42 protein-coding genes and 1 other annotated feature (2 of these 43 only partly in view) are annotated in these 57,671 nt (G+C 50.7%); of the genes, 7 read left to right on the forward strand and 35 right to left on the reverse strand.

The window, feature by feature from the left end; all coding sequences use genetic code 11:
- The 5 genes in view from opp4C to H8B09_RS11610 are tightly spaced (at most 35 nt apart) and all read right to left on the reverse strand, a layout consistent with a single transcriptional unit that may run on beyond the window.
- Positions 1–789, reverse strand: the 5' portion of a protein-coding gene (gene opp4C / locus H8B09_RS11590; protein WP_191203638.1) for an oligopeptide ABC transporter permease. 153 nt of this gene lie to the left of the window's left edge; only the first 789 of its 942 coding nucleotides appear in the window; the start codon lies at positions 787–789; the stop codon falls past the left edge of the window.
- 12 nt (positions 790–801) lie between these two features.
- Entirely contained in the window at positions 802–1,752 is a 951-nt protein-coding gene (locus H8B09_RS11595; protein ID WP_191203639.1) for an ABC transporter permease, read from the reverse strand.
- 35 nt (positions 1,753–1,787) lie between these two features.
- Positions 1,788–2,801 carry an ABC transporter ATP-binding protein gene (locus tag H8B09_RS11600; RefSeq protein ID WP_318152589.1) on the reverse strand — a complete coding sequence of 338 codons (1,014 nt, stop codon included), beginning with the start codon at positions 2,799–2,801 and terminating at the stop codon, positions 1,788–1,790.
- A complete protein-coding gene (locus H8B09_RS11605; RefSeq protein WP_191203640.1) occupies positions 2,798–3,817 on the reverse strand; it encodes an ABC transporter ATP-binding protein in 1,020 nt (339 codons plus the stop codon). The genes H8B09_RS11600 and H8B09_RS11605 overlap by 4 nt, the downstream gene beginning before the upstream one ends.
- Positions 3,814–5,247 (reverse strand): amidohydrolase, encoded by a 1,434-nt coding sequence (locus H8B09_RS11610; RefSeq protein WP_191203641.1) that lies wholly within the window; start codon positions 5,245–5,247, stop codon positions 3,814–3,816. Before H8B09_RS11610 ends, H8B09_RS11605 begins: the two co-directional genes overlap by 4 nt.
- Before the next feature lie 317 nt (positions 5,248–5,564).
- Here H8B09_RS11610 and H8B09_RS11615 point away from each other — a divergent pair, with 317 nt between their 5' ends.
- From H8B09_RS11615 to H8B09_RS11625, 4 genes are all read left to right on the forward strand, one after another.
- Entirely contained in the window at positions 5,565–6,458 is an 894-nt protein-coding gene (locus H8B09_RS11615) for a polysaccharide deacetylase family protein (RefSeq protein WP_191203642.1), read from the forward strand.
- 138 nt (positions 6,459–6,596) lie between these two features.
- The gene (locus H8B09_RS31000) at positions 6,597–6,899 is read left to right on the forward strand and encodes an SDR family NAD(P)-dependent oxidoreductase (protein WP_318152590.1); all 303 of its coding nucleotides are present in this window, start codon (positions 6,597–6,599) and stop codon (positions 6,897–6,899) included.
- Between the two features lie 134 nt (positions 6,900–7,033).
- Complete coding sequence (locus tag H8B09_RS31005) at positions 7,034–7,330, forward strand: SDR family NAD(P)-dependent oxidoreductase (protein WP_318152591.1); 297 nt, start codon at positions 7,034–7,036, stop codon at positions 7,328–7,330.
- A gap of 22 nt (positions 7,331–7,352) precedes the next feature.
- The gene (locus H8B09_RS11625; RefSeq protein WP_191203643.1) at positions 7,353–7,772 is read left to right on the forward strand and encodes a MerR family transcriptional regulator; all 420 of its coding nucleotides are present in this window, start codon (positions 7,353–7,355) and stop codon (positions 7,770–7,772) included.
- Positions 7,773–7,932: 160 nt separating this feature from the next.
- Here H8B09_RS11625 and H8B09_RS11630 read toward each other — a convergent pair whose 3' ends face one another.
- From H8B09_RS11630 to H8B09_RS11650, 5 genes are read right to left on the reverse strand one after another with little or no spacing between them, the layout of a single operon-like run.
- Complete coding sequence (locus H8B09_RS11630) at positions 7,933–9,180, reverse strand: VWA domain-containing protein (RefSeq protein WP_191203644.1); 1,248 nt, start codon at positions 9,178–9,180, stop codon at positions 7,933–7,935.
- 3 nt (positions 9,181–9,183) lie between these two features.
- Positions 9,184–11,565, reverse strand: a complete 2,382-nt coding sequence (locus tag H8B09_RS11635) for a DUF5682 family protein (RefSeq protein WP_224753476.1) — start codon at positions 11,563–11,565, stop codon at positions 9,184–9,186.
- Positions 11,523–12,614 carry an AAA family ATPase gene (locus H8B09_RS11640; RefSeq protein WP_191203816.1) on the reverse strand — a complete coding sequence of 364 codons (1,092 nt, stop codon included), beginning with the start codon at positions 12,612–12,614 and terminating at the stop codon, positions 11,523–11,525. The genes H8B09_RS11635 and H8B09_RS11640 overlap by 43 nt, the downstream gene beginning before the upstream one ends.
- Positions 12,590–14,455, reverse strand: coding sequence for a HEAT repeat domain-containing protein (locus tag H8B09_RS11645; RefSeq protein ID WP_191203645.1), 1,866 nt, complete (start codon positions 14,453–14,455; stop codon positions 12,590–12,592). The genes H8B09_RS11640 and H8B09_RS11645 overlap by 25 nt, the downstream gene beginning before the upstream one ends.
- Positions 14,456–14,467: 12 nt before the next feature.
- The gene (locus H8B09_RS11650; RefSeq protein WP_191203646.1) at positions 14,468–15,913 is read right to left on the reverse strand and encodes an SWIM zinc finger family protein; all 1,446 of its coding nucleotides are present in this window, start codon (positions 15,911–15,913) and stop codon (positions 14,468–14,470) included.
- Between the two features lie 320 nt (positions 15,914–16,233).
- Between H8B09_RS11650 and H8B09_RS11655 the strand changes: the two genes are divergently transcribed.
- The gene (locus H8B09_RS11655) at positions 16,234–16,776 is read left to right on the forward strand and encodes an NADPH-dependent FMN reductase (protein ID WP_191203647.1); all 543 of its coding nucleotides are present in this window, start codon (positions 16,234–16,236) and stop codon (positions 16,774–16,776) included.
- A gap of 135 nt (positions 16,777–16,911) precedes the next feature.
- Here H8B09_RS11655 and H8B09_RS11660 read toward each other — a convergent pair whose 3' ends face one another.
- The 5 genes from H8B09_RS11660 to H8B09_RS11680 all read right to left on the reverse strand — a co-directional run bounded on the left by H8B09_RS11660 (position 16,912) and on the right by H8B09_RS11680 (position 25,458).
- On the reverse strand, positions 16,912–19,284 hold the full coding sequence (locus tag H8B09_RS11660) for a polyprenyl synthetase family protein (RefSeq protein ID WP_191203648.1): 2,373 nt from the start codon (positions 19,282–19,284) through the stop codon (positions 16,912–16,914).
- Between the two features lie 113 nt (positions 19,285–19,397).
- Complete coding sequence (locus H8B09_RS11665; RefSeq protein ID WP_191203649.1) at positions 19,398–20,102, reverse strand: MBL fold metallo-hydrolase; 705 nt, start codon at positions 20,100–20,102, stop codon at positions 19,398–19,400.
- A gap of 78 nt (positions 20,103–20,180) precedes the next feature.
- On the reverse strand, positions 20,181–20,741 hold the full coding sequence (locus H8B09_RS11670; protein ID WP_191203650.1) for a maltose acetyltransferase domain-containing protein: 561 nt from the start codon (positions 20,739–20,741) through the stop codon (positions 20,181–20,183).
- Between the two features lie 209 nt (positions 20,742–20,950).
- Positions 20,951–24,286: a fused isobutyryl-CoA mutase/GTPase IcmF gene (icmF, locus tag H8B09_RS11675; RefSeq protein WP_191203651.1), complete on the reverse strand. Its 3,336-nt coding sequence runs from the start codon at positions 24,284–24,286 to the stop codon at positions 20,951–20,953.
- 47 nt (positions 24,287–24,333) lie between these two features.
- A complete protein-coding gene (locus H8B09_RS11680) occupies positions 24,334–25,458 on the reverse strand; it encodes a tetratricopeptide repeat-containing glycosyltransferase family 2 protein (RefSeq protein WP_191203817.1) in 1,125 nt (374 codons plus the stop codon).
- A 140-nt stretch (positions 25,459–25,598) separates the two neighbouring features.
- Here H8B09_RS11680 and H8B09_RS11685 point away from each other — a divergent pair, with 140 nt between their 5' ends.
- The gene (locus H8B09_RS11685; RefSeq protein ID WP_191203652.1) at positions 25,599–27,212 is read left to right on the forward strand and encodes a glycosyltransferase family 2 protein; all 1,614 of its coding nucleotides are present in this window, start codon (positions 25,599–25,601) and stop codon (positions 27,210–27,212) included.
- 91 nt (positions 27,213–27,303) lie between these two features.
- Here the strand turns inward: H8B09_RS11685 and H8B09_RS11690 are convergent, their stop codons facing one another.
- From H8B09_RS11690 to H8B09_RS31230, 4 genes are all read right to left on the reverse strand, one after another.
- Positions 27,304–27,894, reverse strand: coding sequence for a TetR/AcrR family transcriptional regulator (locus tag H8B09_RS11690; protein ID WP_191203653.1), 591 nt, complete (start codon positions 27,892–27,894; stop codon positions 27,304–27,306).
- A gap of 87 nt (positions 27,895–27,981) precedes the next feature.
- Positions 27,982–29,157, reverse strand: coding sequence for a YhgE/Pip domain-containing protein (locus H8B09_RS11695; protein ID WP_191203654.1), 1,176 nt, complete (start codon positions 29,155–29,157; stop codon positions 27,982–27,984).
- Positions 29,158–29,394: 237 nt separating this feature from the next.
- A complete protein-coding gene (locus H8B09_RS11700) occupies positions 29,395–32,454 on the reverse strand; it encodes a DEAD/DEAH box helicase (protein WP_191203655.1) in 3,060 nt (1,019 codons plus the stop codon).
- The gene (locus H8B09_RS31230) at positions 32,451–33,314 is read right to left on the reverse strand and encodes a hypothetical protein (RefSeq protein WP_397376058.1); all 864 of its coding nucleotides are present in this window, start codon (positions 33,312–33,314) and stop codon (positions 32,451–32,453) included. Before H8B09_RS31230 ends, H8B09_RS11700 begins: the two co-directional genes overlap by 4 nt.
- Before the next feature lie 579 nt (positions 33,315–33,893).
- On the opposite strand from H8B09_RS31230, the gene H8B09_RS31235 reads away from it, so the two are divergent.
- Positions 33,894–34,025: a hypothetical protein gene (locus H8B09_RS31235; protein WP_397376059.1), complete on the forward strand. Its 132-nt coding sequence runs from the start codon at positions 33,894–33,896 to the stop codon at positions 34,023–34,025.
- Positions 34,026–34,426: 401 nt separating this feature from the next.
- Here H8B09_RS31235 and H8B09_RS11710 read toward each other — a convergent pair whose 3' ends face one another.
- The 16 genes from H8B09_RS11710 to H8B09_RS11785 form a co-directional block, all read right to left on the reverse strand.
- Positions 34,427–36,052, reverse strand: a complete 1,626-nt coding sequence (locus H8B09_RS11710; protein ID WP_191203657.1) for a response regulator — start codon at positions 36,050–36,052, stop codon at positions 34,427–34,429.
- A 5-nt stretch (positions 36,053–36,057) separates the two neighbouring features.
- Positions 36,058–37,794 carry a sensor histidine kinase gene (locus H8B09_RS31010; protein ID WP_191203658.1) on the reverse strand — a complete coding sequence of 579 codons (1,737 nt, stop codon included), beginning with the start codon at positions 37,792–37,794 and terminating at the stop codon, positions 36,058–36,060.
- An 83-nt stretch (positions 37,795–37,877) separates the two neighbouring features.
- On the reverse strand, positions 37,878–39,467 hold the full coding sequence (locus tag H8B09_RS11720; RefSeq protein ID WP_191203659.1) for an ABC transporter substrate-binding protein: 1,590 nt from the start codon (positions 39,465–39,467) through the stop codon (positions 37,878–37,880).
- A gap of 70 nt (positions 39,468–39,537) precedes the next feature.
- Positions 39,538–40,452, reverse strand: a complete 915-nt coding sequence (locus H8B09_RS11725; RefSeq protein WP_191203660.1) for a carbohydrate ABC transporter permease — start codon at positions 40,450–40,452, stop codon at positions 39,538–39,540.
- A gap of 18 nt (positions 40,453–40,470) precedes the next feature.
- Positions 40,471–41,340, reverse strand: a complete 870-nt coding sequence (locus tag H8B09_RS11730; RefSeq protein ID WP_191203661.1) for an ABC transporter permease — start codon at positions 41,338–41,340, stop codon at positions 40,471–40,473.
- Positions 41,341–41,899: 559 nt separating this feature from the next.
- The gene (locus tag H8B09_RS11735) at positions 41,900–43,537 is read right to left on the reverse strand and encodes a MutS-related protein (RefSeq protein ID WP_191203662.1); all 1,638 of its coding nucleotides are present in this window, start codon (positions 43,535–43,537) and stop codon (positions 41,900–41,902) included.
- Between the two features lie 584 nt (positions 43,538–44,121).
- Positions 44,122–44,997 (reverse strand): carbohydrate ABC transporter permease, encoded by an 876-nt coding sequence (locus H8B09_RS11740; RefSeq protein WP_191203663.1) that lies wholly within the window; start codon positions 44,995–44,997, stop codon positions 44,122–44,124.
- Positions 44,998–45,011: 14 nt separating this feature from the next.
- On the reverse strand, positions 45,012–45,947 hold the full coding sequence (locus H8B09_RS11745) for a carbohydrate ABC transporter permease (protein ID WP_191203664.1): 936 nt from the start codon (positions 45,945–45,947) through the stop codon (positions 45,012–45,014).
- 63 nt (positions 45,948–46,010) lie between these two features.
- Complete coding sequence (locus tag H8B09_RS11750; protein WP_191203665.1) at positions 46,011–47,384, reverse strand: sugar ABC transporter substrate-binding protein; 1,374 nt, start codon at positions 47,382–47,384, stop codon at positions 46,011–46,013.
- Entirely contained in the window at positions 47,381–48,331 is a 951-nt protein-coding gene (locus tag H8B09_RS11755) for an amidohydrolase family protein (RefSeq protein ID WP_191203666.1), read from the reverse strand. Before H8B09_RS11755 ends, H8B09_RS11750 begins: the two co-directional genes overlap by 4 nt.
- Before the next feature lie 55 nt (positions 48,332–48,386).
- Positions 48,387–49,892: an argininosuccinate lyase gene (gene argH / locus H8B09_RS11760; RefSeq protein ID WP_191203667.1), complete on the reverse strand. Its 1,506-nt coding sequence runs from the start codon at positions 49,890–49,892 to the stop codon at positions 48,387–48,389.
- Positions 49,893–50,143: 251 nt separating this feature from the next.
- Positions 50,144–50,848, reverse strand: coding sequence for a hypothetical protein (locus H8B09_RS11765; protein ID WP_191203668.1), 705 nt, complete (start codon positions 50,846–50,848; stop codon positions 50,144–50,146).
- A 187-nt stretch (positions 50,849–51,035) separates the two neighbouring features.
- Positions 51,036–51,464: a MarR family winged helix-turn-helix transcriptional regulator gene (locus tag H8B09_RS11770; protein ID WP_191203818.1), complete on the reverse strand. Its 429-nt coding sequence runs from the start codon at positions 51,462–51,464 to the stop codon at positions 51,036–51,038.
- A 278-nt stretch (positions 51,465–51,742) separates the two neighbouring features.
- The gene (locus H8B09_RS11775) at positions 51,743–52,948 is read right to left on the reverse strand and encodes a COG4705 family protein (RefSeq protein ID WP_191203669.1); all 1,206 of its coding nucleotides are present in this window, start codon (positions 52,946–52,948) and stop codon (positions 51,743–51,745) included.
- A gap of 198 nt (positions 52,949–53,146) precedes the next feature.
- Positions 53,147–54,790, reverse strand: a complete 1,644-nt coding sequence (gene metG / locus H8B09_RS11780) for a methionine--tRNA ligase (protein WP_191203670.1) — start codon at positions 54,788–54,790, stop codon at positions 53,147–53,149.
- A 46-nt stretch (positions 54,791–54,836) separates the two neighbouring features.
- Positions 54,837–55,103 (reverse strand) — a binding site (T-box leader).
- Between the two features lie 67 nt (positions 55,104–55,170).
- Positions 55,171–57,671, reverse strand: partial view of a BAR domain-containing protein gene (locus tag H8B09_RS11785; protein ID WP_191203671.1) — the 3' portion only. 349 nt of this gene lie beyond the right edge of the window; 2,501 of the gene's 2,850 nt are visible here — the last part of the coding sequence; the start codon falls outside the window, past its right edge; its stop codon occupies positions 55,171–55,173.

Here is a 57,671-nt window from a genome sequence, read left to right on the forward strand (position 1 = left end):
ACTCGCGGTTGGCGGCTGAACGCCCATGCCAAGGAAGCTGAGTCCCGCCTCACTCATAATGGCGCTTGCCACACCGAAAGTGGCATTGACGATAATAGGACCGATCGCGTTCGGCATCAGATGGCGGAACCATATACGCGGTGCGCTGTAACCAAGCGATCGGCCCGCTTTAATATAGTCAAGCTGCTTCAGTGAGAGGACACTGCTTCTGACTAGGCGGGCAACAGCCGGCCAAGAGAACAGCGCTAATACGATAATAATGGTGTTCAGACTTGCGCCAATTGCACTTACGACGACTAGAATGACCATGAGAAACGGGAACGCCATGAACATATCGGTCACTCGCATAACGATCATATCCAGCCAACCGCCTACATACGCAGATATCATGCCAACCATCGTGCCGAACACGACATACAGCCCAACCGTCGAGAAGCCGACGACGATCGAGACGCGCGAAGCTGCGATGAGACGGCTTAATACATCTCTGCCAACTTGATCCGTTCCTAACCAGTGATCGCTAGACGGTGCGGCGGAGAATGCAGCAGTAACGGCATTAGGCGAATGCGGCGTAAGCAGCGGCGCCAGTATGCCCGTCAACACCAGCAGGACGGTGACCGCTAATCCGAATAGAGCAAGCCGGTGCTTAGCGAAACGGCCGGCTACCTGTCGAAAATAACTTGCCGGCGGACGAATCTCGGGCTCGTTAATCGCTTGGTTATACGCAATATCTGATCGTTCGGTCTGTCCAACAGCTGAATGACGCAGCTCCAGTTCACTTGTTTGCATGCAGCACCATCCTCATCTGTACTGGATTCGTGGATCGGCTATGGAATACAGAATGTCTGTTAAAAGATTCGAAATCATGACCACAATTGCAGCGACGAGATTAAGCGCCATTAAGGTCGGGTAGTCCCGCGACAATATCGACTGCATCGTTAATTGTCCTATGCCTGGCCACTGGAATATCTGTTCGACAAGAATGCTGCCACCGAGCAGAACAGGAATTTCTGTTCCGAATACGGTCAGTATCGGAAGCAGCGCATTGCGGAATGCGTGCTTGTAGATGACGAACGACTCTCTTACACCCTTTGCTCTAGCTGTCCGCAAATACTCTTGACCGAGTACATCCAGCATACTGGCGCGTATGTAACGTATTTTTTTCCCGACAATACCAACAGCTAGAACAGCTGCGGGCAGGATGAGATGCCGTATGGTGTCACCGAAACCGCCAGCTTCGCCTAACGTACTCATTCCGCCTGTCGGCAGCCAGTGCACTTTTAACGTAAATAGATAGATGAGACCTAAACCAAGGAAGAACGGCGGAATGGAAAGGCCAACGAACGCGAACCCCGTCATTGTATGATCAAAAGCCGTATTATGTCGGATCGCACTTGCGATTCCTAACGGTATTGAAATCAACAGTCCTGTGAGCAATGCAGTAAATGCTAGCAGGATGGTAGGTCCAATACGTTCACCGATGATATGGGCGACTGGCGCGTAGGAGCTGAATGAATAACCCAGTTGGCCATGCAGCAGACCGGATAACCAACGCCAATACTGCACAGCGAATGGGCTGTTCAACCCAAGCATCTCTTTCTTCGCTTGAAGCAATTCTGGCGGTGTATTCGGATCGATCAGCATATCGACAGGGTTGCCGGGCGCCAGCTTCATAATGACGAAGCTAATGATCGAGATGCCGAGAAGAACGGGGACCGAGATGACCAGACGTCTTATTAAATAGGGCAGCATGCGCCTCCCTCATCCTCCTTTCTAGTAATGCTGTTCTACCAAAGCGGATAGTGGCATGCAGCCGCATGCGCCCCTCCATCAAGCTGAGGCTCCTCCTTGCGACACCTTGCCTGAGCGTATGGGCATCGGGGATGAAACCGACAGCCTTGGGGCGGATTCGCAGGATTCGGCGCTTCGCCTTCAAGGATTGTTTTGGGTCTTGACCGTAATTGCGGATGGTGGACTGGATTCGCTTGCAGAAGCAGCTGCGTGTACGGATGCCTCGGTGCGTCGAAGAGGCTGTTCTTATCCGCAAGCTCGACGATTCGGCCAAGATACATCACTGCAATTCGCGAGCTAATATAACGAACCGCGCCAAGCCCGTGTGCAATAAACACATACGTTAAGCCTAACTCCTTCTGCAAATCTTGCAGCAGGTTCAGAATCTGCGCTTGAATGGATACATCGAGCGCGGATACTGGTTCATCGCAAACGATAAGTCTCGGCTTAACCGACAAGGCACGCGCAATGCCGATCCGCTGCCGCTGCCCTCCTGAGAATTCGTGCGGAAAACGCTCCTTGCTTGAACGCGGCAGCCCAACCAACTCCAGCAGCCGATCGACTTCTTCGGCAATTGCGCCTTTCTCAATCAACCTGTGTGCGTGCATGGGTTCCGCCAACAGATCTCCTACTCGTTGACGAGGATTTAACGAAGCTTGCGGATCTTGAAATATGAACTGCATTTGAGTTCTCAGCGGCTTCATTCGACGATCTGATAATCTTGTAATCTCTTCATCTTCGAACCAGATTCGCCCTTCATGCGTTTCTTCAAGGCGCAGCATCGTTCTGCCGATTGTCGATTTGCCGCAGCCTGATTCACCGACAAGCCCCAGTGTTTCTCCGGGATAAATATTCAATGTCACGCTATCGACGGCTCGAATATAATCCTTCGTCCGATTGAGAATACCTCTTCGGATCGGATAATACGTACTCACATGATCAAGTCGCATGATCGGCTTACTTGCATGTACAGGATGAAGCTGATTGATATTCGAGGTAGTATGCGTCATATGGCTATCCCTCCTGCTGCCTGCTGAATCGTCTCTGTCGGAATTGTAAGCCAACAGCGGACAAGATGTTTGTCATTTCCTGCTGCAAGCGGAGGCTCCGCTTGCCGGCAAATAGGCTGCGAATAAGGACATCGCGGGTGGAACCGACAGCCTTGCGGCAAATGATTCAACATCGGAACGTTTCCGGGAATGGAAATCAGCCGATCTTCACCCTCATCCGTTTGCGTATGTATGGTCGGCATGGCTTTCATCAGTCCCTGTGTATAAGGATGCAGCGGCCGATTGAACAGCGCATCAACATCAGCCTGCTCAACGATCTGGCCTGCATACATAACGACGACCCGATCCGCCATCTCTGCCACTACGCCTAGGTCATGCGTAATGAGCAGTATGGACGTACCGCTGTCCTTTTGCAGCTTCTTCAGCAATTGCAAGATTTGCGCCTGCACCGTTACATCCAATGCAGTTGTCGGTTCGTCGGCAATCAACAGCGGGGGCTTGCTTGCGATTGCCATTGCAATGACAACACGCTGCCTCATGCCGCCTGACAATGCATGCGGGTAATCGTTCATGATGGATTCTGGTCGCGGGATCCCTACGCGTCGAAGCAATTCAACGGCATATTCGCGAGCCTCACGCCTTCTCCGCTTCGAATGCAGCTTGATCGCTTCCAACAACTGATTCCCTATCGTGAATACAGGATTCAGCGCCGTCATCGGCTCTTGCGCAATCATCGAAATATCTTTGCCTCTCATTCGACGAAGCTCCTGCTCAGATGTGCCGAGCAGGTTGTGACCCTTATAACGAATCTCGCCTTGCTGAATAATGCCGTTCCTTCCAAGCAGTTTAAGAATCGATTGAGAAGTGACGCTCTTACCGCTTCCTGATTCACCAACAATACAGACGGTCTCCCCTTCATACACCGTAAGCGACAAGTCATCGACTGCTTTCAATTCCCCGCCGTCTGTACGGAAACCGACCGAAAGACGTTCAATCTTAAGCAGCGGCTCTGTCATTGGTTCGCCCCGATAGGCTCGGGTTGATTAATCGGCGGCTGAACATCCGCTGGTATCGCAGGTACATAGGTGAGATCACGTGTTGCATACCGAAACTCTTCCTTCGCTCGCTTCAAGGTTTCTTCGCCTGTTGTGAACAGCTCATACGCAGCAAGCGCTAACAGCTTGGCTGCATACTGCATCCCGGTCCGGCCAATGGAGGAACCGAAGGACGCCGTCGCCTGCCAGGTGTGAACTTGTATCCCTACAGGCGCGCAGGTTGTCGTTATGGTCCCTACTGGCGTGATCCAGGATACATCACCGAGATCCGTTGAACCTCCCAGCGTAACGCCAATTGGCTTCCAGCGGGCGAAGCCGGTAGGGAGCGGCCCTTCCCCGCCAAGTCCTAGCCGTTCCTTTTGCTGCTTAGTTTGACGTAGAGCGGCTGGATCCAGCGTTTCGGTAAGCTGGGCTGCCCATTTGCGATCCTCCACCGTAAAATGGATCGGTCCTGCTACCTCCGCCTGCTGAACGAGCAAATCATTAAGCGTTTCATTCGGTTTGACATCATAGGCGCCTGCTTTGATGTTCCACGATACACTCGTATCCGTCATTAGCGCCGCACCACGCGCAATGTTGAGCAAACGTTCGAGCAGACCATCCACATGTTCGCGGTTTGCGCCCCGCAGGAAATACCACGCGCTTGCGTAGTCCGGCACAATATTAGGTGCGACGCCTCCATTAGGTATCGTGTAGTGGATGCGCGATCCATCAGGCACATGCTCCCGCAAATAATTCGCGCCTACATTCATTAGCTCTACGGCATCCAAAGCGCTCCTGCCCAGATGAGGTGCCGCGCCTGCGTGAGCCGTACGACCATGAAAGTGGATTTCGACCGAGGTAAGTGCAGAAGTGCCAGCAGATACAGCGAGATTGGATGATCCAGGATGCCATGTCAAAGCCGCATCAAGGTCATGAAATACACCATCTCTTGCCATAAACGTCTTGCCCGACAATACTTCCTCAGCCGGACAGCCATAATAGCGGATCGTTCCCTCAAGTCCCTCAACGAGCAGCCGCTCAGCTATTGCAATGGCTGCCTCCACGCCTGCCGTCCCAAGCAAATTATGTCCACAGCCATGACCTGGACCATTATTCACAACGGGGTCTGGCTCGGTACTGACATGTTGAGACAGTCCGGGCAAGGCGTCGAATTCGCCAATAAGTCCAATGATCGGCGTGCCGCTGCCGTACTCTGCGATGAATGCGGTCGGAATTCCGCCTACGTGTCTTGATATACGGAAACCTGCCTTCTCCAAGACACGAGTTTGCGCATCGGATGCGAAATGTTCTTCATATGCGACTTCTGGCTGCGCCCATATTTGATCAGCCAATTGGTCGAAGCTTGCTTGATTCTCCTCAATCCACTGCAAGATATGCTGCTTGCTCATGACCAACCTCCTCCATGTTTACGAAAGCCCCTCAATTACATTAATTCACATCAGGATAGTCGTATTTAAACTTAACAGAACCTATCATCGCATATTTGGTCAGTAAATAAATCCCGGTATAGGATTGTTTGATAGGGTCATTTATGAATTCAATCGATGCGCCTTATTCGATTCGTCAGAAGGAGGAAGACCTTGTTAGCAATTAAATATATTGACAACTGCACAATTGCCTGCACAATAAGTAGGAACAGCATAGTCGCAAACCGATACATACAACTGACTGAATGCCAGTCGAGAGAAATTAGGGGGATAAAACGTTGCTTCAACAGATTGGGTACAACGCCAATGACCGCTTACTGATCATAAACGCGGATGACTTCGGTCTTACACATGGAACGAATGAGGCAATCATTCATTTACTGGAATCGGAAGCTGTTACATCAACGTCTATCATGATGCCTAGCCCTAAAGCACTGGACGCCATGAATAGAATCGCAGAAGGCGAACATCGAGCGGTTGGCATTCACCTCACTTTGACGAGTGATGCTGCGCAGTCCTACGCACCGGTCTATCGTGAGCGGCCGCTAAGCAGCGTTACGCGATCTGATGGAATGTTCCATGCGGACTGCGCGCAGCTTGAACGCCTCGCTGACCTGGATGAGGTCCTACTCGAGCTAGAGGCGCAGATCCTTCGGGCCCAAGCGCATGGTATGGATATTACCCATCTGGACAGCCATGCAGGCAGCGTATTGGGACTGCATACAGGGCGCGATTTTCTGGAAATCGTGTTTGATTTATGCGTCAAGCATCGGCTTCCCTTCAACCTTCCTCGCCGAATCGTAAAGCAGCCATTCTTCAATGCCGATCAGATTCGTCTGTTCGAGAGAAGAATAACCTCTGCACAAGAACGCGGCATATGCCTCATCGACGACATGATTTCACTGCCGTATGGCTTCCGACCCGAGGCTGATTACAACCTTATGAAATTACAGCTCCTTGATATGATACGAACGATAAAACCAGGCATCACGCAGCTCACCGTTCATCCATCGCTCGTCACGGATTGCTTGTTAGCTCTTACAGACTGTCATAAGGAGCGGGATAACGAATACCGGCTCGTTCAAGATGAACAATTTCGACAAGTGCTGCGCAGCGAGAACATTCATCTAATCTCCTGGCGGAATATCCGAGATTTGCAAAGAAAGGTATAGGGTTGTGTCTCGAGACAATCAAGGATGAGTCCCATAACAGGCCTTCCAATCTTGAAAATGCCGCTCTTGACTTGGAGTGTACTCCAAGCTGTAAAGTGATCGTTAGTCAAATAAATATCACTTTTAGGGGGCGTAATCATGAACACATCCAAAATAGCTTTGATCACCGGCGGAAACAAAGGTATCGGTCTTGAGACTGCTAGGCAATTAGGCAAACTAGGATTCACCATATTGCTCGGTTCAAGAGATGAAGCAAGAGGACAGGAAGCGACGGCTGCCCTGACGGCTCAGAACATACATGCAAAGGCAATGACCTTGGACATAACAGACTTGGATACAATTCAATCCGCAGTAAAACGAATTGACGATCAGTATGGAGCGCTTGATGTTCTGATCAATAACGCTGGCGTGTGCTTTGTAGGCAGCCTCCCTCCAAGTTAACTGGAATTATCTGTTCTAAGGAATACTTATGAGACAAATGTTTTCGGCAGTTTTTCTGTCACTAAAGCAATGCTCCCTCTGATTAAAATTCGCCTGCCGGCAGAATTGTAAACCTTTCAAGTGGCTTGGCTTCTTTGACCGAATATAATAATCCGGGATCGGATGCCGAAAAATACGGAATAAATTTGCTCGCCTACATGAGTTCGAAAACGGCTATCAATGCAATGACAGTCTTGTTTGCCAAAGAATTACAAGATACGCCGATCAAGATAAATTCAGCCGATCCAGGATACACAGCCACGGATTTGAATGGGCATACGGGCTATCGAACCGTTGAACAGGGCGCTTCCATTGTGGTGAAACTCGCCACCCTTCCGAGCGATGGTCCCAGCGGCGGTTTCTTTGATGAGAACGGAGTGATACCGTGGTGAAACGTCAGGAGGTGCGGCAAAGTTGACCGACATTCTCGATACCGTAAGCTCAATTAAACAGGCGGCCGAAATCACGGGTCTGTCAGAAGATACGATCCGTTATTACGAGAAAATCGGCTTACTTCCGTATGCCGACCGCAAAGCAAGCGGACACAGGACGTACAGTAAACATCAATTGGATGGCATGATCTTTTTAACGAGACTCAAAGCAACCGGAATGAAGCTGGAAGAAATGAAGCGTTTCCGTAAGCTTTACGAAATGGGTGAAGCCTCACTCCCTCAGAGAGTCTCCGTTCTAATCGAACACAAGAATAGAATTCAGAACGAGATCGACCGATTACTGGAGACACAAAGGATGATCGAGTACAAAATCGACAAATATAAAGAAGCCCTTGTAAATCCGGATTTAAATACAAAATGGAAATCCCCCTCTGCCGATTGAGCGTTTTCTTATGAAACTCATCTGTCCTTTAATCAACAGGTGCCAGTCAAACCCTTTATTTTCTTAGGACATATTGAACAAAAAAGACTCCTGTGACCTCATCGGACACAGGAGTCTTGATTCGATATGGCGCTCGTTCCTGGAAGACGCTGATTGAATGTTACTGATTCGTCTTTCCGCCCTTCCCGGTTCGAGCGGCAAGCACTTGCAAATCAAGCCCTTTCAGCGCCCCTTCGATTAACTCCGGCAGCTTATCTGGCGAACAGCCGAAGCATGGGATACCGAATTGCGCGAGCTTTCGTGCTACATCCTCATCGTAGGAAGGAACGCCATCATCCGCAAGCGCTAGCAGACAGATGACTTTGACACCTGCTTCATGCATCTCCCTCAGCCTGCGGATCATCTCTGTCCGATTGCCACCCTCATAGAGGTCGGAGACGAGGATGAACATCGTTTTCTTCGGCTCCGTAATGAATGGCTCACAATATTGGATCGACAGATTGATGTCCGTTCCTCCGCCTAGCTGAATGCCGAACAGCATGTCGACCGGATCGTTAGCGCATTGCTCCGTTAGATCAACGACAGCTGTATCAAAAGCAACCACTCGCGTATCAAGCGAAGGCATGCTGGCAAATATTGAACCGACTATCGAAGCGTAAATGACCGAATTCGCCATTGAACCGCTCTGGTCGATATCGAGAATGACGGTCCATTCCTTGCTCTTCCGAGCGCGGTCGAAGAAATACACCTTCTCTGGAATAAGCAGTTGCCGCTCCACATCGTAATGTTTCAAATTCCGCCTTATCGTCGTCAGCCAATCAAGGCCTGTCATCGATGGCAGAGGCGTATGCTGCCTACGATTCAATGCCCCCGTAACGGCGCGAGACAGATCTTGTGCCAGCCGTTTCACGATCTCATCGACGACCTCTTGAACCAGCTTACGCGCCGTCTCCTTCGTCCGCTCTGGAATATGGCCGCGCAGCGACATTAAAGTGGCCACCATGCCAATATCCGGCTTCACTTGCGATAACAGCTCCGGCTCGAACAACAGCTGCGTCAACCCTTTGCGCTGCACAGCATCGGATTGAATAACAGAGACGATATCAGCTGGGAAGAACGTACGAACATCGCCCAGCCACTTAGCCAGCTTAGGAGATGATGAGCCAAGACCCGCTGTTCGCGGTTGACCACCGCTTCCTTGTGTGCCAGCTTTCCCTCCCGAACCTCCTGTTCCCCCCGAGGCTCCATCGTAGATCGCAGCGAGCGCTTCATCCATCAATCGCGACTCTGCATCAAGCAATTCTGTCCCCGCATCGGCATTCCCTCGTGAGGCATTCAATTGATCTTCCGCAGCCGCGCCTAGAACTAGCCGCCATCGTTTCATTTGTTGCTGATCAGGTATCGTCATAGGCTATAGGTCTCCAAAGTCAAAATCGTTAAGCTCTTTGAGCTGCACTTTCTCTTCCTCATTCAACGGACGCTGAAGCGCTTCGCCGACTTTATCGGCTCCAGCTCCCCACAGGTCGCCGAGCAGTTCGGCGATTGCTGCCTTCTCCCGCGGCTCGAACGAACCAAACGCTCGTCGCAAGAACACGAGCGACCGTTTGAATGGCTCCTCATCGAGTGAGCCAATGTAAGCATCCAGCTCCCGCCATAGATAAGGACGTGACAGCAGCCCATAACGATTGCGCAGCGCCAATCCTTCGAACCAGCCCGCACCGATGTCAGCCGGGATGCCCGGCGACAGCCGCCGCGATACCTCCTGCGCACACTCCTCTTCGCCGGCCTCATGCCGCTCCAGCAGAATCGAGAACGCATAGCCCGACAGCTTCGCATTACGGTCGTCCCGCTCGGCAAGCTCCTTCAGCTTCGCATTCCAGAGCTGCTCATCCACTTCTTGATAGTGTTCCTGTGCAGCCGTGCTCATCGCATGAATGGCACTTACCATTCCTGCTGCTGCGTCGTCATTACATCCGGACGCTTCCAGAAGAAGCAGTGTACCGCGCAGGAATAACTGTTGAAGCAGCGGAACGAGCGACTCCGTATCAATGCGGCGGATAGAGCCGTATTGCAATAGAACGGACAACTCATGAACCGTCATAGCTATCTGCTCAAAATTGCCCGCATCCACAGCAAGCTGCTGCAGCGCGTGCGTCGCCTGACCCATCACTTGCGGCAATCCGCAATCACATGACTTACGGATAAGCTTGGCAGCCGATGCGATATCGGCACAGGCAAGCAGCTCTTCATGGATAACATAAGCTGCAGCAAGCTCGATCGTCTCGCCCTTCAAGGTCGACTCGACCGTCTCGATCTCCGCCTCCGGCGACCACTGCAGCACCCAATGTTCCGCCCACGTCGCATCGTTCTGCCTGACAGGACTCTTGCGCGCGAAGCGAATGCCCAGCGTAAGCAGCCGATGAAGAAAGACGGAGCGGTTCAAATCCAGATAAGCCGCATCCTCAGATTTCACGCGCCGGTTCTCGCGCAGATCAAGTTCCAGATCCGCGGACACAAGCGACTTGTACTTCTCCAGCTTGAGCCGCTTCAGCTGTCGGTTGAGATCATCCTGTACAGGCGTCTGACTGACGCCTTCCGGCAGACTGCCGATTGCCGTGCCAATATCGATTCGCGCAAGCGCTTCGGCAACAACGCCGAAGTCGCCATGTCCGAACAGAACGGTTGCAGCGTCCCGAAGATCCCGCCATGTCGGCATTGTGCCGCCATGCATCGAAGCGAGTGCGTCTGCCAGCCGCACGCCTTCAATAACGGAGGCGGTTGACCGCCAAGTTCCCTGCTCGCGCAGCTGCTGCGCGACTGCAGACAAGTACAGCGCAGGTAGTTTGTTCAGTTCGTCCCGCTTCATGCTCTGCCATAGAAGCTCATAGTAAGCTGGCGCAATATTCCCCGCGCCATAACCTGAATGAGAAGACAGCTTATAATACGAATAAGGCATAAGCGTCATTCGCGTTGGAACACGCGGCAGTCTCTTCATCTCGGCATCCGTCATCAGCGGCAGTTGGAGGTTCAAGGCTGGTGTATGATGAGCACCGCTAATGACAACGATTTGATCCGCTTGATGACCGCTCTCTATCGTATCGTGAATTCGCCGACGCATATACGCTTCACGAATCTCGTTATAGGCGACTTCCTGCGGCGCCATGCGCAGCTCCGCTTCTTCTGTCAGATCCCGAAGCTCCGTCGAGAAATGAACAATCGCTTGCTGATAAGCCGCCGGTTGAAGCAGATGCTCGTAGCAGCGTTCCCAATACGCTTCATAATCCGGTTCGCCAGACAGCTCCGCTATGCGTGCATACAGCTGCTGCTGGATGGCCCCGAAGCCTACGGTTTCGGCGGGAACTGCGTCCGCGTCCTCCTCCGATTCGCCTACAGATGTGATCGGCATCCGCCGAAGCTCATTCAGCGCGAGTGATACGTCCGTTGGCAAGTCAATGAAAGCCGCGTGGCTTCCATTCTGCTTCGCCCATAATAAAGCCTGATATTCAGGCGAATAGTCGGCAAAAGGATACAACAGCGTTCGCACTGGAAGCTGCTCCGTATACGCCAACATAGCAACCGGTGGCACAACTCCACGCGCCACCAGTTGAGATGCCAAGTGACCCGCGTCGCTCGGCCCCTCGATAAGAACAGCCGTCGGCTTCACCTCGTTCAGCAGACTGAGCAAGTGATAAGCGCCGGCTGGCGATAGATGCCGGATGCCCCAATAATGCGGCCCGCGAGCGGCGCCGCTCACCCATTCATCTCCGAGCATGCGCTGTACAGGCTTCGCCATGTTGCACCCCGTTTTTTCATTACATTGTCGAGATATTCTTTCCAGACCAGCTGATCCTTCGCATCATCCTTCACGATAGCGCCTTGAAGGCCGGCTGCAATATCCTCATCCGTCAGCTCTCCATTGCCGAAGCTGCCCGCTAATGCCATGCTGCCAGTCAGCAGCGAGATCGCTTCCGCTGTCGAGATGACTCCGCTTGGCGGTTTCACTTTCTCCTTGCCATCCAGCGTCACTCCGCTGCGCAGCTCGCGGAAGATCGTCACTACCTTGCGAATCGCTTCCTCATCCGGCTGAGCGGCGTTAAGCTCATAACTGGCAGCAATCTCGCCAACGCGGCGCCGTACAATGTCGATCTCGGTCTCAAGACTCGATGGCGCCGGCAGCACGATAATGTTGAAACGCCGTTTCAATGCGGCGGACATTTCATTGACGCCGCGGTCCCGCGTGTTGGCGGTCGCGATGATCGAGAAGCCGCGCTGCGCTGCCACTTCGCGGCCAAGCTCTGGAATCGCGATCGTCTTCTCGGACAGGATGGAGATTAGCGCATCCTGTACCTCCGACGCGCAGCGCGAGATTTCCTCGAATCGAGCGATGCCGCCGCTTTCCATAGCGCGAAGAATCGGACTGCGAATTAGCGCTTGATCGGACGGGCCCTGCGCCAGCAGGAGCGCATAGTTCCAAGAATATCGCACATGCTCCTCGCTCGTGCCTGCCGTTCCCTGCACCACTTTGGACGAGTCGCCGTGTATGGCGGCCGTCAAATTTTCCGAAAGCCACGACTTCGCCGTACCTGGTTCTCCAATCAATAGAAGTGCACGGTCCGTCAGCAGGGTCGCAATAGCCATCTCAACGAGACGTTTATTGCCGATATATTTCGGTGAAATCGTCGTTCCGCCCACTTGTCCGCCAGTCAAGAACGTCAGTACCGACCGTGGCGACAGCTGCCATCCCGCCGGCTTGGCATCTTGATCAGCCGCTCGAAGTGCTTCAAGCTCATTTGCATACAGCTTCTCCGCCGGCAATCTTAAGACAGCTTGTTTCTGATCCATCTCCATAATGAAGGTCCACTCTCCTCTATGATCTCAGCCGGTGCGGCTTCCATTGCGTCTGCGATTGCGATTAGTTCTTCAGGTCTTGCGACATTTGGTTTCAAGGCCAGCTCACGCAATCGAGGGATATAACTTCTTGGCATAAGGGCAATCAGCTGCTGAATATTGTCGTCATTGTAATAATAGTAACGCCGCTCTAGCAGACCAAACACAAGCTCTGGCGTATCCTTGTAACCGATACGATAAAGGGCGAACAGAATACGTTGATCGATATGACGATTAAGGCTTGCGTTCTTCCCTAGACTCGAAGTCAAATATTCCGTGACTACTCGATCTGGCTTGTGAGCGAATTGGGTAACAAGAAGCGCGGCATCCGCCTTCACGAATGCATGAATCCAGCGCGAATCCCAGCATTCAGCAAGCGCTGTCGTACTTGCATCCATGTCGGATGAATCTGTCTGCTCGCTAACCAACTGTTCGATTACATGCAGCAGTTCTCTCGCAGCGTTCGAAGATGGTGTTTCAAGCATGGGAGCAAATGCCCGGAACAGTTCGGCAGGTGACATCAGCCTGTATGCCGCTCGGAAACGGAATCCAATGAAAACGATCGATTTCTCTTGCGGAAGTTCCAATAGCAGACGGTTTCCTTGCTCCGTATTCATCGTTAGAAGCAGTTCCGCAGCGTTCTCCACCACCATCTCAGTCTCTGGGGCGATGAAATCCCGTGTAGTCAGCAGCTTGTGAACCACAGCGTAGACGGCGTCCGACAATGCTTCGCTAGCTCGGGAGCTATTAATCCGGCGATGCCAATATGAATTACGATTCGATACGACCGTCCCGCTGCCATGCAAGCAGAGCAGCTCTGCGTTTAATTGTTCAATTGCCGCTCCGCGCTCCTTGCCCTCAGAACGCATATACGTCTCTAAGGATTGTTCCGCTAGTTGAATAATCCGTTGAATAAGTGCTGTCGAATTGGCTATGCGAATAGGCTCTATTGCCAACTCTCTATCTTTCGAAGATGTCAAAGCCTCAAACAAGCGATTCAATGCAGCATCAGTACCGAGAGAAGCAAGCGAATCAAACGCGGCTTGCCGTACCTCTTTACGCTTCTCGCGGCTCATCTCAAGCAGCAGCGATTCATGCTGCGCATACTCGCCTAGTGTGCTGATCGCTGCGATCTTCAGATCAACAGAACCATTCTCTGCAGCGTCGAGAACAAGCGATTCAGCTTCAGAACCCGCAAGCCGCTCAATGAGCAGCAAACGGCGTGCATCCCCTTTGCCTCCTTGCAAGTTAATCTGCCGACGAAGGAGAGGAAGCGCTGAATCGCCATAGCCCGTACGAATCGTCTCGGCAACGAGTTCTGCAATCTCGGGAAACGTCTCATCCAGCGCGCTGCACATCATCGGAAGCGCCCGCAGATCCAGATGAACGCCGTCTTGTACCGCTTGCCGCAGCTGCTCCAACCTGCCTTGGCCTTTGGTGGACAATATGTCCAGCAGCGGCTTCAAACGGCGATAGGGCATATCGGTCGGCAGGTCAATGCTTTCGCTCTGTATAGACTGCAATTCGCCCACGGTTTCGGTCTTCCCTTGCGTATGAAGCACTGCGCTCAGCAGCGTTGCCAGCTCCAGCAGCTTCACGGCGCTATCCTCTCGCGAAGCGCTAAGAACGGCGTCTGAAGCTTCCGCTATCCGATTGAATACCGGTGCGGATTCCCCCAGCTGCTTCAACTGCGGCTGCAGCTTCGCAATACGCAAATCCCCCTGCGCAAGCGCGCTGCCCGCGATGAACAGTCGCCGGACTTCCTGCTGCAAATCCTGCAATAGCTCTACACTCATGGTCTCTCTCCTCTAATACAGCAGCCGGATAAGCCGGCGGTCTGTCACTATGCTCATGATCTGCGCAACGAGTCGGCCGCTCTCCAGCTCATGCCGGAACACGATGAGCGCTGCTTGATTGCGAAGCTCCTCAGGCTGCAGCAGCCCGAGAATGACGTGAGGCTGATGAGGGGCTTCCAACAAATTCGTTGCGAGCGGGATTTGCTTGTTCTGTGCATCGCGCAAAATATACGTATCATCGTTCACTCGTTCGATGGATTGGAAAGCAACGAGTGCCGCAGGCATTTTGTCCGATAACGGATTCTTGATCTGATTCTTCACTTTCTTAATTACATCCGGGTAAGAGGCTATCGCGAGTTGCTTTACTCTATGGTAGTCGGCCTCGCCAATCTCACGGAAACGGGCATGCTCCCAACGGACGCGTGCATTCAGTTCACCTGGATATATAAGCAGCTCATCGGTCTGTACAATAGAGAACAATGAATCTTCTTCCTTCATCTGCTTCGCGGCACGGAAGGGACGCATATGCCTGGTTACACGAATCGTGCCGTCCTCCAGATCGATCCACCAGCCATGATCGACGAACTCATTGCTTGCATGATCCGCATAGGAAAGGAATGCCAACTGCAGCAGCTCAGTGTTAGGTTTCGTACGGCCAAGCTCTCGCAGTTCCGCAAGCTGCCAAGCATGACCAAGCAGCTCCTCCAATGTCGAATCGGTCTCCATGGGCAGATCCGGCTGCTCGGCGCGCTGCTCCAGATACGTTCGGCTCTTCTTCACAAGCGCTTGCAAATAGATGAGCTGCTCAATCGCATACCCATAATTCGCTTCGCGATCCCCATCTTCACGAAGAAGCAGCAGCAGCTCGCGAAGCGCCGCCTGTGCGCCTGGGATATAATAGTTGCCCAACTGTTTCGCCTGTTCCTCGATCAGTTGAACCATCTTCTTATCGATACTCCCTAGACCATTATGTACGACCTGCAGGACGAGCTTTTCCAGAATGGCTATCCCTTCAAGCTGAGCCGTTATTTTCTTCACGAGTGCGGACTTATTGACTTTACGCGGCGCTTTCGCCGCCCCTTCCTTCTCGACAGCCTGTTTCTTCTCTTCCCGCTTCTCTGCTTTGTCACGCTTGTCTGCAATTTCCGCAGGAATATCAGAGGTCTCGAATGAAGAGCTGGAGGAAGCGTAAGCGTAAAGCAAGCCAAGGGTGTGCTTGCAAGGAAACTGTCGACTTGGACATGTACATCGAAATACAGGACTGCCCTCTTGGATGAAGTCGATTGAACAGCGATAAGGTTCCTTCCCGCTGCCCTTGCACTCACCGAACAGGAGTGTGTGATCTACGGTTATACATCGGACAGGAAAACTGTTCTTACGCACAAGATCCCTGCCGTTCTTGATGGCCCCTGCATTAGGAGCCAGACTATCCACATAAGCTTCCGTAATTGTGTTCATCTTCTACCTCGCAATGATCAGGATTACACTAATTTCCACAAGACATGTGTTATTTCCTTTTCATAACTATTGAAAGAAAGCAAGCAAAAGAACCCGCAATGATTACTTTTCAAGCGGATTTGTTTATTTGAATTGCGCTTAAGTTACGATTATCGAATCAAATACGAACTTTTTGTAAGTATCTTGACAAAAGGAATTAAAATGGGCTATCATTTTTTTACCAAGTGTTTAGTATAACGCCGTTAACTTGGGAAAAACTGTTCAACGGTGATGTTACCTTAACACAAGGAACACTAATTACACCCTGAGGAGGAAGTTCAATGTCGAAATTGAATATCGGTATTATTCTTGGCAGCACGCGCCAAGGTCGTGTAAGTCCACAAGTTGGTGAGTGGGTTAAGAGCGTAGCTGACAAACGCGGCGACGCAAACTATGAAATCGTAGATATCGCTGATTTCAAACTTCCACTTCTTGGTGAAGAAGATGCAACAGCTCAAGCTACAGCTTGGAACACGAAGCTTGCTACACTCGACGGTTTCGTATTCATCGTTCAAGAATACAACCACAGCATTACGGGCGCTCTGAAGAACGCACTCGACTATGCTCGTGAAGCATGGAACAACAAAGCTGCTGGTATCGTGAGCTACGGCTCCGTTGGCGGCGCTCGTGCAGCTGAGCACCTCAGAGGCATTCTCGGCGAGCTGTCTGTAGCAGACGTTCGCGTACACCCTGCTCTCTCCCTGTTCACGGACTTCGAGAACGGCTCGGTATTCAAGCCTAACGATCTTCACCTGACGAATGTTAACGGCATGCTCGACCAAGTCCTTGCTTGGAGCGGCGCCCTGAAGACGCTTCGTCAATAGTCTATTCAACAATCGTATCTAAACATGGAAAAGCTGTCCATCCGCCATTAGGCGTTGGACAGCTTTTTATTCGTTATCAGTAATTAGGAGCAATGGCTTATTGCAGCAACCATTCAACGGTGACGGGACAATGACTCAACGGTTCCGATGAATCATGTAATTCAACAAATGCTCCAGAAAATCGATACGCCGAGATAGGCTGCGAAGCGCATCCATCGCAAGACAATAATGCTCCAACATCGCTCGGTTTGCTCCGTCCAGCCCTAGAATGGTAACGAAAGTCGACCTTTCATTCTCGACATCCTGGCCGACAGGTTTCCCAAGTAAGAGAGCATCGCCTTCCGCATCCAACAAATCATCCTTGATCTGAAACGCGACGCCTGCATGGTAAGCATATGTCTTCAGCACTGCGATCTCCTGTTCACTCACCTGGGCTAGAATAGCCGGCATGACTAGAGCGGCTTCGAACGCAATGCCGGTTTTGTAGTAGCATAGTGTGTTGAGCTCTTCCTGCGTCAATGTCCTTCTCTTGGAGCTTAGATCCATCGCCTGTCCCGCACACAGATCCTCCGCCTTCTGTGCAGAGTAACGAATGAGGGCAAGCACACGGTTCGGATCGAATCCTTGCAGCGAAGCTTGTTCCTGCGTCGCTCGCTGAATGAGCAGCAAGCCCGTTAGTTCTGCTGTTGCACTGTTATGTACGTGATGAAGCGTCGCACGCCCTCTGCGAATATCGGCATTATCCTGAGATGGCAAATCGTCGAAGATCAACGAAGCCGTGTGCATATATTCCAGGGAGCGCAATAAAGGTACGATCGCTAATGCTTGCAGTCCATATTCATGAACGCCTATGACCCATGTCAATACAGGCCGCAGCCGCTTGCCGTCTCCTGATAAGCTGTAATTGGCCGCGTCTATGAGTATCTCTTTCATCGGCAGCATGCCTTCGGGCTTGGCAATTAGGAGCGTGCTGTTGATTTGCTCTCTCGCCAACTTGATGGTTTCGGCGAATTGATCCTTCTGCTGCTTTTCTTCTCTTAGGTAGGTAATCAGCTGGTCCCGAATCATTTTGTCGAGAAAATCTACATCATCCGCTTGTTGTACCATCTGCTGAATCAACCGATTAAATGCTGGCGCGTCAGGAGCAAAAACCGCCATAATCTTAGCATATTCCTCTGCACCTAGACGCTTGGCACAGCGCTTCAGCCCATTGATTGCACGATTCAGAATCACCTCTCGCGCTTTCGGATCATGATGATACACCTCATGAATGAGGTGAGAAATAACCGTCCAATACAATTCGAATGGGTTAATCAGATCCGGGCGCTGCTCGCGATAGGCCAAATAATAAGTAAAAGGCGTCACCGCACCGTCCCGCCGATCATCCAACAAGTCTGCAAAATCGTCAGCAAGCTGATTATAGATACCGTAATGAAAGGTTCGATATTCAAAGCCCTTATCTGAAGCTTCGCCCAAGACAGAACGTGCGATCAGACGCGAAGAAGCTGATTTCAATATGATTGGAATATAAAGTTCTTCGTTCGTATACGTAGCTTGGGTCAATGACTTAGCTCGATCCAACTCCTGCGAGTGAAAAAATACGTATGCCTGTTCGAAAAACAGCTGCTTCTGATCTACCCGCTGATGCTGCTTGATATATTCGAATGCTTCATGTAATTCTGCATGTACGAATCGAACCAAACTCGCATTCGCATCGACCCACTGTCCGAGCTCTGGCACAGATCCAGTTACTAGCGCCTCCCGAATCATCCGAGAATACTTTGCTTTCTCCTCCGCGGATAACACCTGTGCGTCCAGTAAATCGTCTACGAACGGATAAGTTAGTCCATAGGAATAACCCAGCCTTATGGCTTCATCTAATACGCGACTGCGTTCCGCAAGTGATTGTTCCTCGATTAACGCTTCCGTCGCATGCATGACTACACCAACTATGATCTTAATGAGCTTGCGCTGCGCGTGCTCGGCATTCATTCCTTCCGGAATGTGGGCGGATACATTCTGCAGCTTGCGGAGCGCCCAGATGACCGTAGTCTCAACGCCCTCCTTGCGCGCCCAGCGATACAGCTCCACCATACTAACAAACGTTGGCGTATCTCCTTGCGTCAGACGATTCTTGACGTCGGCGACTACGCGTTGAATTCGCGCCTTCACTTTAGGTTGATCCAATGCCATGCCAAGATCCCTCATGTATATATAAGAGACGCTTCGATCCAGATAGCCCTCAAGTTTACCGGTATGGTTCAGCCACTGAATATATCGATGATAATCAGAAGCATTCGATTCTGATTTGGCACTGCTTCGCCTTAGTAAGGATAACCATGATCGGCTGCGGATATGGTCTCTTCTCCATACTTGTATATCTTCCGTCAAAGCGGCTATATACGACTTCTCTCTCAATTGCTCATGCAGCAATGCAAAGTAGGTTGCCGCTTGCTGCTCAGCCACCCGATAACTAGAATCGGCGTGGATCATAGATTGCACATTCATCAATAGTTATACCTCGGCTTCTAATGTCGTCTACCAGTATGCCTATTTAATACGTCAGACATTTATTCTGGTTACGCAAAAGAAGCACACGAAGGACTCCAATATAGCCGCTGTCAGTCGCTACCCGGCCATTTGGAACGAAAACAGGATGACGCCTGCTTCATGATCGGCTTCCCGTGTCCGAAGCAGGCGATTTCAAATTCAAGCTGACCGAGCATAATTAGGGTTTGCAGCCCTTGCTGCAGGTGCTCGTATCCTATGCTTACATTCAATCCGGACACATTCGCTGCCGCATCCCCCGCGAACAATACTCCGCCATGAGTAGGAAGCAGAAACACGAAGTGACCGTAGCTGTGGCCAGGCGTAAAGATAGCCTGCAATCCGCCTGCGTGTTCCATCCTCTCATTATGACGCAGCAAGCCATCAACTGGCGCTGGCTCGACGCAACCCTCACCCCGAATGAGAATGCGGAACAAAATATGATTCATCAACCCTGGCGCTGGCTTAATCGACCTCTGCTTTTCCCCTTCGGTAACAATGGCAAGGTCCTGTTCACTGGCATAGATTCGCACTTTAGGCACTTCGCGCTTTAACGCGCCGACACTGCCGGCATGATCCGGATGCGCATGCGTCAACAGGATCGTCTTCAAATCGGATGGCTCGCGGCCGATCGACCGAATGGCCTGAAGAATAGCAGGTGCGCTTCCCTCATAACCCGTATCGATCAGCACAAGCCCCTGCTCTGTTTCTATAAGATATACATTCACTTTGCCGACCGGTACCATGTACACGTGATCAACAATGCGTTTAATGGTCATCCTTCATACCCCCGGTACAATGTTCATGTCTGAACATATGCCGGCAAGTCATGTTCCATGTGCCAGTCGTGCAGGCCCCTACAATGGAATCTCTTTGATTACCCTTGCAGGATTTCCTCCCACAACGACATTGTCAGGTACATCCTTCGTAACGACCGCACCCGATGCAACAACGACGTTATGACCAATCTTCACGCCTGGATTGATGACGGCGCGGCCGCCGATCCATACATTGTCGCCAATAATCACAGGCTTGCCGAACTCGGCACCGGACGTACGCTCCTTCGCATTAAGCGGATGGGTCGCGGTGTATACATGAACCCCAGGCGCAATGAAACAATTATGCCCGATTCGAATTTCGCACACATCGAGAAACACGCAATCGAAGTTGGCATAGAAATTGTCGCCGACATGAATGTTATAACCGTAATCGCAGCGGAAGGTGGGTTCCACATAAGCACCTTTCCCAACGGTGCCGAACAACTCCTGCAGCAGCTCGGTACGTACGCCGAACTCCGTCTCTAACGTCTCATTATATAAACGGGTCCGACGTCGTGCGTTCATACGATCTCTAACCAATTCCTCATCTCCAGCAAAATACAGCTCGCCGCGAAGCATCTTTTCTTTCTCCGTCGTCATCTCCAGTTGCTCCTTTCACCTCATGGGTTGTCCGTTCCATTATAACCCAGCGCACTTCGGACGAATACGCAGGAACGGTTGTCCCAATGAAAAAGCCTTGTCTGTTGAAACAGACAAGGCGGATGCCCCCATAAAGTCTAGGATTTCCGATATTTAATCTCATTAATGATACAATTCATTTAATGGCATGAAATAGTTATTTAATGCCATTACATATTCCTCCGATACTGTCCACCCACCTCGTATAGAGCTTGCGTAATCTGCCCAAGCGAAGCAACACGAACCGTCTCCATCAATGCTGCAAAAATATTACCGTCACTCCGAGCTGCCTGCTTCAACCGTTCTAATGCAGCGGTTGTTTCCCGCTTATGCTGCTGCTTGAAGGCTTCCAAGTTCGTAATCTGTGTCTGCTTCTCCGCTTCCGTCGAACGAGCCAACTCCAGTTCACCCGCCTGCGTATTCTGTGCGCTTGAAGAGATAAACGTATTGACGCCGATAATCGGCAGCTCACCAGTATGCTTCTTATGCTCATAATAAAGCGATTCCTCTTGAATTCGTCCCCGCTGGTATTCGGATTCCATCGCACCGAGTACGCCTCCGCGATCATGCAGTCGTTGAAATTCCAGCAGCACGGCCTCTTCGACGAGATCGGTCAGCTCTTCCACCGCGAATGAACCTTGAAGCGTATTCTCAATCCTCGCCATGCCGAACTCTCGATTGATGATGAGTTGAATCGCCATTGCGCGGCGAACGGATCTTTCCGTTGGCGTCGTCACCGCTTCGTCATACGCATTCGTGTGCAGCGAGTTGCAATTGTCGTAGATCGCGATCAGCGCTTGCAGCGTCGTTCGAATGTCATTGAAGTCCATCTCCTGTGCGTGCAGCGAGCGTCCTGACGTTTGAATATGATACTTCAACTTCTGGCTTCGATCATTGCCGCCATAACGTTGTTTCATCACGGTTGACCATATTCTGCGCGCCACACGTCCCATAACGCTATACTCCGGATCAAGTCCATTGCTGAAGAAGAAAGACAGATTAGGAGCGAAATCGTCAATGCGCATCCCGCGCGACAAATAATATTCAACATAGGTAAAACCGTTCGCCAGTGTAAAGGCTAACTGCGTGATCGGATTGGCTCCCGCCTCCGCGATATGATAACCGCTAATGCTAACGGAGTAATAGTTACGAACGCCATGTTCAATGAAATAGTGTTGGATGTCCCCCATCATCTTCAACGCGAATTCCGTTGAGAAAATGCATGTGTTCTGACCTTGATCCTCCTTCAAAATATCGGCCTGCACCGTACCGCGCACCGTCCGCAAAGTCTTCGCCTGGATTGACTCAAGCTCTGGTTCGCTAGGCATTCTTCCCTGCATTGTTGTGAACCGCTCCACCTGTTGATCAATCGCCGTATTCATGAACATAGCCAGAATGATCGGCGCTGGACCGTTAATCGTCATCGATACGCTCACCATTGGATGACATAGATCGAAGCCCGCATAAAGCTTCTTCATATCATCCAATGTGCATATGCTGACGCCGCTGTTGCCGATTTTGCCATATATATCAGGCCTTGTGTCCGGATCCTGGCCATATAACGTAACGCTATCGAATGCCGTCGACAGCCGCTTGGCATCATCGTTCATGCTCAAATAATGAAAACGGCGGTTCGTTCGATCCGGCGTACCTTCTCCCGCGAATTGACGCCTCGGGTCTTCATTCGTTCTCTTGAACGGGAATACACCCGCGGTATACGGGAAGAATCCTGGCAGATTCTCCAGCATCAGCCATTGTACAATATCGCCGTCATCGGTATACCTCGGCAGACTGATCCGCGGAATTCGGCTTCCGGACAGCGATTCGGTATACAGCTCTGTCACCGTCTCTGTGTTTCGAACCTTCGTCGTCATGCGATCCTGACGGTACGCATCCCGAACAGACGGCCAATCGATTAAGCGCTTCCGATACTCGGGAAGCTGCCGTGCTTCAGTCTGTGCGATCATCGCGTCCAGCCTCTCCGTCAACAACTTGGAAGTAGAGGCTTCCGATGATTGCTCATCTTCACCTTGCACCAACTGCCGCACATGTTTGAGATGAGCAAGCTGTCTTGCAATCGCTGCCTGCTCCTCGACTTGATGCCTATAGTGCCGAACAGTAAGCACAATTTCGCGCAGATACCCCGCTCGGTCAGGCGGTATGATATGCCGCTGCATCAACGGTTCTGTGTTTGTTTTAGTGCTGCGATCCTCCGAAACGCCATCACTTGTTGTCTGCTGCAATGTCCATCTGACCCCTGTCTTCTGCCCGACGATTTGCATCAACTTCGTGAACAACGCCGTCGTCCCCGGATCGTTGAACCGACTCGCCATCGTACCGAGCACAGGCAATTCCGTATCGGGCACATCGAACAGCAGCCGGCTTCGCTTGAACTGCTTGCGCACGTCGCGAAGCGCATCTTCCGACCCTCGTCGTTCGAATTTGTTAATGACAATGATATCGGCATAGTCAATCATATCGATCTTCTCCAACTGAGAGGCGGCGCCGTACTCGCTCGTCATCACGTAGACCGCTATATCGCATAGATCAACGATCGCCGCGCCGCCTTGTCCGATGCCGCTCGTCTCGATTAGAACAAGGTCGAAGCCTGCGTTTGTCACGATTGCAATGGCATCCTTAAGCGCGTCACTTATCTCGGATCTCGAGCCTCTAGTCGCGAGACTTCTCATATATACATTCGGATGATGAATAGCATTCATCCGAATACGGTCGCCAAGCAGCGCGCCGCCGGATTTCAGCTTGGAAGGATCAACAGACAAGATCGCAATTGACCGACCTGGATAATGGTCAAGAAAGCGGCGGACAAGCTCGTCGGTCAACGAGCTTTTGCCAGCACCGCCAGTCCCCGTAATGCCGATTACAGGGATGCGCACGAATGCTCTGTCGGTGAGATCGGTCTTCGATATTGCTATAGCATCCAGCACGGCTTTACTATTATCGTCCATCAAAGCGCGTGCCGCACGTTCCTCTGCAAGTGTAATAAGCCGCGCGATCGAACCGTCATTGCGTGTTTGCAGTACCGCATGATCGAGCTCCGCCATCTTCGGGGTCGGATGATCGCAAGCCTTGATCATTTCGTTGATCATTCCCTGCAGCCCGAGTCGCCTGCCATCTTCGGGGGAGAACACACGAGCAATTCCTCGCCGCTTCAAGTGCTCGATTTCTTCAGGAATAATGACGCCGCCCCCGCCTGCAAAAATACGAATATGATCTGCCCCCTCTTGCCGGAGCAGATCATGCATATAGGTCAAATATTCGATATGCCCGCCCTGGTAAGAGCTTACGGCTATTCCCTGCACATCCTCTTGAATGGCCGTTCGGACAACCTCTTGCGCGGAGCGGTTGTGGCCCAGATGGACGACCTCAATACCTGAAGCCTGCAGAATCCGCCGCATAATGTTGATGGAAGCATCGTGTCCATCGAATAGCGCGGCAGCCGTCACAAAACGAACATAGCAGCTTGGGCGATACACATCTGTCTGCACAGCCTCTCCCCCTGCTTTATACGATTTAGACCTATGTGAACAACGGTTCAGATCGAAACCTTGTCTTCCTGTTGATCTAATGGCTCCGACTTTGTCTTATCTGGAAACAAGATCCCCTCCAAATACTTCTTGTTATGAAGCACTGATGCATCGTGCGGTCTATATTCCCTTGCCTTCTCATTGTGCATGTAAGCCCGCGCATGATCACCAAGTCTGTCAAAACAAACGCACAATTGCAGATGCGGCAGCCAGGTCGCGCATTGATCGCTGGTCAGCGACCAGGTCTGTGCCGACTTAGGCGTAAGCAATGCTGCTTGATACCAATACGCCGCAGTGTCAAAAGCATTTTTCTGCAAATGCCAGTACCCGATCCGACAGCAGAACTCCGGCAGCGGCGTGCCATAACGGAATGAAATCAGCGCATAATGCAGCATCATATCGTCATTGCCAAGCGAGGAATAACAATCGGACAGCTTGGCGCATGCCGAAATATTATCTTCCACCCAACCTTCTCCCGAGCTCAGAAACTTCGCATATTGCGCGATCGCCTGCTCGTATTTGCCATGGTCCTTCAGCTCATTCGCGTAATAGAACGTATCTCTCGCATTAAAAAACTCTCCTGCTGCAAGCCGCTTCTCATAGATTCGCAAGTTTCGATCGCTGTCATGACGCAGACTTGCATGCGTTACCGCAATATCGGACGCTAACGAAGGACCATGCACCTCCAAATATTCATGCACGGCGCCGATCCATCGGAATCCGCGCGACCGCTTGACCAGTCGATTGCGGCGAAGCGAGCTCGTCACCCGGCCGTATTCGTCCTTCGCCAGATGATAGTTCATCGACACGGCATCGATATTCGTCGGCAGCTCGGCTTTGAGCTTCAACAGCTTCTCGCGATCGGCTTCAAGGAAAATATCATCGGCATCGAGCCACAGGATATAAGCCGATGTTGCGAGGCTGAATGCATAGTTCCGAGCAGCCGCGAAGTCATCGATCCAATCGAATGAATAAACCGCTGACGTATATTCGGCAGCGATCTCGCGCGTGCGGTCTGTCGAACCGGTGTCGACAATGACGATTTCATCTGCTGCGGTACGAACGGAGTCGAGACAGCGTGCAAGAACGTCCTCTTCATTTTTCACGATTAGTACGACACTGATCGTTATCACAGCCCATCCATCCATCCCTTCCTCTATATACGCGACGGTCATCACAAGATAAGCTGCTCCCTTAAAGTTCTCGCTCAACGAATACTACTAATTTATGGAACATAATTTCCAATATGACTATTGTCGAAGGGAGCGGTGAGATGACAACGCGGCGCGTGCTGATCGGCAGCCCGATCTGCCAGATCCATTCGACACTTGCGTTATTCCTGCAATCCATCGCAAGGTTGCAGCAGCGGTCATGGACTTGCGATTACGTTCTCATTGACGATAACGAAGATGCCGCTTCCTACTCGATGCTCCAGCAATTCACAGAGTCGATTCGCAGCGAGGGCATGTCGAATGTTGTGTTGATCGAAGGCCGGGTTGATTCAGCCCCCCGGATGACGTATTACAAGGACGAAATGACCCACTATTGGAACGATGCTTTAATTGACAAAATCGCAGGCTGGAAGGATCTGATGATCGCGATGGCTCGCGATGGGGATTACGACGCGCTTCTGCTCGTTGACTCCGATCTGATCCTCCATCCCGAAACCGTGGAATCGCTGCTGGATGCCGATCGACCGATCGTATCGAGTCTATTCTGGACGCAGTGGCAGCAAGGCGGCGCCGAGCTGCCCCAAGTATGGCTCAAGGATCACTATTGGCCTTGGCAAGGCGCTGATGAAGGTTCTTCAGAAGCCGCGGCAGCGCGCAACGATCTACTCCTCAAGCTGCGTACACCCGGCGTTTACGAAGTTGGAGGACTAGGCGCTTGTACGCTCATCAACCGTAAGGCGCTTCAACAACCAATCTCCTTCCAACGAATACCGAACTTGTCGTTATGGGGCGAGGATCGGCATTTTTGCGTGCGTGCCGCTGCTCTCGGTATTGAGCTGGCGGTCGATACACGTTATCCGGTCTTCCATGTATACCGCGAGTCGGATTTGTTCAAGGCACATCAGTTTTTCCGTACGACGGAAACTGCCAGCAGCGGCGTCAGAACGAAACCGTTAGTCGAACTATTCATCCCTCAAGCAGCCCCCAAGTTAGTGTTATCTATGGTTGCTTACAATGAAGAAGGCCGTTATTTGGAAGAAGCATTGCGAAGACACCGGGAGTATATCGATGCCGCTGTCATTATTGATGATGGCAGTACGGATGCGACGGCAGACATTATACATGAGCAACTGCAAGGGATTCCGCTCTATTACGTCCGCAACGAGCAGTCCAAGTTCGTCAATGAAATTGAGCTTCGGCGGCAGCAGTGGAATGCAACGGCGCAGCTTAATCCTTCGTGGATTCTTAATCTGGATGCAGATGAGTATTTCGAAGATCGCTTCGCTCAGGATGTTCACGGTTTATTGGCTGATCCTGCTGCGCATACGTACTGTTTCCGTTTGTACGATTTCTGGAATGAGCATCAGTACCGGGAGGATGAATATTGGTTAGCGCACCGGACGTATCGACCTTTTCTCACACGTTATGTAGCGGGGTTTCCATATGAATGGAACGAAATGAAGCTGCACTGCGGCAGGTTCCCCCGCAATGTGATGGACATTATGCCTACTTTGTCTCCCCTCCGTCTCAAGCATTGGGGATGGGCTCGTGAATCGGATCGACGTTTGAAGGCTGAGCGATACGAGCGTCTCGATCCCGGCGCTCGGTATGGATGGAAGGAACAGTATGATTCGATTCTCAGCGGCAGCCCGAGATTAATCGACTGGCAGGAGGATGAGAACGCCATCCATTCAAGAGCGATATCGACGCCATGAAATGACGGATGGAATGAGAAGGACATTGAAAGAACAAATAAGCACGAACCTGATTCCGCTTAGAATCAGGTTCGTGCTTGTTACTCTGTTCTTATACAACTGTTTCGACTCTCAGACCGCTCATAATGAACTGGATCGCAGCTTGCTTGATCTGCGTAATCTCCTCCTGTGTTTTGGGAGGAGCGTTCATGTTCGTCTTTAGATCGATTTTGGCCGATAAACTAATGCCTCGAATGATAACCAGCGTATGCGCTAATGAGTCGAAGTGGAATATCCCCTGCTCCCTCCCGCGCTGCAGCAGCTCCTCCAGCTTCACCCAGACCGGCTGCACATACGACATAACAATCTCGCTGCGAGGAGAATGCATCAGAAGCTCTTGGTCGATGATCAGGCTCAGGTGGAAATCGTCGAAGCTCATTGACATAATCTGATCCATGAGAAACTGTAAGCCTTTCAGTGGATCGCGAAACATGTGCTCGACCTGATCCAACCTATTCCCTGGGAAGTAGGTTTCGAAGATATGCTGAAACACCTTATCCTTCCCGCCAAAATAGTAAGAAACAAGCGAAATGTTAGCATTGGCTTTATCACAGATTTGCCGAATCGTCGTCCCATCAAAACCTTGTACTGCGAACAGTTCCTTAGCCGCCAGCAATATGCGCTGCTTGACATCCTGCTCCATCCGACATTCTCCCTCTGCCTAGTTGATATATGGAAAAAGTTTATCATGCCGCTGCCTATTGATCAAACGTTTGTTTGATAAGCAACATTAGTTTGCTACAACTTCATTCTTAACAGCTGCTTGCGTATTTTCTACTGCTGCAGGTTGTTTTCTTACTTTCAACTGGAGAAGGACAAAACCGAGCAGTGCACTGATCGCAAGAATAATGAACAGAATGGCTACATCATGACCCGTTTGAATACCGCCAAAACCAAGATTGAACAATCCGTCTACCGCATAGGTTGCAGGCAGGTATTGACCCAGCGACTTGAAGAAACCGCTAAGCACTTCTCGCGGTACGATCGTTCCCGATGTCACCAGCTGCAGAGACAGCATCATCATGTTAACGAACATACCCGCCATACCGAGCAGCAGCAGGAACAATTGCGCGAAGAACATGAATGTGAGCAGCATCAGCATGCTGAACAACCAGAATAACAGGAAGCCGCTCTCCATCTGACCGCCAAGCGCGTAGATCAAAGTGGAACCAACGATCGAGATGATAACCGCTCCACCGACATTAAGTACGACTCTTGCTGCAAAATGCTGCCGAGCGGACAATGCCGATCCAATCGCCGTCGTCACCTGCTGCAGATTCATCGCCATGAGCATCGCACCAACGAACGAGCCAAGCACCAGCATCATTGGGAGCATCTGATTCTGCATCCCTTGAATCGGGTTGAGCGTTTCCGTCTGCGCCTCAACCTTCGAGAGCAGCGCTTGCGCTGTCTGACCTGCCTGCTCTTCAGGCATCTGCATCCCCGTCAACACCGCTTGTGTGCCTTCCAGCGTCGTGCTGTCCTTCAACTGCTGCGTAATGCGGGCAACGACGGAATCCATCACACTTCTCGTCATCTGCGGGTTCGACTGGTTCACCGTAAAACGAATCTTCGCCTTAGCATCCGGCGTCGTTAAGTTGCTGCTGAAATCACTCGGAATCGTCATGATCAGATGCACCTTGCGGCGTTCCAATTGGGTACGCGCTTCTTCTGCGCTAGGTGTCGTGATCTCAAACGGCATGCTCTCCTGAAATTGTTTAATAAGTTGATTGCCGAATTCCCTGTCCTCATTCACAACAGCAATCTTCAAATGATCCGTCCGGTCACTGACACCATCATAAGCAGTCATCCAACAGACAACAAAAATCGTGAGCGCCATCAGTGCAACAACCAGTGCGACAATCGTTTGACCTTTGGTCAAATAAGCTTTCAATGCATTTTTCATTTTGAACACCCTCGTTTCACTCAATCGTTTTAAACAGTTGTTTTAAACTGTTGTTTGATTAATAAATTACCATCCCTTTCCTCCACTGTCAACACCGGAAATGAAAAACACATAAATCTTATACCAGCTTTTTTGTATAGAAGATCTTGTCTCGATAAATGACAAGATCTTCAAAACATAAAAAAAAGCCGCAGTTTATGCGGCTTCCATTGTGTAGATGTTCTAGACGTTCGATGTTTATCCTTGCGACCAATCTCGTCGCAGCGTGAACAGGTCGCGCAGCGCGTCCGTCGACAACTCCGTGATCCAACCTTCCGAGCTCGTTATGACGTCATCGCTCAGCTGCTGCTTACTCTCGAGCATCTCGTCGATCCGTTCCTCCAACGTTCCGAGCGAGATGAACTTGTGCACCTGCACATCGCGCGTCTGGCCCATACGGTAGGCGCGGTCCGTCGCCTGGTTCTCCACGGCAGGGTTCCACCAGCGGTCGAAATGGAATACGTGGTTCGCCGCTGTCAGATTGAGTCCGACGCCGCCGGCCTTAATCGACAGGATGAACACGTTCGGCTGCTCCGTGGCAGGCAGCTCTCGGGACTGGAATTGCTCGATCATTCGGTCGCGCGCCGTCTTGGACGAGCCGCCGTGCAGGTACAGGACAGGCTCTCCAAGCTCCCGGGCAATCACCCGCTGCAACATCTCGCCCATGCCGATGTACTGGGTGAAAATCAGACACCGCTCGCCCTCATCGCGCAGCTCCTTCACGAGATCGAGCAGCCGTTCGAGCTTGGCAGAGCGGCCAATGAGCATCGCCGATTCGGCGGCTTCCTCGCGCTCGTCTTCAGGCACCGGCACAGCTTCCTTGGTGAACAGCACGGGGTGGTCGCACAGCTGCTTCAGCCGCGTCAGCGCGGAGAGGATCGCGGCTTTGCGCTGAATGCCTTCCAACTTCTTGACCTCGTCCATCAGCTCCTTCACCGTCTGCTCGTAGAGCGCGCTCTGCTCGCCGGTTAGATTGATGTATGTCTTCATTTCGTTCTTATCCGGCAGGTCCAGCATGATGTTCGGATCCTTCTTCTTGCGTCGAAGCATGAACGGCTTCACTAGCCGCTGCAGCTCCTGCGTACGCTCCTTGTCGCGCTCGCGCTCAATGGCCTGGCTGAACCGTTCGGCGAAAACACGGGCGGTGCCGAGGTAACCCGGATTGGTAAAATCGTAGATCGACCACAGCTCCGCGAGCTTGTTCTCGATCGGCGTGCCCGTTAGCGCGATGCGATGCCGCGCGGGGAAGCTCTTAACCGCGATGGCCTGCTTCGTGCCGGCGTTCTTGATGTTCTGCGCCTCATCGAGGCAGATCGCCGACCATGTATACCCGCCGAGCAGTTCTTGGTCCAGCGTCGACGTCGCATACGAGGTCAGCACGAGATCAGCTTCCGCCGCTTCCTCGTAGAACGCATCGCCGCCGAGCCGCTTGCCGCCGTAATGGAGCATGATGCGCAGGGACGGTGCGAAGCGGCGTACCTCCTTCTGCCAGTTACCGAGTACAGAGGTCGGACAGATCAGCAGGGCTGGACGGCGTCCTCCGTTCGCGGGGGCTTCTTCAGCGACGTGCAGCAAGTACGTGATGAACTGTATCGTCTTACCGAGCCCCATATCGTCGGCCAGCACGGCGCCTATCCCGAACCGGCGCAGAAACGCCAGCCATGAGAAACCAGATTGTTGGTAGCTGCGCAGTTCCGCTCGCAGCGTCGGAGGCACGGGGACCGACGGCCAGTCCGTCTGCTGCGTCAGTTGACCCACAACTGTCGTCAGGTGAGCGTTCAGCTCGACGTCCACCTCCAGCTCGACGTCGTCTTCGCCGTTGCCCTCAGCGCCGCTTAAGCCATCCTTGCCCGCGGAAGCCAGCATGCTGTCGCTGCGATTGCTGTGTAGGTGCATCTGCAGGACGTCCTGGAAGGACAAGCCCCGCCGCGGATCGACGCCCGCCATAGCCTTGCGTATCTGCGCGAGCAGGGCGGGATCGAGCGGTACCCATTGATCGCGGAACCGCACTAGCCGCTCGCCGCGGGCGACCAGCTCGCGAAATTCCTCCTCGCTGAGGTCTGCCTCGCCAATAGACAGCCGCCAGTCGAATTCGATCAGCGCGTCGAGACCGAAGAAGGAACGCCCGCCGCCCGTGCGTTTTTCTTCGCCCTTGCCTTCGTCGGGGCGGACCTTCGCGCGAAGGCGCGGCTTCTTCCGGCTCGCCTCCTCCCACCATCCGGGCAGCAGCACTTGCCAGCCGGAGGCCATGAGCCGCTGGCTGTCCGCGGTCAAGAACCGCCACGCATCGTCGTTCAACAGCGGTGCATTCAGCACGTCCGCGGGACTGCCGGCCATTCGGTCCTCGGGCAGGCTCGCGCGCAGATGCGTGAGCCAGGCCGAGGAGCGCTCGCGCACGTGTGGGGTCCAGTCGGAGGGCCATGTCCCGTAGGCTTCTCCATTCGCGGCCAGCCGAATCGGCGCGAGATTCGCAGGTTCGAGCTTGTCCTGCAGCATTAGTGCAAGGCGCCAACCATCGGATTCGGCGCCATCCGGCTCCTGCAGCTGCAGCAGCGGCCGGAACGGTAGAGTGTCCGCCCTCCAGCCGGCAGCGACGAGCCAACCGCGCTCGTCGAGGCCCGCGGCCGCGGCGGCGCGGTCGTGCGCGAACAGCAGCGGGAAGTCGCGGCGCAGGTCGGCGGCGGCAGCTTCCGTGTCGTAATGGCTCTGGAACACCGCCGCGGAGAACGCGGCTCCGAGGCCGGCCAGAAAAGCGGCGTCCGCTCTTTCCCCGTCCTCGGTTTCTTCATTATAGACCCCGGGCTTGTCCGTACCGCCGTCAGCGAGCGCGCGCAGCGCCCGGCGGGAAGTCGCGTCGAGCGCCTCCACGTCCCACGTCCATCTCAGTTTGCCAGCCTTGTAGGCCTCGAAACTCGGGACGAACCTCCGCTCCGCGATGCCGCGTCTCAGCGCTGGTGCAAACGCGGCGAGCCGCGCGGCGTCGCCTTCAAGCTGCCAGGTCACGTGCATCGGCAGCAACCCGGGATCGGCGAAGAACGACACGACCATCTCCGCCGGCAGTACGACAAGCTCCAGCTCGTCCCTCAGCTTCTCGATCTCGAGCTCCGTTCCGTAAAACGACGGCTCGTGCCGCGCGAACAGCCGCTGCTTGACGAGCAGCCCCGGCGCGTAGCCGGACGCATCCGCACCGAATATCAAAGCGTCGCCCTTTTCTGTCAGGCTCGCTTGAATCGTAAGCGTATCGGCGTAGATGTTCATGACAGCAGTCCTCCTTTACGCAGTTCTTCCTGGAGTGCCCGCAGCCGACTGTTTCGGCTCGCGAACACGGCGATGAACTGCTCCCATCGCTCGCCCTTCTTCAGACGCGCATAAAGCTTGGCGAGCCGCTTCAACAGCCTAGTCGCCGCTTTGTAGCCTTCGCGATTTTTCTGCAGCACGTACCGTTCAACTGCCTGATGGTAGAAAGGCAGCAGCAGCTCCGGTGCGTCCTTCTCGATCGGCTTCAGCGCGGTCGCGCGGAATGACAGCGGATCCTGGCCCATGCACATCTGCAGGTCGACCCACCGGTCCCACCTGCCATGTGCCGCTAGCGCGTTCTCGTAGACGGTCCGCGAGAACGGCAGCATCGCCTGGAGCGTGCTCCACATCGCCGACTCAGCCTCCGGCAATTGCTCTACGACCACGGCCCAATAGTCGCCATAGGGTGCCAAGTCCTCGCTGCGGAAGCCGATTATCAGCGGTCCGGTCTCCGCGAGCCAGTCGCGCAGCAGCGCCCATTGCTCCGCGCGCTCGAGGACGCCGAGCAGTGGTGCGAGATGCTCCAGCTTCAGCATCAGCTTGCTTACGTCGCGTGCGAGCAGCGCCCGCGCTTCCGCGTCGCGAGACAGGTAGAGCAAAAGCAGGCACTGCGCGAGCGTCCATGGCAGCCGCGACAAAGACGGGCCGAGCGCCGCTTCTGCCGCCTGCAGTTTGTGTAACTCCACCTCGTAGAGCACATCGCTTCCGGCCGAGCCCGGGCCGAGCCAGTATAACCAGAATGAAGTATAAAGCTCCGAGAAGCAGCCGAGCGTCTTATCCTCGGTCAGCATGCGTTCCCGGAGAAAATCTGCTGTCTCCATTAGCCGGTCCCAGTACCCGGAGCTTTCGCCTGCCAGCGCGAGCTTGTCCTCGAGCAGACTCCGCGCTTGGCCTCGCAGCCCGTCAATCGCGAGCTGCGTATGGTAACCCATGAACAGGCCCGATTGGCGCCAGTCCGCATGAGTCGGCTTGATCATCCGCTCCAGCACGAACATCAGGGCGTTAAACGTGAACAGCTGCTCCAGCGCCCAGGGCAGCTCCGGCCGCATAGCTTGCAGGTCGGCAATCAGCTCGCTGGCGTCCTGCGCCGTGCGAACGTGCAGGTGCATCGGTCCGCAGCGCGCCTGAAACCGTTCATGCCACTTCTCCACGGAGAGCTCGGTAAGTTCCGCTTCCGTCAAGACCGGCCGGTCGAGCCGAGGGGCCGTCGGTGCAGCTCCCCGGTTCCCGAAATCACTGTTACTCGTCCGGGTCGTCGCCTCCGCGGCGACTTCTTTGTCTTTGGCACCTGTGCGGGCAACGCCGCCGGCGGTCGCGCTCTTCAAGGCGGTTCGCGCATTGACTAGCGCCTGGATCGGCCGGTTGCACAGTTCCGCGTAGCGCATCAATGCGGCTGCCATATGCGAGCAAACGCGGTTCGCGGAGCAGTTGCATTCGCTCGCCGCGAGATCGTTCAGATCGACGGCGACGTCGTACATCCGGTTATCCTTGACACGCGCGTCCACATGCACGCCGTCGTCGCGGAGCGCTAGTTCTTCAACCCTTCCCTGTTTATAATATTGAAACCCTCGTATGATCGTCAGTTCGTCGAAGCGTGCGGCGACACTTTCAAGTAGCAACCTCCACGCGCCGTCATCCAACATGTAGTCCATATCCATAATCCGTTGACTCCCGGTTACGTCGTCATGTATTTTTAAAACTTTGCTCTCTATTATACCATCTCTTCCGCCCGCGGGACTTGAATAGGGTGCCGATGGCCCGGGAGACTTTCAAAATCGAGATGAAACTACATCTCATAGTGACTCTAGCCCGGTTCAGCCTATTCTACCAAGCCCAACAACAATTCAAAAAAGCCGCAGTTTATGCGGCTTCCATAGTACTTATGAACGGATTGCTCAGGCAAACGGAAACACGGCCCGCCTCCTCGGCATCATCAACATGTTGGTTTCTTTCTTGCGCGATATTGTTGGGGCGTTACGCCGACCATCCTTTTAAACAGGTTGGAGAAGCTTCCAAGACTCGTGTATCCCACCTGTTCAGCGATATCGGTTATCTTGTATTCTGTTTCTTCCAATAATCGTTTAGCTTCCTGTATTCTTTCTTGAATGATTGCATCCGATAAGGAAAGCCCTGTTTCCTTCTTGAACATACGAGATAGATAGGCCGGGTTCAAATATACATGAGAAGCCAGTTCTTCTCGCGTAATGTCTTGGTTGATTCGTAACCGAATATAAATTCTTATCTTCGTCACTACAGAAGAGGAAACGCAATTGGATGCAAGCAAAAGCTGTACGATTGTATAAAAGCACTCTCTTGTCCATGTCTGCAGGGCATAGGAATGTCTCGGATAATTATCCTTCTCGATCAGACTCTTCAGTTTGGAAGAATCATTCAAAGACAGACCTTTCTTGGACAGCAGCGAGTGAATAATAAAAAGAATGCCATGGATGAACTGACGATGTGATTCTTTGGTCCATGCATCTTTCTTGATGCTGCTGAACCATTGATTAACTCGACGTTCGAGCTCCTCGAATTCTCCCAGTTCTAGAACAGTTGCCCATTCCGTGAACAACTGAATGGGGGCCGCCACTTGCATTTGTTCAGACAATTTCTCGAAAGGCGAGCGGTCGGGCGTGAATACTTGCCTAGAGCGGTTGATGTTATGATGTTCGCTTTCCGTCACATAAACGTAAGCATCGATAAGAGCTTGCAACATTACCAATGGACTAATATAGATGGACACGGAGCAGCGAAGCAGCCGTTCGCATTCATTCAGAAACCGTTGACAATTACGTTCAAGCGTGTTGACGACTGTAGCATTGTTATTCCGCTCATATACAATCAACAGGTTAAGACCCGCATGATCCTGAAGCACAACACCTTCTAACCCATGCAAGATTAATTCCCCGGCTAGATTACGAAGCGCGTACTCCATAATGGCTTCATCTCTAGCACTAAAGTCTTGTTGCCATTGGTCCACACCCAATAATACCAAGATGTAACGATCGCTAGGGTGTAAATCCATGCCGTAGGTTTCTGCGGATTTATGTAGGGAATCGTTGTGCAATGACGTTCGTTGGCTCAAGATATCCTGCCAGAAACGCTCTATAAGAATAGGCAACTGCCGCTCCCATTTTCCGCGATAATCCTGCATAATCGCTTCAAACTTCATTTGCTCCTTACGTGTCCTCGCTTCAGCAAGCGCATCGCAAGACACCTGTTTCAGCTGCTCATAATCAACGGGCTTCAATAGATACTGGAAAGCGCCATGATGCAATGCTTGCTGTGCATATTCGAAATCGGCATGGCAGGTAAGCATAATCGTTAAAGTATTCGGCGAATGCTTCTCTACCCAAGCCAGCAGGTCCAGCCCATTCCTCCCTGGAAGCTCGATATCACTAATCAGCAGATCAACCGCGTGATGTTGCAAGCATTCCAACGCTTGCTCAACATTCTCTGCAAGACGTACATCCGTTACGCCCAATGCGCTCCAATCCACGCCTTGCCGCAAACCAATCAGAGCAAAATATTGATCATCTACGATCAGGATCCTGCACATGCGCTTTACGTCCTCCTCCGTATTGGCAGCTTGAGCTCTACGACTCCTCCGCCATGAGGATCATTGCGGAAGGCGAGAACGGCTTGATCCCCATAAAACATTTTCAGTCGTCTACGCACATTCCATATCCCTAATTGGCGGTCGGTAGGCTCCTTCTCGTACACGCCTAGATTCAACATAACAAGCTGCTGCTCCTTAAATCCTTGACCAGAATCGCTAATCTGGATTGCCACATAGGGAACCCCATCATCTCCAACTTCTTCATGTGCAATGATTCGAACGAAGAATTTCTGAGCATTCGATACGAAGCCATGCTTTATCGCATTCTCCACGAAAGGCTGCACAAGCAAGGGTAAAATGACGACATCCTCCAGCTCCTTCGGAAGCTGCTCGTGGAAGATCAACTTCTCGGGATACATGACCTTCTGAATCTCCAAATAATTGCGGATATGATTCATTTCTTTGGATAGTTCAATCCATGTATCATTGGTGCTCATAATGAACCTGAAATAAGAAACAAGATGACTGATCATTTTTTTAATTAGCGACTGCTGTTGAAGCTCTACCAGATGGTAGACGATATTTAGTGAGTTCATAAAGAAATGAGGATTAATTTGAGCCTGCAGATGCTTTAGCTCTGCTTGTTGCACCTTCATTTTCTCCTCATATACGTCGATTTTCAAATCTCCGATCTGCTCAGCCATTCGATTGAACTGGCGGCTAATGAGTTGAAATTCCTTGGAATTCCCTTCTTTTAACCGAAAGTCCAACTTTCCATTGCCAAGCATCTTCATCCCATATGTCAATGAATGTATAGGCTTGAACACCAATCTGCTTAACAGCATTAGTAGAATTACAAGAACAATCATTAATGCTAGAGGAATACCATTAATCACGCGTTGGAATAATGGAAGCTCATCCAGAAGCGTAGCCTCGTCCAATAGGATGAATACGTTGAGGTCGGAATAGAGCGAAGTCTGGCCTACGAGCAAATAATTGTTGCCGTCATTCAGACGAATCGGATGGCTGCTTCGGTTTGACTCGTTCTTCATTAGCACATGGATACGATCTAGGTCCTGTTGCATAAAATGACCCCATAACAGCCGACCGTCCTGAGCAATGATGCCGATCTGCTCGTCACTTCTTGCAGATCCCAGCTGTGTTAGGGGCTGTGCAAGCGCGTCGATGCTGACGAGTACACCTATCAACAGGCTTCCGCTTTTATCCGGCAGTGCCTTAAACAAGGCCGGTTCACCGCCGACATTTACAATTTCCCACTTGAGTGAGGTAGGAAGCTTGAATGATTCCAGCTGAGGGGATAGTCCGGATCGTATGACATCCTTCTCATCGTAGTACTCTCGCTGGCTGCTAAGGTACAATTCATCTCTCTTCTGATGATAGACGAACACAGTGCGGATAATGGAGTAGTAGCTGACATCGTTGTACCATTGGTCCATTAGCTTCCGCAATGACAAATAATAGTTCACACTATCCGGTTCACTCTCCGAATAAAGCTCGAGAAGCATATTCTCATTGGCCATGCGGGTCAAATAAGTCCCTGTCTGTTCAAGTAGTTCATCAAGCGAGCTCAAATGAAGGGAGAGCGTATCCGATGCTGAATTGGCAACCTTCTCCCGAATGATGTTTGTTGAATAGATGTTGGTATAATACAGAAACAGGAATAGCGGCATGACAAGAAGCAAGACAAGAGCGCTTACTTTGAATCGCAATGATAGTCTCACAGGCTCCTCTTCCCTCCTTTCGCTCGCTAACGATTATCGCGCATGAAAAGGGGAAGACTTCTTCAGTCTCCCCCCTTCCTTATTTAAGACTGCTTTGCTTTCCATTCATCGTATTGCTTCTGTGCCTCGGCGCGGATTTTCTCAATGTTATTCGCTTTAAGCTTTTCATTGTATTCCGCAAGAACCTTGTCTGCATTCAAGCTGCCTGATTCCAGGAGCGGACGATATTCTTTGATAATATTGCTAATAATAGACACCTCCGTCTTGACGGAGTCAGTATTGAAACTGAAGCCAAACGATTTGACTTTATGTGCACTGTCATTATATACCTTGAACTTTTCCCACTTATCCGGGCTCTCTCCTTCCCATAGGTAGGTAAGCGTCTGATTTCCGAACATCCACTCAATGCCCGGAGCCCAACCGGTATCCGTGCGAGTAGCAACGCCGTCCGGCAGCTTCACAATGTTATTTTGGCCCGCTACCTTAACATATTGTCTGCCCTCTACACCAAAATCTATTAAGTTGATCAAGTGCTCGTCTGTATGGAGCAGGTTCAGCAGCATCATCGTCCGTTCGGGATCAACTGAGGTACGTCCGATTGCCATCATCGAGTTACTAATACTGGCTGTGCTGATTTCAGGTTCATTGCCTTTAAGCTTGACAAGCTCAATGCCCGTGGCAAGAGAATCTTCCTTGTCGGAATCCGGCTTGTCCGAGCCGAATTTCATCCATGTCTTTCCTGCCTTCAAAGCGTCTTCTGCGCTAGTCTTTGTCGTTGCTGCGTCCTTATTGATATACCCTTTCTTGAACCAATCGCTGTACAGATGCATCCGATATATAGTTTGATCGGATTCCAAGGTGCTTACGACCATCTTGTCCGTCTTCGTGTCGAGCACAATAGCCGCAGGGGCGCCTGCCACCAGCTCGTAACGGAAGTTTTCTTCCACGCTCTTTCTAGTCTTATCGAAGTAGGAAAGAGTATCGGATCCGCTGCCAGAGAGCCATATTGGTGCAATACCAGGCTCCTTCTCCTTGATCGTCTCCAACCAAGGCTCCAAGTCTTCCAGCGTGTTAATGCTGTTCACATCGAATCCGTATTTGTCGACCAGGTCTTTCCTGAACATAATCGTGTGACTCTCTCCGATTTCCTTGTTCGTTGGAATAGCGTAGATCTTGCCATCCACCTTTCCCCCTTCAAGGAATCGTGGGTCCAATGTCTGAGTAATTCCTTGTCCATATTTGGCCAACAATTCATCAAGCGGCAGGAAAGCGCCTTTCGTTACATTGTTAGCAAAATCGGCCCAGTTCGGGGCGAATGTCAGATCGACCTGCTCCGCGGATTGATAGATCAGTGCCATCTTCTCTGACCAGGATGACCAAGGGAGACCCTGGAAATCAATCTCGGCATTAATTTTCTCTTTGAGGTACTTATTGATTTCCTTAATGACAGCCTCCGAGTCAGGCTGAGGGAAATTCCCTACCGTATACACTTTAAGTTTCCGGTACGTAGAGATATCAGGATTACCTGCTCCGGAATCATCGGACGCCTTGCTGCTTTCATTCGAGGAACCGCTAGAGCTACCGGTGCTGTTGCTGCCTCCACAACCGGAAACAACAAACATAATCACACCTAATAACGCAAATACCGTCGCCCACCCTTTTACTGTTCTCATTGTTGTTGAACCTCCCTAAATATGCTCTATTTGTATATTCTAACTGGCAATGATGCCAAGATTAGACCCCTTAACCCTTGACAGCCCCAATGGTGAGACCCTTTGTGAAATATTTCTGAAAGAATGGATATATGAATAGTATTGGACCGATAGATACGATAACCATCGCCATACGGAGGCTTTCAGTAGGAACGGCTTGTTGAATCAACAGACCTACGCCGGTTCCAGCTAACTGATTTTTGAAAAATTCCGCTTGGCGGATCATTTGAATCAAGACGTATTGCAAGGAATATTTGTCGGTATCGTTGATGAATAGCAAGGAGTTGAACCAATCATTCCAATACATCAGTGTCGTAAACAAGCCGATGGTCGCAAGGACCGGCAATGAAACCGGGATAACAAGCTGGAAGAAAATTCGCCACTCGGATGCCCCATCCAATTTGCCCGACTCGATCATCTCTTCCGGTATCGTCTGCTGGAAGAAGGTCCGCGTAATGAAAATATAAAAGGCATTCGATAGTCCAGGGAGAATGAGCGCAATAAGAGAGTCCCTTAAATGGAGGTAGTTAATATACAACAGGTAGAATGGGACTAGACCGCCTGAAAATAGCATCGTAACGAGAATATAAAGATTGAACGCTCGCTTGAATGGAAAATCCTTACGAAATAGTGGATAGGCATACAATGCGATCAACAGGATCGCTAGCACGGTGCCAACTGTCGTAACCATTAATGTGACGCCATAGGCCTTGAATACTGTCGTCGATTGCGTGAACAGATAACGGTACGCAGACAAATCGATGACCTCCGGCCAGAACTTGTAGCCCTTCAGCGTCAGCATCTTCTCATTAGAAACCGATATAGCAATAATCAATACAATAGGCATAATGCATACGAAGCTAAATGAAATGAAAAACAAGTGAAGCAACGCACGGGCGACTCTGGACACTTGCTGATATGGTTTAACGTTCTCTAAGCTTTTCATCTGGAATGATTCTCCGTTCTAGAAGAGTGCCGAATCGCGATTCAGCCTGCGTGCTAAACTGTTAGCTCCGATAACTAGGAAGAAGCCGACAAATGATTGATAGAAATTCGCTGCAGAAGACATCCCCAAATCGTTAAGCTGGATTAATCCTCTATAGACAAATGTATCGATGACATCCGTTGTTGACCGAATCGCACCTGAATCGAGCGTCACATGATAGAACAATCCAAAGTCGGAACGGAATATGCCGCCCAAGTTAAGAATGGTTAAGATAACCATTACCGGCGTCAGGAGCGGAATCGTAATACGGGTAATCTGCTGCCACTTCCCGGCGCCATCCATAACTGCAGCTTCATACAGCTCCTCGCTAATGCCGGTAATCGCAGCAAGATAGATAACGCTGCCGATGCCAACCGAATGCCACATTTTTGTAAGCCATAGAATATAAGGCCACGCTTGAGGATGCATATAAGCATTGACGGAATGATAGCCGAATAATGGGAGCACCGTCTTAACCAAGAATCCATATTCAGGATGCAGGAACGCATATACAATATAACTAACAACGACCATCGATAAGAAACTGGGCATGATCATAACGGTCTGATAGAATCGCGATGCAAGTTTGGCACGCACTTCATTGATCGCTATGGCGACTGCCACTGATAGGATTAATCCGGAGATAATGAACACGACATTATAAGAAATCGTATTGATCGTCACTCTCCAAGCGTCTGAAGTAGCGAAGAGGAAGCGAAAATTATCCAGTCCTACCCACGGACTACCTAGGATGCCATCGATGTAATTGATGTCTTTGAACGCGATAATGACGCCGAACATCGGAATATAGCAATTAATTAGGAATATAATGGCCGTCGGCATGAGCATTAATAGCAGAACACGATACTTTACGATATTACGTAGTAATCTTTCAATGCGGCTTTGTCGTCGGGACCTAGCAGTAGGAGTTGCTGAAATACTAATTGTTGTTTTACCCATAATATGTAACCCCATTTATTGAAATATTATTGTATGCACTCATTATACTTGCCAGAAAATACAATTCTCTCTATTGCAGATGACCCTTTTTATTCAATTGTTACTTATAACAGCTTTCACAACTAGAAATCGGTAAAAGCACTAAAGTAGATTTTAGCTTCAAGTTCGGCACTCTATTTGAAACAAAAAAAAGGAAAGTTTGCCTAATAGGCTAACCCCCTGTGAATATATGATAATGTTATATTTATTCTGATAATCCTTATTGAAAGTGTATCTGCCCCGAAGAACTCCAACAACCTTACGAATCATGGTTTGAAACCTTTCTATTTATTGGATTAGCTAAAATAATTTAATATTAAAAACCATAAATAATGCGTAAAAAAAAACCCGATGAGAATAACTAATCCCTCGAAGTTTCTATAAGTTTTTCACTGTATTTAAACAGCGCTTAATTTTCATTCATCAATTTAACGAGCTGCTCGTAGGTTACACCATATTTTTGTGCAATATCACGTGCATAGCTATTGCCTTGCGGACGTGATCGACGGAGGACAAAACTTCTCTGTCCTGTGGTTGTATCAATCTCGGCGGTGAGCGTATCGATACGGCTACCTCTCTCAAGCGGAACTTCGTTGAGCTTATCGATTTGATCTGTTAATTCATGCAAATGTGTTGCAAAAATAACGCGGCATCCTGACACACGTAATGCGAGCAGCACTTCACCTGCTATCGTGGCAGCCTCTGAAGCACTTGTGCTAGAGAAGGTCTCATCCATCAGAAGTAGACTATTACTCGTTAGTTTACCGAATAAATGCTGTAATCGACTGCACTCTTCACCGAAGCGTCCCTTCATCTGGTGATCCTCAGCTTGGCTCTGTGCATGAACAAGTACACGATCCACGGGACGAATCGTCGCCGAGAAAGCAGGGACAAACAACCCCAACTGGTACAGCAATTGCGCGATTCCTACCGCCTGCATGAAAACGGTCTTCCCTCCCTGATTGGGTCCCGTCAGAATATAGATCGACCCGTTCTCATCAAACGTGATGTTGTTCTTCACTACCGATGCAGCGCCACTCTCTTGTTTATCCGCTGCCTGAACCGCTAATAACGGATTATACAGCCCCTCGATTGAGGATGACTCTTCAGTCTTGGCCGCTTGTGGATTACACAGAGGAAGACCTTTCGATGCCAGTTGTTTCATCCATGAAACACCGCTGAGCAGGAAACGAATTTCAGGCACTAATCCTACTAAGAAGTTAGAAGAGGCAGCTGCGTACATCTTAATACAGTTACGCCATTCTCGGACGGACCCTTTTAATATCGTGTTTAGAGCGCTATTAATTGCTCTGCTCATAGCAAGATTCTGTTCACTGCTTCTATCTTTTCCAGACGCCATAAGCGGAGCTAAACTTTGAAAACCATCGTCTTTCATATCGAGTCGCAGCCAGCGATCGATCAGGTTACCGGAACGGAATAACTGATCATTTACAGCTATAATACCTGCTTCATAGGGGTAAAGCTGCGGATCGAAATTGATGCCGACCGTAACGCTTTTAATGTTGCGTACACGGAAAGAAAGCTTGCGCGTCTCCTCGCGCAGAGATTGAAAGGTTGTGCTTTCGTATCGTTCTGCGATTTGTTTAGTAAGGCGTTGAAGTCCTTGAGACACGGGCTTAGTGCTGCACAGTCCATGATATAACCGTTCAACACAGGACAAGTAAAGCTCAATCTCAGAGACCGTATATAAAGATGCTGCTGTATCATCGTTCGACCAACGATCACGCTGCTGTAAATCTCGCAGATCCTCAAACAATGGAAGAAGCTCGTACAGCAGTTGATAAATTGCCTCCTGCCTATACAAATCTTCCACGATATTAGAACGATACATAATGGTTTGAATGTCAGAAGTAAAGTACGTCAACGGATGTGGCTGCTTGGTCCGATATCCCCAAGGGCCGCTACCAATTTCGTGAAATAAAGCATCCAATCCTAGACCTGCAATATCGTCAATCATCGATGTCGGGGAATAAATTGATTCAGCAGGCAGTCCGTTCGGGTACAGCAAACTAAACATCTCATCCATATCTGAACACTCCTTGAATCAAGACTTGTAAGATCAGCTTCCTAACTATTGGGGCCAAAGAGATTGACAATATTATTGATAACGATGCCAGCAATGTCAGAACGATTCGTGAATAACCATACTGCCTCCATATTCGTGTAAGGAACAGAAAGCGACGGCATACAATAGCAAGTAGAATCGGGATTGTAACAAAAATGAACACATTGAACGAAAATGATATCAACAGCAGCAATAAACTGAATTGACATACAATCTCCCGGAGAATGAGCTGTCTAGGCGGATTGATGAGCATAGTATGTTCTGACATGTAAAGCTTGGTATGGTTAGCCATTCATTCACCTCACTTCGTACAAATCATTGAACCTGTCTCTAAACAAACAATTATCACCTTATTCATGAAATTGCACTAATAAGTGTAAGCGCTGTATCCGCTCCCAACAACCTGTCACAATGTAGGATCTAACTTCTCAATTAGGGAACAACATCAATCAAACAATAAAAGGGACGCTCCTACTAGGAACGCCCCTCTCAACTCTTCTGCTCATGATTTAAACATAGCCACTATGACGATGGCCCCTCCTTCTTTACTTCATCCCGCTTAATGCGATGCCTTGAATAATTCGTTTCTGGAAGATCAAGAAAATCGAGATCAAAGGAAGCACTGAGACGGTTGCGGCGGTCATGATCAGAATCCAGCCACTGTTGTCTTTCATTTCGCTAGAGAAATAGACCATGCCAACAGGCAGCGTGTATTTGCTCTCCGTCTGCAGTACAATGAACGGCCAGATGAATTGGTTCCAGCTCGAGATAAAGCTTAGAATCGCCAACGTTGCTAATGCCGGCTTCATGATCGGAACAGCTATAGAGGAGAACACCCTCCACTCATTCAATCCGTCGATGCGCGCTGCGTCGAGAAGTTCCGAAGGCAGCGACTCCATAAACTGGCGCATGAGGAAGATACCGAACGCGGAGATGAGCCCGGGCAGCAGCAGGCCTGCGTACGTGTCCGACAAACCTAGCTTCGATGCGAGCAAGTACCAGGGAATGATGAGCATCTCGGTAGGAACCATCAACGTGCTTATAATAAAGATGAAGACGATGGTTCTCCCGGGAAAAGCGAATTTGGCAAGCACATACCCTACAATCGTATCGAAGACCAGTACCGACACCGTCGACACGACAGCGACGCCCGCCGTGTTCGCGAACCATCGCCCGAAAGGCGCTTTAACGAACAAATCTCCGTAATTGTTCCAAGTCGCTGGCGAAGGAATCAGGCTTAGGTCGAACAAATTCTTGGGCTCCTTGAACGAGGAGGCCGCCATCCACAGGAACGGGAACAGCGTCACGGCGACTCCCACGAATAGAAGCAGATATCGAAGAATCAGCCAAGCTTGGTTCGCGTACGAGCGGCTTAACCTCCTGTCATCGGGAAGTCGAATTGATTCCGTGTTTGGATTCATATTGAGTCCTCCTCTCAGTAGTCAATCTTGCGATTTAATAGTTTGAGCTGCAGCAGAGTGAAAGCAAGAATGATGACGAACAGAATGACAGTCGCTGCCGAAGCGCTCCCCATATCGAAATTCTTGAACGCCAGTTTGTAGATATGGTAGACGAGCGTTCGAGTCGAATTAAGCGGTCCTCCGTCCTGGGTCATGCTGACGATATGCGCAAACGACTGCAAATAGGAAATGCCGGCAATGACGGCCGAGAATAGAATAATCGGATTGAGCAGCGGCAACGTAATAAATCGGAACCTGTCCCAGGCGTTAGCTCCGTCAATATGAGCGGCCTCATGATACATCTTCGGAATGCCTTCCAATCCGGTCAGGAAGATTAACATCTGGAAGCCGACGCTCTGCCAGATCATCGACAAGGCGATGACATATGGCGCTTGATCTGGAGATTGGAGAAACGGCTGCGCGGGAAGGCCCAAGTTTAGGATTTGGCCGTTGATCCATCCATTGGGCATAAGAAGCCAGCGGAAGACCCAGCTCACAGCGACGATGCTCGTGATATACGGGATGAAATAAATCGTCCGGAAGAAGCCGCGCAGCAGCTTGACGTTCTGCAGCAGCAGCGCTGCGAACAGCCCGACGGCCAACTGTCCGGGAATGCCTACCACGACATAAAAGAACGTATTCTTCAGAGACTTGCGGAACGCCTCATCTTCGAACAGACCGTAATAATTGTCCAAGCCGACGAAAGGCTTCTCCGGAGAGAGAATATCCCATTCGCGGAAGCTGATGTTGAACGAATACAAGATAGGAAACAGCCGGGTTAGCAGAAAATAAAGCAGCGGAATGCTCAGCATCAGATAGATGAACAGGTAACGCTGAGTGCGGTAGTTCAAGCGCAGCGACAGGGACTTGCTCCCCTCTGCCGCGCGGCGTCGCGTAGTAGTCGTAACCATTCGGTCAGTCATCCTCCTTCATAGACAAGCAGGCGCCGGTTTATCACCGGCGCCCCTCTCTTCTTACTTCTTGTCAACCTTAGCCCAATAGTCGTCATAGAGTTTCTGTGTCTTGGCGACGAGATCGGTGAACGCCTTCTCGACGGGTACCTTGTTGAGAAGAACTTCGTTCACCGCGTCGACGAACAAGGTTCTCTCTCCCGTCTCGTCGATGAAGAAGTGTGCCTTGCTGTAGTCGAGCTGTCGAATGAACGGTCCGAGTTTCTCATCATTCAAGTATTCGTCCTGCGTGGCGACCTCCTTCTGAGCTGGAAGCTCGCCGACCTTATCCACCCATTGTTCTTGAACTTCCTTGCTCGTCAGGAACTGCAGGAACTTGATAGAGGCATCCAGCTTCGCACCGGTAACACCAGCAGGAATTGCGTTCGCCCAATACGAGGAAGGTGCAGACTTGCTCTTATAGGACGGCAACGGCGCGATACCATAATTGAGGTCCGGAGCGTCAGTTGCCAAGGAACCTAGACGGAACGATCCATCTATGTTGATAGCGGCATGGCCTGTCTTGAAGGCTGTAACATCATCGGTAAAGACGCCAGTCGTGCCGACCTTGTGCTTGACCGCGAAATCGATAAGGTACTGGAATGCCTCCAGTCCTGCCGGCGTATCCGCCCACAGAATCTTGCGACGGTCTTCACTAAGATCCTGGCCACCAGCCTGAGGCAGCAGTCCGTCGCGATACCAGTGGTGAAGCTGAGCACCAGGCTCCCAAGCCAATCCTTCGACGACGAATTGATCTTTAGAATCCTTCTCCGTCAGCCTTATGCTATCCTCAACCAGTTCCTCCCACGTCTGGGGAGGCTCTGCGATATTCGCTTTAGTGAACAAATCCTTGTTGTAGAACACGGCAAGCGTGCGAACGGCGGTCGGAATCGCCCAATAAGAACCGTCGATCTTCGACGCATTGACGAGCGGGTAATACTTGTTCTCGATGTCTGCCTTCGGGAATCCCGATTCAGGCAACGGCTGCAAGAAACCGGATGAGACATACTTCGGCAACCAGCCATAGTACAGGTTGATGACGTCAGGACCCTTGCCCGCTGGAACGAGTGTCGCGACCTTCTCGTTATATTGATCATATGGGAAGTTCGTTTGCTTGACGGTAATGTTAGGGTTCTGCTCTTCGAATTGTTTGATCAACTCGTTGATGAGCGCTACTTTGGACGGATATTCGTACTGCCAGTATTCGATCGTCACCTTCTCCTGCGAATCGCTGGAGGCTGCAGTTGTATTGGTTGGAGACGTCGTAGCTGCAGGCGTTGCTGCTGAAGATGTGGATTTGTCAGTTTTATCGGAGTTATTCCCTCCGCAAGCTGCCAGAAGCAAGGAGGCAGCTGCAAGCAGGGTTAACGGCTTGGTAACATTAAAGATACGGTTCATGAACGGGTCAACTCCTTAGTTTCGTTTTGAGGGATGGACGGATCCAATCGAAGCAGCTTTCTCGCATTGTTGCCGAATATGCCTTCGATCTCCGATTCGGAGAAGCGAAGGTCGCGCACAACGCGGGTTTGATCTTGCAGATAGCGGTAGTTATAACCTCTTGGGAACCCCATCGAGTCGGAGCCGTAGATAATGCGTTCCGGTCCGATCAGCTCGTAGGTCTTGCGGAACAGCGTCTCGAGCGTCAACTCATACGGCATCCAACGGACCCATTGATTCGAGCCGGAAGTGTCGACGTAGACGTTCGGACAGCTCCAGCACAGATGGAGCAGCTCCTGGAAGTAACCGCAGCCGAAGTGCGGAATGATAAACGGAATGTCGGGATAACGACGGGCAACATTGAATATAGCGAGCGGGCTGATGTTCGGATGCGAAACGATCCCGCCCGCATGCCCAAGAAGGCCGAAGTGGATAAGGATAGGCAGCCCGCGTTCAGCAAGCAGGTTCCATACCGGTATTAGGGAATCATCATCGAACGAGATTGGCGTGAGCGGACCGAACAGCTTATAGCCTCGAAGACCAAGCTCATCAACAGCACGTTTCAGCTCTGCAGCCGCATCGGGACGCTCGATCGGATGAGAGGCGAATCCAGTGAAGAGATCTGGATATGCCGCGATCTGTTGCGCCAGTTCATCGTTCGTCCAACCGGTCAGAAAATTAAGTCCCCCGATGCCGTAACGTTCGAGTTCATCCTTCCATCGCTCGACAAGTGAAAGGTTCGCACGTTCGGGATCGACTTCCTCTGTTCTTAGGTCCCAGGTTAGTCGCATCCGCTGCGAACGCTCGTGGCCATACTGAGTAATTCGGTCATGCTTATCGAATGATTGCGGGTAGTTATAAGGCAAATGCCCGTGAATATCGAATACTTGAAAGCCGGCTCTAAACACTGTTTCTTCCTCCTTTAACCGATTGATCGGCGTCTTCCCCCAAGGGATGGTACGGTCAGCGGTGCCGCTCGGTCAGGATCTTATCCAGTATGTTGAGCTTGGAATCGATCTGGGCTCTCGTCTGTTCCGCCCACTCTTCCGCTTGCTTATGTGCGGAAGTTTGTACCGTCAGCGCTCTCCTCAACTCTCCCGGACTCGGCCCGCCGAGAACCGATCGAATCCGAACGAAGTGCTCCGGATCAAGCGCCTGTCGAAGTTCTTCAACGGTTAGTGATAACGGCCTTCCGATGATGTTCTTGGCGGCATCATCGAGTCCATCTACCGTAAGCTCCCTTACAGTAAGACCCGAGGAAACTGCCTTATGTACCAATTCAGCAACGATAGCATGCGCCGTTCGGAACCCAAGCCCTTCTTTACGCACTAACGTATCAGCGAGTTCAGTTACGGTAGCAAAGCTCAACTCTGCTCTCAGGCGCAAGACTTCCCTATCGACTTCAAGCGTCTCGATGATACGAACTAGAAGTCGGCAGGCCGAATCTAGCGTTCGCAAACTTCGCCAGACGTAAGGCTGAAGATCATCTTCGGTATCTACGATGTCCCCGAACGGTGTATTGTGAACCATGCTCAGCGCGGTATTCGCATCTCCAACGCAGCTCGACAGCAGCGACCGAAGGTGCTCAACCGACACCGGGTTTCGTTTCTGCGGCATGATCGAGCTGATCTGGACATAAGGCGCGGCCACCTTAATGGCTGCGAATTCTTGCGTTCCCCAGAGCAGGAGCTCCTGTATGAAACGGCCGAGATTCACGGCGGACAAAGAAACGGATAAAGCGATCTCGAGGACGTAATCCGCCCCGCTGACCGCATCGTACGCATTCGCGATCGTCTCGTCGAAGCCAAGAAGCTCTGCCGTCCGTTCCCGGCTGATCGCAAAACCTGTCGTTGTAAGTGCGGCAGCGCCCAAGCTGCTTCGGTTGCAGTTAGCATAAGCGGCTCGCAGACGGCGGACATCCCGGGAGAGCGAGTCCGACACCGCCGCGATATAATGACCGACGGTCGTCGGCTGCGCCTGCTGCGTATGTGTATAGCCGATCATGAGCGTCTCTGCATGTTCTTCCGCGAAAACAATGAGCCGCTCCTGCAGCTCAAGCGCGGAGGTGATGAGGGTCAGCAACTTACCTCTTAAGACGATGCGATAGATCGCGATTCCCATGTCATTGCGGCTGCGGGCGAGATGCAGTTGACCTGTCGTCTCTCCGCCTAACTGCGCGAGTTCATGTTCCACTTCGAAGAATAGATCCTCAAACTCGCCGGTATATTGGCCGTTCTCCAGTTTCTTCAGATCGAGATCTTGAAGCGCTCGGGCAATGATGGCAGCGTCCTCCTCGGCGATAAGACCTTGCTCTTCAAGCATGATGAGGTGCGCCTTGCTGACGGAGATCATCGGTCCTAACAATTCCTTCTTGGCCTGTTCATAAGCTGGCGCGAGAACGACCTCAGCGTAAGTTCTGCCTGGGAAGGTGTCTCCCTCCTCCCGTTGTCGTTGTTGCGCGTCCGGCATTTGCTTCACTCCTATCTGCATAATCATGTTTGCCCAAACAAAAAGGAGACCTATTCCCGCAAGGGATGAGGTCTCCAGTTATCTGGTAGAGTGTAATTCCTATAATTCCAACAGTCATGCTGTGATTTATCAAATGTTAGCACTAGCCTCTAGGAGTGTCAATCGCTAGACTTATCGATAATTCCTATTGCTGGATTGGGAATATTAATTGTTGTGTCAATAATTGGAGATGCATGCAAACTGGACAATCATTAACGAATCAACTTCCGAATCTCGTCGTCTACAATTCTTGTATCCCTTGGGGTAAAGAATACATGGGTGCCATCATCAACGAGTGTAAAAGCATAGGCGAGAGGCTCATCCGTATAAAAGACCATCGAATAATAGGTTGGATCGCTGCCATTGTTTGGTGAGCTGTAATTCTGATTATCCTTCCCGTTCTCTAATAGCATAATAAATTGCTCAGCTTCGCTATTGTTGAGAGTCTTGAATGGTTTGGTCTCGCCATAAAGATATAGTTCCACTCTAGCGACCTTGTCTTTAGGAACATCTTTATATTTGTACTTCATTGTTATGGCAAACTCATCGCTTGCATATAATCGGAATCCGCCAATTCTGGTCACATCTTCTGCGGCGATCATTTCATTAGTCTCAAATCCCTTGACCCGGTAAAGTTTTGTACCTATCTCTAGGAATGCAGCATCTCCTGATTTTGTTTTATAACTCGGGTTAGTGACGACATCCGCCACTTTAAAACTCACTTCACCAACTACCTCCTTGGTTACATCATTCGGATCCTTAATCACACTTTCAAATAATCCAGTATAAGAAGTTCCATTAAGTTTTACAAAATCGACCCAGTCGATCACGGAGTTCCCTTTAGTTGGATTTCCCGTCCTATTCGAACATCCGCCTAGCAATGCAACCACAACCAGTACAAGCATCCATTTGTTCATAAGCTCCCCCCTACTTGATTTAGACGTATACTGGCGTAGGGTTGTTACAAAGACTTCTCTGTGTAATTCAATGTTTGTCTACACAAAAAACCTGTCATTTCGACAGGTTGACTCATAGAAGTCTCTCAAAGCTCCGCATAAGACTCAGGGGCTAACTGATACTCCTGTATTGCGTGTTGCTCAAAAGTTATATGCACTCATTAATTTTGATCAATATTTTCTTTAAGGTTTGCTTCTCCTCTTCGGAAAGAACTTGAACGATTTCGTCCTCCACCTTTTGGAAGGAGTCATAAAAGTGTTCAATCAAATCAACGGCCTTTGGTAAAACATAAATATTTTTTTGCCGTTCATTATTGGCTGGAATTTTCCGTTCGATGTATCCTTTCTGCTCAAGACCTTGAAGCATACTTGTAATGCTAGCCCCGCGCAGATGAAACCGATCGGCAAGATCCCTCTGAATTAATTCAGTTTCTTGGTTCTCGTAGATATAACCAATAATTTTACCTTGTTGAGCGATTAGCCCTAACTCTTTTATACTTTCGTCCGCTTTCTTCTTTAACTTAAGGCCAATAATCTGAAACAAATCCAAATAAGGCGTATCTTTGCGAGGCTTCATATAGCTGCGGGCAGTCCTCCAGCTCAATTCTCTTTTCCAGGGAAACAGACAGCTATCTTGAAACCAATCAATATCGACCAACAAACGACCGTATTGGATATCGTCCTTCTGGATGAGGAAGAGGAATGATTCTCTTTAAGCAGTGAAGTACAAGAGCGCAGCCGATTCGGCTGCTCTCTCTTTACTTAGTTATTTCTTAGTACTTCAATGCCTAATGAGGATAATAGCTTGTCTGTTATTCGCTGTACCAAGCTGCTTGCATACTTCTAGAAGCTTAATTATTGATTGGACGTGTTCAAGACTTGAATAGAGTTCTGAATGACCGTGTCGCATTTATTAGGCTCAGGGCTCTTGGTACGAACGGCTGCGAGGACCTCATCGATTGTACCGTCGATATCAGTCCATGTTTTGCGATCAATCTTGCGAAGCTTTGGTTCAGACTGATCCCATTGATATTCCAGATCGTCTGCCTCCGATTTTGCGGTACTGAAATCAGCGCCGTTGATATGATCCAGAATGTTTGTTTCAATGCTTACAAAATCATTAAGCTGCCCGCTCAAGGTCGTTTGTGACGAATCGATTTCAGGAACAACATAATGATTGCACCATACATATCCTCCAATCCCTACGGTTAAGAACACGATGATAGATGCAATCGTTTGCGTCCATACAAGCTTCAGGTTTGAAGAGGTGTTGATAGATTCGGAATTTCCACCTTTGGCAACTAGGTCATACTTCGTGATCGCCAAGAACACGATGATCGCCACAATCGCAAGAAGGAAGATCACACTCGTTAAGGTAGCCCCTAATTCCAAACCTCCATTCTTCTTGGACTGAGACAAGTAATCCCCTAATGAAGCACCAAGAGGTCGTGTGAGGATATAGACAATCCAGAAAGCGAGAATTTCGTTAAACTTCAGTTTCCATGCAACAAACACACACGCAATTACAATAACGACAATAATGCCCGTATTCAGATACCCGACGCCAAGCTGCTCCGAGTAGAGATCCCCTACCGCTGTGCCTAGTGCGAACGTAAACAAGATCGATAACCAATACAAGGTTTCTCTCTTTGCCGTGTAGATCGAATGTATGGATAATGTCCCTTCGCTTATGAACCATAGTAGAAACGTAACTGCTAATAATAAGCTGAAGATTATCGTACTGCGTTCAAGCGGCACCCCAAATCCGTCGGTCAGATTATCCGTTACTAACGTGCCGAAAACACTGATAAGCACAACCGTCAGCCAATAAACTAGCGGTATATATTTAGACGCCCTAAATTGAACAAACAAGACAATGACAAACGCAATTCCCATAAGTAATGTAGTGAGAGGTAATCCTAGTCCTACATTAAAACTTAAAAAATCGGAGAACGTTTCCCCCACTGTTGTGCACAACACTTTAATGATCCAGAAGAAAATGGTTAGTTGAGGTACCTTGCTTATAAGTTGTTTTAACTTGCTTTCATCGGTTAACGACACACCTCTACCCCTCTCCTTGTGTGATCTAGCGAACGAACTGGACGTATAAACAACTGTTCAGGTCGCCAACCCATCATAAACGGTCCTTCTAAAGGTTTAATGAACTGGTTCTTAAAATTGTCTTAACTAAAATAAGGCAGCCATATTGGCCGCCCATAAAATACTACTCAAACCATTTCAATCTTCACTTGTTGTCAGCTATCCAAGTCGCCCGCTTTCTTCCTCGATTCGAGTAGTATCGATACGTTCAAATAACAGTTCTACCGGACCAATCGTCCTTCCCGATTCGACCGATATGACCTGCCAAGCCGGTTTCTCCAACGAGAGCAGTCGCCTTACTTTATCGCTAGAGAACGGAATAAACGGCTGAAGAAGATTCGCGAGGTTCGCAATGATTTGTACGCAAGTGAACAGCGTATTCCCGCATGCTGCAAGGTTATCCTTCGCTGTCACCCATGGCCGCTCTTCATCGTAATATTTGTTCGCAAGTCTAACGTAAGAGAAAATCGTATCCAACGCTTCCTTCAAGCGGGCCTCCTCAATCAGTCTGCCAGCTTGATTGTAGCAATCTTGAAGATTGCTGCGCCAACTATCCGAGAGTGTACCTTCAGGCACTCGGCTGCCGAACGACTTGGCGATAAAAGCTAACGTCCGATTGACGAAATTACCATATGCGCCAAGCAGCTCGCCATTATGGCTGTGAATGAATTCCCGCCACGAGAAATCGGCATCTTTCTTCTCTGGCCCGTTCGCAATAAGGAAATAGCGAATCGAGTCTGGCTCATAACGGCTAAGGAGATCAGGTACCCAGACCGCCCAATTACGGCTTGTAGAGAACTTTTGTCCCTCTAGCGTTAGATGCTCGCAAGATACAATTCGGTCGGGCAAATGGAGACGTCCGCCTGCACCAAGCAGAATGGCTGGCCAGATCAGCGTATGAAACGGAATGTTGTCTTTGCCATGCACATAATACGCGATAATCGGACCCTCCGCAGGATCATCGATCCAGAATGGCTCCCACCGCTTGCCTTGTTCGACCGCCCATTGCTTACTGGCTGACAGGTATCCGCTGACTGCTTCGATCCATACATATATTTTCTTCCCTTCAAAACCTTCAACAGGCACATCAACGCCCCATGTCAAATCCCGCGTTACCGCACGATCCTGCAGCCCCTCCTTCAAATATCGGCCAGTAAGCTGGATCGCATTGTCCCGCCAACCATTACCTTTCGCCTGCGAGACATATCGCTCTAGTTCATCTTGAAACGCAGATAGCTCTAGGTAATAATGTGCGGTTGGTCGTTCGACCGGAGGGTTACCGCATAGCTTGCACGTTCGATCTGTTAAATCGGAAGGATCAAGCAGCGTCGAACAATAGTCGCATTGATCCCCTCTCGCTCGTTTCCCGCACACGGGGCATATGCCTTCGACATAACGGTCAGGCAGGAAACGCTCATCCGTCTCACAATACGTCTGTTGAACCGTTCGCGTAAACAGATGTCCATTCGCAAGCAGCTTCAAGAACAACTGCTTCACAACCTCATGGTGAAAAGGCTGGTCGGTACGGGTGTAATTGTCATACGTAAAGCCAAGCCTAGAGAAGCAATCTAGGAACTCCTCGTGATACCGGCTCGCGAATTTACCAGGCTCCATCCCTTCTTGCGCAGCTTGCACCGCCACAGGTGTACCATGACAGTCGCTTCCTGATACATACAACACTTGATCGCCTCGCGCACGATGGTAGCGCGCCAACACATCGCCTGGCAGCAGGCTGGCCAGCCTGCCAAGGTGCAGGGAGCCATTGGCATAAGGCCAAGCTCCGCCAATGAATACGTTCGTCATTTTCCATGACCTCCTTTTGATAAAAACACAAAAAAGCCCTCATCCCAATAGGGACGAGAGCTGTGCTCACGCGGTACCACCCACATTCATCAATGCCTTGCGGCATTCACCTCTTCAGGTACGCCGAACCATTGATCCGGTTATACCCTAGCACGTTAACGGATGCAGGATCCGGCGCAGCCTACACCCTTACCCAGGGTTCGATGCGCAGCTCAGAGACCATGTTCCCGCTCGTATTCTTTACCCCTTCTCAGCAGCCGGGGCTCTCTGTTAAAGACGTCTTAGCGGTACTCTTTCTCTTCATAGCTTTTAGGATTATTAGAAGTTACTGGATATGATAAGCACAATGAGAGCGTTCGTCAACCCGGAGTTTTCAAACCTTAGGCGTCGAAGGCATAGTTCGTTCCATGAAACTCAAGCTGAATACGGCTTACGGCAGAGAAATCGACATCCGGATTGCTGGCGGGGTCGATCGTTATATGCCATGTTGTGAATGGTCCTAGCGCCGCATAGTTCGTCGTCGCGCCGCCATCCGATTGCTCTACACCGAAGTTCGCCTCCTCCATAATTTCCCGCGAATCCGTGTTATAGATGAACAGCTTGTTAACCGGCTCATGGCTAAAAGCGTACACATCACGCGCGGTGCTTACGATCTGTTCCTTCCCCGTGTGCGTGACGTTAATGTTGACGCTCTTATCGTTGCCGCTGAAGGATAAACCACTGATCCAGACGCGTACGCTCTGGACCCGAACATTGGCCATCCCAGCAAAAACAGGATCATCAGGCGAGATCCGAAGCATAAGCTGGCCTAACTGACAGAACAACTCAACTTGTTCATCCGATACCTCATACATCTTTCCTTGCTGCGTTGAATGAGCAGGGAATTGACTGCTATTCGTACCGAAGTTCTCAATAGCCTGTTGATAACGGCTCAAGATCGTCGTCTTCGCGCCTAGCAGCGCGTCGTAATTCAACTCAGGCAGCGGCTTTCCTGCATAAGCTATACTCGTTAGATTGCTGTCGGATAGTGCCCAGAACCGAAACGCTCGTGAGGTCAGATCGAGCACCTGCATGACCTGATTGCGTGCAGCATAATACATCCCCGACACCATCGTCACCAGATCCGGCAGATCCGGTGCCATCGCATCCAACATTTGTTCATTAAGCGTGTTTGTACGGGCATTTGCTGAATCGATTAACTGCTCGTTCTGATAGATGAGCAGAATGATTGCATTATAGGTCAGAATCTGCGTATTGCGCTCTTGGATCTTAGCAACGTAGTTGCTCATTGCGGTCTTCACAGCGTCAATTTCCTTCGGAAAACTGCCATAGTAGTCTTGCAGCAGCTGCTCGATTGCCTGTTCATCGGCAATGAGCTTCCCTGCCCCAGGGTCATCTGGTTTAAGCAAACCATTATCAAGCGATTGATACCCTTCCTGCAGCGAATCCATATCGGCTTGAACGGTTTTCAACTGCGAGACGATGTAGTCCTTGCGGATCTGATTGCCTTGATCGTCGGTAATCTTCGCGGTGCCATCGTACAAGAATTGGCCTGCTTGTGCGACAATATTAAGCGTCGATTCGGGCGCAAAAGCAAGCGAAGTGAGCGACTGCAGCACGGTGTCGAAGTTTAGATTGAACTTATTGGCGAACGTGTTCTCTGCATCAATCAGCGCATCATCATAAGCTTTCTTAAGTGGAACCAATTCCACCTGATAACCATCTATAATGCGTGCGGTCTTGATCGATTGCGTATTTAATGGCGTTAATTGCGATTGAGCGGTAGCGACTAGACTCGCTTGTTTGTCGCGTGTGCTCTTAATGTCCGCAATCTGAGCCGTATTGGCTTCAAGCGCTTGAAAGTAGCTCGTATAGCTGCTTTCAAGCTCACCGAAATTGTTGATCAGCTCATCGAGCACATTTTTGTAGAAAAGGAATGAGCCAAGCGGTACAACGCTGCTGCTATAGCCGAACAGGTCCTGACCTTGCTTCAACTGTTGGATGCACCTTGTTGTCTCGTCATAGATGGCACGAAGCTGGTCAACCGCACCGATCGCGCCGATCGCGTTCTCATGCTGCGCATAGTATTGGATAAGCGGCGAATCGTCCTCCGCATTTGCGAACAGCGCCGTACGTGCCTGCAGACGAATCAGCAGCGTCAATACGTCGGTTACCACCTGCGGTTGATGAACCGGATCCAAGCTCCAGTACATTAGCTTAATCTTCTCCAGCAGGCGACGGCATTGGCTCGGATGAACAGGGAAGAACGTCTGTAAAGCATCAACGGGCAGCCTTTCGAAGAAACCCAGCGGATTTAATTTACTACATAAATCATTAGGCTCATTAAACAATATATTGCTTAGCTTTCCCGGTTGTCCGTATGCCCCATTGCCCCCATTGGATATCCCATCACCATGCACGCCATAATTGCCTGCCGAGATATCAACGGCCGCATGCAGCGCGCTGCTGTAGCCGGAGCTAAGCGACTGCAGCACAAGCGCGGCATTCTCCAGCGCTTGATCGTAGGTCTGCTCGTCTCCAGCGCCAACCGCTTGATTCATCAGCGCCCGTACTGCAATCAAGCTGCTCCCAGCCGGCATATTTGCAATGATCTCTTTCACCATCGCCTGCTTCGCGCTCAGCTCGCTGACCGATAAAGTCTCGCGCAACTGACCTAACAGCAGCTCATAAGGCGATCCGACTGCGATAAGCACATTGCCGCCATGACCTCCATCTCCGCCTTGACCGCCAGCTGTGCGCTCCGTTCCAGGCTGACCTGCGCCGCCATCGCCTCCGTTCGCCGCAATGCGGAAGGCTGGACTTCCTGTTGGCACCTGCTCGACATAGAGCAGCAGATTGCCGCCATTACTGCCTGTTCCGC

Source organism: Paenibacillus terricola, from assembly GCF_014779765.1.
Taxonomy (GTDB): Bacteria; Bacillota; Bacilli; order Paenibacillales; family Paenibacillaceae; genus Paenibacillus_T; species Paenibacillus_T terricola.

Coding starts and splice junctions, on each gene's coding strand:
- H8B09_RS11595 (WP_191203639.1), bottom strand. CDS start 1,752: ATGCTGCCCTATTTAATAAGACGTCTGGTCATCTCGGTCCCCGTTCTT.
- H8B09_RS11600 (WP_318152589.1), bottom strand. CDS start 2,801: ATGACGCATACTACCTCGAATATCAATCAGCTTCATCCTGTACATGCA.
- H8B09_RS11605 (WP_191203640.1), bottom strand. CDS start 3,817: ATGACAGAGCCGCTGCTTAAGATTGAACGTCTTTCGGTCGGTTTCCGT.
- H8B09_RS11610 (WP_191203641.1), bottom strand. CDS start 5,247: ATGAGCAAGCAGCATATCTTGCAGTGGATTGAGGAGAATCAAGCAAGC.
- H8B09_RS31000 (WP_318152590.1), top strand. CDS start 6,597: ATGAACACATCCAAAATAGCTTTGATCACCGGCGGAAACAAAGGTATC.
- H8B09_RS11630 (WP_191203644.1), bottom strand. CDS start 9,180: ATGACGATACCTGATCAGCAACAAATGAAACGATGGCGGCTAGTTCTA.
- H8B09_RS11635 (WP_224753476.1), bottom strand. CDS start 11,565: ATGGCGAAGCCTGTACAGCGCATGCTCGGAGATGAATGGGTGAGCGGC.
- H8B09_RS11640 (WP_191203816.1), bottom strand. CDS start 12,614: ATGGATCAGAAACAAGCTGTCTTAAGATTGCCGGCGGAGAAGCTGTAT.
- H8B09_RS11645 (WP_191203645.1), bottom strand. CDS start 14,455: ATGAGTGTAGAGCTATTGCAGGATTTGCAGCAGGAAGTCCGGCGACTG.
- H8B09_RS11650 (WP_191203646.1), bottom strand. CDS start 15,913: ATGAACACAATTACGGAAGCTTATGTGGATAGTCTGGCTCCTAATGCA.
- H8B09_RS11655 (WP_191203647.1), top strand. CDS start 16,234: ATGTCGAAATTGAATATCGGTATTATTCTTGGCAGCACGCGCCAAGGT.
- H8B09_RS11660 (WP_191203648.1), bottom strand. CDS start 19,284: ATGAATGTGCAATCTATGATCCACGCCGATTCTAGTTATCGGGTGGCT.
- H8B09_RS11665 (WP_191203649.1), bottom strand. CDS start 20,102: ATGACCATTAAACGCATTGTTGATCACGTGTACATGGTACCGGTCGGC.
- H8B09_RS11670 (WP_191203650.1), bottom strand. CDS start 20,741: ATGACGACGGAGAAAGAAAAGATGCTTCGCGGCGAGCTGTATTTTGCT.
- H8B09_RS11685 (WP_191203652.1), top strand. CDS start 25,599: ATGACAACGCGGCGCGTGCTGATCGGCAGCCCGATCTGCCAGATCCAT.
- H8B09_RS11690 (WP_191203653.1), bottom strand. CDS start 27,894: ATGGAGCAGGATGTCAAGCAGCGCATATTGCTGGCGGCTAAGGAACTG.
- H8B09_RS11695 (WP_191203654.1), bottom strand. CDS start 29,157: ATGAAAAATGCATTGAAAGCTTATTTGACCAAAGGTCAAACGATTGTC.
- H8B09_RS11700 (WP_191203655.1), bottom strand. CDS start 32,454: ATGAACATCTACGCCGATACGCTTACGATTCAAGCGAGCCTGACAGAA.
- H8B09_RS31230 (WP_397376058.1), bottom strand. CDS start 33,314: ATGGAGACAGCAGATTTTCTCCGGGAACGCATGCTGACCGAGGATAAG.
- H8B09_RS31235 (WP_397376059.1), top strand. CDS start 33,894: ATGCGAGCAAACGCGGTTCGCGGAGCAGTTGCATTCGCTCGCCGCGAG.
- H8B09_RS11710 (WP_191203657.1), bottom strand. CDS start 36,052: ATGTGCAGGATCCTGATCGTAGATGATCAATATTTTGCTCTGATTGGT.
- H8B09_RS11720 (WP_191203659.1), bottom strand. CDS start 39,467: ATGAGAACAGTAAAAGGGTGGGCGACGGTATTTGCGTTATTAGGTGTG.
- H8B09_RS11725 (WP_191203660.1), bottom strand. CDS start 40,452: ATGAAAAGCTTAGAGAACGTTAAACCATATCAGCAAGTGTCCAGAGTC.
- H8B09_RS11730 (WP_191203661.1), bottom strand. CDS start 41,340: ATGCTCATGCCGACGGCCATTATATTCCTAATTAATTGCTATATTCCG.
- H8B09_RS11735 (WP_191203662.1), bottom strand. CDS start 43,537: ATGGATGAGATGTTTAGTTTGCTGTACCCGAACGGACTGCCTGCTGAA.
- H8B09_RS11740 (WP_191203663.1), bottom strand. CDS start 44,997: ATGAATCCAAACACGGAATCAATTCGACTTCCCGATGACAGGAGGTTA.
- H8B09_RS11745 (WP_191203664.1), bottom strand. CDS start 45,947: ATGGTTACGACTACTACGCGACGCCGCGCGGCAGAGGGGAGCAAGTCC.
- H8B09_RS11750 (WP_191203665.1), bottom strand. CDS start 47,384: ATGAACCGTATCTTTAATGTTACCAAGCCGTTAACCCTGCTTGCAGCT.
- argH (WP_191203667.1), bottom strand. CDS start 49,892: ATGCCGGACGCGCAACAACGACAACGGGAGGAGGGAGACACCTTCCCA.
- H8B09_RS11765 (WP_191203668.1), bottom strand. CDS start 50,848: ATGAACAAATGGATGCTTGTACTGGTTGTGGTTGCATTGCTAGGCGGA.
- H8B09_RS11770 (WP_191203818.1), bottom strand. CDS start 51,464: ATGAAGCCTCGCAAAGATACGCCTTATTTGGATTTGTTTCAGATTATT.
- metG (WP_191203670.1), bottom strand. CDS start 54,790: ATGACGAACGTATTCATTGGCGGAGCTTGGCCTTATGCCAATGGCTCC.